The organism is Streptomyces sp. NPDC006551, assembly GCF_040611675.1.
GTDB lineage: Bacteria > Actinomycetota > Actinomycetes > Streptomycetales > Streptomycetaceae > Streptomyces.
Map to the genome: position 1 here is coordinate 1 of NZ_JBEXOT010000010.1, position 56981 is coordinate 56981.

Here is a 56981-nt window from a genome sequence, read left to right on the forward strand (position 1 = left end):
CGGGGCGTGTTCGCCGTCGGCGTCGGGGTTGGTGGAGACCGGGGGGGTTGGGGCCCCCGCCCGCCCGCAGTCGGGCGGGGGCCGCCACCAGACCGGAGGGACCTACCCATGGCACAGCCCGCAGTGGGGCCGGCATCCGCAGAAGGCCCCTGTCCCACCCCACCGGAGACGAGGACGCCACCCGTCCACCCGGTGGACGAGAAGCTTCCCGCCGCGCGGCTGGTTCCCGCCGCGCTCCAGCACATCGCCGCCATGTACGCGGGCGTCGTCACCCCTCCGCTGATCATCGGCCAGGCGGTCGGCCTGGACGCCGCCGGAATGACCCGGCTCATCGCCGCGAGCCTGCTGATCGCGGGCTGCGCCACCATCCTGCAGACCATCGGGGCCGGACGCTTCGCCGGCAACCGGCTCCCGTTCGTCAACGCGGCCTCCTCCGCCGGTATCGCGCCGATGCTGGCGATCGCCGAGACCAGCGCCCCCGGTCACCAACTGCCCGCCATCTACGGCGCGGTGATGGTCGCCGGAGTCTTCTGCCTCGCCGTCGGCCCGTTCTTCGGCCGGCTGCTCCGCTTCTTCCCCCCGCTCGTCACCGGCGTCGTGATCACCCTCATCGGAGTGACCCTGATGCCCGTGCCGGTGAGCTGGGCCCAGGGAGGGAACAAAGAGGCCGCCGACTTCGGCGCCACCAAGTACCTCGCTCTGGCCGCCTTCACGCTCGTCGTGATCCTGCTCTTCCAGCGCTTCGGCAAGGGATTCGTCAAGCAGATCGCCCTGCTGCTGGGCCTGTTCATCGGAACGCTCGCCGCGATCCCCTTCGGCATGGCCGACTTCAGCGCCCTCAGTGAAGCGCCCGTCGCCGCGCTGCCCGGCCCCTTCGCCTTCGGCGCCCCCGAGTTCCAGCCCGCCGCGATCCTCTCGCTGTGCATCGTGATGCTCGTCCTGATGACCGAGTCCAGCGCCGGCATGCTCGCCCTCGGCGAGATCTGCGAGCGCAGGAGCGACGGGAGGACCATCACCCGGGGCCTGCGGACGGACGGCATCGCCACCCTGCTCGGGCCCGTCTTCGGCGGCTTCCCCACTTCGGCCTTCGCCCAGAACGTCGGCGTCGTCTCGCTGACCCGGGTCCGCTCCCGCTACGTCGTGGCGGTCGCCGGTGGAGCCCTGCTCGTCCTCGGTGCCTTCCCCGTCCTCGGCGCGGTCGTCTCCATGGTCCCGATGCCCGTCCTCGGCGGCGCCGGCATCGTCCTCTTCGGCTCGATCGCCGTCTCCGGCATCCGCACGCTGTCCGAAGCGGGCCTCGACGACAGCTCCAACATCATCCTGGTGGCCGTCGCGCTCGGAGCGGGCATCATCCCGCTCGCCGCTCCCACCTTCTACGCCGAATTCCCGGCCTGGGCGCAGACCGTGCTCGGCTCCGGCATCAGCGCCGGCGCGCTCGTCGCCGTCACGCTCAATCTCTTCTTCCACCATCTCGGCACCCGGAGCGGTCACACGGCTCCGGCACTCAAATCCTCCTAGGGTCCTGCCGTGCCCACACCACCCCCGAGGAATGAAGGAAGCACCGCCATGGCAGCACCTTCGGCAGCCCAGCGCATCGTCATCGAGAACTGTGCGATCGCGACCGTGGACGCCAACGACACCGAGTACGCCTCCGGCCACCTCGTCGTCGCCGGCAACAAGATCGAGTCCATCGGCGCCGGCAAGGCGCCGGAGGGCCTGGAGAACGTGGTCCGCCGGATCGACGCCACCGGACACCTGGTGACGCCCGGTCTGATCAACACGCACCACCACTTCTACCAGTGGATCACCCGGGGCCTGGCCACCGACCACAACCTCTTCAACTGGCTGGTCGCGCTCTACCCGACCTGGTCGCGGATCGACGAGTCGATGGTGCGCGTCGCCGCCCAGGGCTCGCTGGCGATGATGGCCCGTGGCGGTGTCACCACCGCGATGGACCACCACTACGTCTTCCCGAAGAACTCCGGCGACCTGTCGGGCGCCATCATCGGTGCCGCCTCCGAGATGGGCGTGCGCTTCACCCTCGCCCGCGGCTCGATGGACATGAGCGAGAAGGACGGCTTCCTGCCGCCGGACTTCGCCGTCGAGACGACCGAGGGCGCGCTGGCCGCGACCGAGGAGACGGTGAAGAAGCACCACGACGCCTCCTTCGACTCGATGACCCAGGTCGCCGTCGCGCCCTGCTCGCCCTTCTCCGTCTCCACCGCGCTGCTCAAGCAGGGCGCCGAGCTGGCGCGCCGCCTCGGGGTGCGGATGCACACGCACGGCTCGGAGACGGTCGAGGAGGAGAAGTTCTGCCACGAGCTCTTCGGCATGGGCCCGACCGACTACTTCGAGTCGACCGGCTTCCTCGGCGAGGACGTGTGGATGGCGCACTGCGTCCACATGAACGACTCCGACATCGCCGCCTTCGCCCGTACGAAGACCGGTGTCGCGCACTGCCCCTCCTCCAACGCGCGTCTGGCCGCCGGCATCGCCCGCGTCCCCGACATGCTCAAGGCGGGCGTGCCGGTCGGCCTCGGCGTGGACGGAACCGCCTCCAACGAGTCGGGCGAACTCCACACCGAGCTGCGCAACGCGCTCCTCATCAACCGCCTCGGCGCCCACCGCGAGGCCGCGCTCAACGCCCGCCAGGCCCTGCGCCTGGGGACGTACGGCGGTGCGCAGGTCCTCGGCCGCGCCGACGCGATCGGTTCGCTGGAGGCCGGCAAGCTCGCCGACTTCGTCCTGTGGAAGATCGACGGCATCGGGCACTCCTCGATCGCCGACCCGGTCACCGCCATCGTCTTCGGCGCTGCCGCCCCGGTGACGGCCTCGTTCGTCAACGGCAGGCAGATCGTCGAGAACAACCGCCTGCTGTTCGCGGACGAAGAGGCGATCGCCCGCGACGCGCGCGCGGAGGCACAGCGCCTGGCCCGCATCGCGGCCCAGGGCTGACCTCCCCATGGAGTCCGACCGAGGGGGACGGCCCTCGGTCGGTCGCCACGGACCCGAGCGGGGCCCGTGGCCGGCTGGACGGGGGGTGTCCGTACGAAAAGAGGTACGGCGCCCCCCGGACGGTCGACGTCGTGTCCACCCTCCCGGGACACCTGAGCGTGGCGCCCCCAGGCCGACGCGAACGCACTTCCTCATGAGCCGCACACCGTGAGGCGCAGCAACCGCACCACTTTGCACCACCTCCCTGACACCCTCGTCACCGCCGACGTGTAACCGACCGGAGGAACCGCCGTGGCCGCCACGCCCAGGGTTCGCAACGATGCACAGGATGAAAGCGCCGCCGACCCCGAAGACCGGAAGCATCCGGTCGACGAGACTCTGCCGCCCCTGAAGATGTTCACCAGCGGTCTGCAGCACGTGGCCGCCATGTACGCGGGAGTGGTGGCCCCGCCGCTGATCGTCGGAGCGGCCGTCGGACTCTCCGGCACCGAGCTGACGTTCCTCACCGGAGCCAGTCTCTTCACCGCCGGACTCGCGACCTTCCTCCAGACGCTCGGCGTGTGGAAGATCGGCGCCCGACTGCCGTTCGTCAACGGCGTCACCTTCGCCGGTGTCGCCCCGATGCTCGCGATCGTCGACACCACCGACGACAAGGCCGACGTGCTGCCGATCATCTTCGGCGCGATCATCGTCGCCGGTGTGCTCGGCTTCATCGCCGCCCCGTACTTCTCCAAGCTGGTCCGCTTCTTCCCGCCGGTGGTCACGGGCACCGTGATCACCCTCATCGGTGTCTCGCTGCTGCCGGTCGCGTTCGGCTGGGCCCAAGGTCCCAACCCGGCGGCAGAGGACTACGGCTCGACCACGTTCCTCACCCTCGCCGGCCTCACCCTCGTGGTGGTCCTGGTGCTGCGGCGCTTCACCCGCGGCTTCCTGAAGCAGATCGCCGTCCTCGTCGGTCTGGTCATCGGCACCCTGATGGCGATTCCCTTCGGTGTCACGGACTTCAGCCCGGTGACGGAGGCGGACATCGTCGGCTTCCCGACACCGTTCCACTTCGGCGCACCGCAGTTCGCCCTCGCCGCGATCATCTCGATGTGCGTGGTCATGCTGGTGTCGATGACCGAGTCGACCGCCGACATGCTGGCGCTCGGAGAGATCGTCGACCGGCCGGCGGACGAGAAGACCATCGCCGCCGGACTGCGTGCCGACACCCTCGGCTCGGCGCTCAGCCCCCTCTTCAACGGCTTCATGTGCAGCGCCTTCGCCCAAAACATCGGTCTGGTCGCGATGACGAAGATCCGCAGCCGTTTCGTGGTCGCCTGCGGTGGCGGCGTCCTGGTCCTGATGGGCCTGTCGCCGGTCATGGCCTCCCTGATCTCGGTCGTTCCGCGGCCGGTGCTCGGCGGGGCGGGGGTCGTCCTCTTCGGCTCGGTCGCGGCGAGCGGTATCCAGACGCTGGTCAAGGCCGGTCTGGAGAAGGACAACAACGTGCTGATCGTGGCGGTCTCGCTGGCCGTCGGCATCATCCCGATCACGGAGCCGGAGTTCTACCACGCCTTCCCGGAGACCGCGAAGATCATCCTTGACTCGGGCATCTCGACCGGCTGTGTGGCGGCGGTCCTGCTGAACCTGGTCTTCAACCACCTGGGCAAGCGCCGGGACGACGACACCGTCACGGCGCCCATGGAGCCGGGTGAGGAGATCTCCGAGACCCGCACGGCCAAGGCGGCGCACGTCCACTGAGCGCGCCCCGTCCGTCCGTGGAGCCGGCTCCCGCGTCCGACGCGGGGGCCGGCCGCGCGCGTGCGGTCGTGCTCGTCAACCCCAACACCTCCCGGGCCACGACGGCGATGATGACCGCGATCGCCCGGCGCACGCTGGGGCCGTCGGTCCCGGTGCGCGGGGTGACCGTGGCGCGCGGCCCGCGCATGCTCACCGACCCGGCGGCGCTCCGGGCCGCCGCGCCCGAGGTCGTCGCCGCCGGCCGCCGCGCCCTGGCCGCCGGCGACTGCGCGGCCCTGCTGGTGGCCGCCTTCGGCGACCCGGGCCTGGACGAGCTCCGGGCCGTGGCCGACGTCCCGGTCATCGGCATCGGCGAGGCGTCCCTCCTGGAGGCGTCCGCCGGCCGGACCCCCTTCGGCATCGCGACGACGACGCCCCTCCTGGCGGACGCCATCGCCCGCCGGGTCGCCCGCCTCGGCCTCACCCCCCTCCTCACCGGCCTCCGCCTGACCGAGGGCGCCCCCGAACACCTGGCGTCCCACCCGGACTCACTCCGCGAGAGCCTGGCCCGCGCCGTGGAGCAGTGCGTGGTACGGGACGGCGCACGGTCCGTCGTCATCGGCGGCGGCCCCCTCGCCGCCGCGGCGGAGTCCCTGCGCCCTCGCTTCACGATTCCCCTGATCGCCCCCGTCCCGGCGGCCTGCCGCGCAGCGGCACGGCTGCGGGCAGGCACCTCCTGAGGACGATGTCGGGCGCCGCCCCGGTCCTTCCCCCGGCTCAGGCCGGGCGCCAGCCCGGGTCGCGGCCGCTGAGGCCGATCACGCGGTCGAGGCGAGGCGCGTCCTCGGGGACCGGGACGACCGGGCCGAAGAAGCCCTCGTCTCCGGAGGAGTCGTCCGAGGGCGTCAACAGCTCCTCGCAGGCCGCCAGTTCCTCGTCGCCCACTTCGTACTCCCGCCCTGTCGCACGGGCCAGGTCCCAGCCGTGGATCACCAGCTCGTCGAGGGCGATCCGGCCCATCACGGAAGCCGGCAGATCGACCCCGCCCGCCCGCGTGTCCCCCTCCCAGGCGCCGGGCTCCCGCCAGGCCGCCGCGAGTTCGTCCAGCGCCTTGGGCAGCGCCGTGCGCCAGTCGTCCTCCAGCACCGGCAGGGCGGAGCCGGGCGGGGTGTTCGTCGTCGGGCCGAAGTCCTTTCGGGCCGCGTCGCGGAAGGCCACGCTCAGCCCGGCAAGGTGGGCGAGCAACTCCCGTACCGCGTAGTCGGGGCACGGTGTCGGGTCCCCGAGCCGTTCGTCCCCGATGTCCGCCGCGAGCCGCGCGACGCGCTCCGCGGCAGCTCCCAGATCGATGTGTGCCGTCTTCTCCATGCAGGGCAGACTGCCCGGCCCGCCGGAACTCATCGCCGGGGCCCGACGGACGCGCGACCGGATTCACCGCTCCGCCTCGATCCGCCGTCGGCACTCCCGCGCCAGCACGGGATACGCCTTCGCGATCGCCTCGTACAGCCGCGTCCGCAGCAGACGTTCGGCCTCCGCCCGTCCCGTCGCGCCGTACAGGCCGTCCAGCAGCGTGTCGTACCGCGACAGCGCGTGCCGCAGATAGCTCACCTGCCACCGCACCAGCGCCCCCGCCACCACCCCGCCCGGGCCGCGGGCCCCGAGCAGATGCCGATGGCGCACCGCCCTGCGCTCCAGTTCCGCCGCCGGAAGGCGCGGCACCTCGATCGGCTCCGCCCGGATCGCCGCCAGCACCGCCCGGCGCCGGCGCTCCGCCCCCGCTCCGGCCGCCGACGACCTCGTCCCCGAGGCGGCCGCGCACTGCCCGAACTCGGGTGTCCGTTCCACCGCTTCCACCCGCGCCAGCAGATAGAGCCGCACCGGCGCGATCGACCACCGCCGTGGGTCGCGGCCCTGCACGTCGGGCTGGCCCAGCAGGTCCCGCACCATCGCGTCGGTCCAGCCGCGCTCACGCAGCCCGACGAGCGTCACATAGGTCGCACGATCCGTCATGATTCCCCCCTCGATTCGGTCACGGAGAGTGACGAATCAAGTGAAGCGCACCCCACTGACAACGACCCCGCACCGCCCTCTTGTCGTGCACCGCCCCCAGGTGCAATAAAGGTCTGGACCATGTCGACGGACGGAGCCACTCCCATGCAACGCCCGCTCGCCACAGCCCTGTTGTGCGTCGCCGTACTCTGCCTCGCCGCCTGTGGCGGCGGCCCGGCGAAGGACACCAGCGCCCCCACCACCCCCAGCGGAGTCACCGCCTCCGCGGGCAGCGCGCACACCGTCCACGTCATGTGGAGCCCGGCCACCGACGACCGCGCCGTCACCGCATACGAGGTCTACCAGCAGGGCCGCAAGGTCAAGGACCTCCCCGCCACCACTCTCATGACCGACGTCCTCGGCCTCACCCCCGCCACCCGGTACGCCTTCACCGTCCGCGCCCGCGACGCGGCCGGAAACCGCTCCCCGCACAGCGCCGCCGTCCCCGCCACCACCCTCGCGGCGACGGCCGAGGACCGCACCGCCCCCTCGCGCCCGACAGCCCTGCGCGCCACCGCCGACGGCAGCCACGCGGCCACCCTGACCTGGGCACCGGCCCGCGACGACACCCGCGTCACCGCCTACGACATCTACCAGGCGGACTCCCGCGTCCACACCGTCTCCGGCACGGCCACCACCGCCCGCCTCACCGGCCTGCGCCCCGGCACGATCTACTCCTTCACCGTCCGTGCCCGCGACGCCGCCGAGAACTCCTCACCGGACAGCACCCCCGCCGACCTGACCACCGCCCCGGCCCCCGGCGCCACACGCAGCACCGCACCCACGGACCTGAAGGCGACGGCCACCAGGGGCGAGATCACCCTGACCTGGACCCCGCCGAAGACCGGCGCCCCAGTCAGGGAGCACCAGCTCCACCTGAACGAGAAGTTCGCCACCACCATCATCTGGGGCGCCGCACCGCCCCCCGGCCGCGCCACCTACACCCTCACCGTCACCGACCCGCCGGGCACCCGCTTCAGCGTCAAACTCCGCGCCAGGCTCCCCGACGGCACCTGGGGTGACTTCTCCGCCCAGCGGACCGTTGTCGTCCCATGACGGCGCCGCCGCGCCGTCGGCGTCCGGCCCCCGCCGGAACTACCCTTGAAGGCGTGGCAGGCACCGTGCTCACCAACACCGGACTCGACGCGTTCCTCGACGGGACCCCGGAGCTCCGCGACCCCCCGTCCGTCCGCGCCGCCGACGCCGTGCTGAGTCTGTTGGCGCTGCGCGGGGCGGATCGCCGGAGCGGCATGCCGGAGCCGACCGTCGGGTTCGTGCGGCATCTGCTCGTGGAGGACGCGCCGGCGTTCGTCTACGCAACGCCCGAGGAGCTGAAGGCGTACCCGGCCGTGTTGGTCGCCCTCACCGAGCGGGTGCGGGAGGCCGGGCGGCTCAACGCGAAACGGCAGGCGCGGATCGTGGCCGCGATCGAGGAGACCGTGCCCGATTTCGAGCGGGCGATGAACGATCCCGGCAACCTCACCTGGCAGCGCTGGTACGCCTCGCTCCTGCGGGCCGACGGCGCCGACCCCGCCGATCCCGGTGCCGTACAGGCCTGGATCGCCGCCCACCAGGGCGTGACGCCGCCGGACGGGCTGCACCGGGCCGACCTGATGAACCGGAGCCTCCTCGCCGACATGGTGCTCGCAGAGCTGCTGAGCGCGGCGTACGTGCGGGACGCCGAGACGCCGTCGCCCGCCGGGCCGTTGCTGTCCGACGGGGACGTGTCGCACGGGGTGAGCCAGGTGGGCGGCCGGCTGGTCGACCGCTGGACCGCGGAAGGGCTCGCGGAAGCCCTCGCCGGCCCGTACGCGCACCTGGCGCCGGGGCCGGACGCCTTCCCGCACCTCACCCTCGCCGACACCCTCCTCGACGAGCACCTCAACTACTACGGCGACGCCTGGGCCCCGCTGCCGCCCCCGCCCGTGGAGGCTCACGACCCCCAACGCTCCGTCGAAGCCGGGGCGGACCGGCTGGCCACGGCCGTCGAGGAGATGAAGGGCGAGAGCGGCGGACTGTACGACGGCGAGGCGGCCCATCTGCTCTACGCGCTCTACCAGCGCGGATCCTGCGCCGAGTCCGTCGCGCGCAGGGCCGCCGAGTTCGAGGACTGGCCCGTGGACCCGCGCCAGGAGGACGCCCCGGTCCTGGTCCCCGCAGAGGCGCCCGACGGGTACGAGGTGCCGTCGGCGGAGGAGCTGTCGCGGCTCTGCGGAACGGCGGTCTCCGTCACCGAGGCCGACCGCGTCCGCCTCGAAGCCCCCGCGCGGGCCATGGCCGAGACCGTCGACCGGCTCGCGGCCACCGGCATGGTCTTCCGTACGGGCGACGCCTTCGGCCTCACCGTCCAGGGCATCGAGGTGGTCCGCTACCTCCTGCGGGTCGGCCATGTCGCCGCCCCCGACGCCGCCGAGGTCGCGGCCTGGGACGCCCCCACCGTGGTCGCGGCCGCCGAGGGCTGGTCCGCCTCCGCCGCCGGGCGCGTGCTGGCCGACTGGCTCCACGCGCGCGGGGACACCGTCGAGGCCTGGTCACAGCTCCTCGCGGCCTTCGGCACCGTGAACGCCGGCACCTGGGAGGCCGCCGACACCCGGGCCCTCTTCGGCTTCCTCGACACCGGCGCCGCGCCCTCCGAGGCCCTGCGGGACGCCCTCGGCGACCCTGTGATGGGCGCCTACGCGTTCGAGGTCCTGCACGCTCGTGGCGAGCCCGCGGACGAGGCCCGCGTCCCGCTGTCCGCCCAGGCCGTCCTGCTCCTGGACCGGCTGCGCCGCGCGGACGGGCGGACCCTCCTGGACGCCGCGGCCGCGGACTGGCCGGGCGGCGCCCCCGCCCTGGTCAAGGAGATGACGGCGGCCGACCCGCACCGGGCCGAGCGGGTCCTGCCCCCTCTGGGCATCGGCGTGCCGGCGCCGAAGAAGGGGCGGGCACGGCGAGGGGCACGCCGCCGCACCCGCTGAACCCACCGCGGGCAGGGGTCAGGACACGGTCGTCAGATACATCCCGGAGGCTCCCGTCCCCGCCGTGTTGCGGCAGCTGTGGTCGCCGCTGGGCCGGGCGTGGATCAACGCGAGACAGCGGCCGAGCGCCAACTGGCCGTAGTAGTTGGGATGCATGTTCTCCTGGAGGGGCCCCTGGGTCTCGTTCTGGTCGATCCAGCGCGCCCACTCACTGCTCGTGGCCGAGGCCGGTACGGTCGAGCTGACCTGCTTGCTCGCCTTCGCGCACACCTCGCGGCCCTGGAGCATGTCGCGCAGATCCATGAACTGGACGCCCTTCGCCGAGGCGACGCCCTTGAGACGGTTCGCGATCTGGGGCACGAGCGAGTCTCGCGCCCAGTCGGAGTCCCGGTTCCAGAACGGGCAGCCGCCCGTGTCGGTGCGGCTCCAGCCGCTCTCCGCGTACCGGTTCTCCGCGGCACGCGGGATGGGCGAGGGGTACGACTGGAGCACGATCCGGTAGTCGGAGGCGGCGTAGCCGGCCGTCGTCATCACCGCCCGGATCTCGTCGACGGACTTGCCGACCTTGGCCATCACCCCGTCGATCTTCGCGTCGACGACTTGCTGCTGATCGTCGTGGCAGTACGAGTACCAGACGATGTAGTCCGTCGCGCACTTCGTGACGATGTCGGCGAAGCCCAGGTCGTTGCCTCCGATCGACAGCACGATCATCTCGACGTCGTGCGAGGCGGCGATGGGGGCGAGCTGGTCGGCCTGCGGAGCCTCGCCCTTGTACGACAGCCCGCCGCTCGCGGCCCTGAAGACGTTCTGGGTCGTGGCGCCGGAGCAGGCCAGATTGATCAGCGCCGACGCGATCCCGGTCGCGCCGCGCACCTCCGCCGAGTCCGACCGGTGGCACCCGTTGGCGGCCGTGGTCCCGTAGACACGGCTGGGATCGTACGTACTTCCCGTCCATGCCCGGTCGGTTCCGTTGCGGCTGCCGCTCGTGGTGAGGCTGTTGCCCTGCCAGCGCCCGGCCTCGCCGGAGATGTAGCTGTCGCCCATGGACACGATGGCGGTGGGCCCGGAACCGGGGCTCGCCGCGGCGGGGGAGGCGGCCCCGGCGGCCGTCAGCGCGGCGGCGGCGAGGGACAGGGCGAGAAGCCCGCGAACGGCGCGGCGGGGGGAAGAGCGCATGGCTGTGTGCTCCTGCGTCGGTGCAGAGGAGTGGGGGACAGCCGCCGGCCGGTGGCATGCGGAATCTGGCACGCCGTGGCTTGTTACCGCTAGGTAGCGGTTGATCTCGGTTGCGTCACATGCCCTGTGAAACGCCCCGGAGCGAAAATCGGCTCCGCCCCCGGTGCTGTGCGTACACCGGGGGCGGAGCCTGTTCGCGGGGACTGTTCGGCCGCTGTGCGGTCAGCCGTCAGTCGTTCAGCTCGGTCGGGTGATCAGCCGGTCAGCCGGTCAACTGGTCGTACGCCGGGAGCGTCAGGAAGTCGGCGTAGTCGGCGTCGAGCGAGACGTGCAGAAGCAGGTCGTGGGCCTGCTGCCACTTGCCGGCCGCGAAGGCCTCCTCGCCGATCTCCTCGCGGATCGCGGCCAGTTCCTCCGCCGCGACCTTGCGGGCCAGCTCGGGAGTGGCCGTCACGGTTTCTCCGGCGTGCTCGAACTCGACCCCCGCGTTGATCCACTGCCAGATCTGCGAGCGCGAGATCTCGGCGGTGGCCGCGTCCTCCATCAGGTTGAAGATGGCGACGGCGCCGAGGCCGCGCAGCCACGCCTCGATGTAGCGGATGCCGACCTGGACGGCGTTGCGCAGACCGTCGTAGGTGGGCCTGGCGTCGAGCGAGTCGATGGCGATCAGGTCACCGGGCGCCACGGAGACGTCCTCGCGGAGGCGGTCCTTCTGGTTCGGCTTGTCGCCGAGGACCGCGTCGAAGGAGGCCATCGCGATCGGGACCAGGTCGGGGTGGGCGACCCAGGAGCCGTCGAAACCGTCGCCTGCCTCGCGGTCCTTGTCCGCCTTGACCTTCTCGAACGCGACCTTGTTGACCTCGGCGTCGCGCCGTGACGGGATGAAGGCCGCCATGCCGCCGATCGCGTGTGCGCCGCGCTTGTGGCAGGTGCGGACGAGGAGTTCGGTGTACGCGCGCATGAACGGGGCCGTCATCGTGACCGCGTTGCGGTCCGGCAGGACGAACTTGGCACCGCCGTCACGGAAGTTCTTCACGATGGAGAAGAGGTAGTCCCAGCGGCCGGCGTTGAGGCCCGCCGCGTGGTCGCGGAGCTCGTAGAGGATCTCCTCCATCTCGTACGCGGCCGTGATCGTCTCGATCAGGACGGTGGCGCGCACGGTGCCCTGCGGGATGCCGACGTAGTCCTGCGCGAAGACGAAGATGTCGTTCCAGAGGCGGGCCTCCAGGTGCGACTCCGTCTTCGGCAGGTAGAAGTACGGGCCCTTGCCGAGCTCGATGAGGCGCTTGGCGTTGTGGAAGAAGTACAGGCCGAAGTCGACCAGCGCGCCGGGGACCGGGCGGCCCTCGAACGTCAGGTGGCGCTCCTCCAGGTGCCAGCCGCGCGGCCGCATGACCACCGTGGCCAGCTCGTCGGCGGGCTTCAGGGCGTACGACTTGCCCGACTTCGGGTCCGTGAAGTCGATGTTCCGGGTGTACGCGTCGATCAGGTTGACCTGCCCCAGGACCACGTTCTCCCAGGTCGGGGCCGAGGCGTCCTCGAAGTCCGCGAGCCACACCTTGGCGCCCGAGTTCAGCGCGTTGATCGTCATCTTGCGGTCGGTCGGACCGGTGATCTCGACACGGCGGTCGTTCAGGGCCGCCGGCGCCGGCGCGACCCTCCAGGACTCGTCGGCGCGGATCGCCGCGGTCTCCGGGAGGAAGTCGAGCGTGGAGGTGCGGGCGATCTCGGCGCGGCGCTCCGCCCGGCGGGCGAGGAGCTCGTCCCGGCGCGGGGTGAACCGCCGGTGCAGCTCCGCCACGAAGGCGAGGGCCGCGTCGGTGAGCACCTCCTCCTGCCTCGGCAGGGGCGCGGCTTCGACGACGGCCAGGGGGGACGGCGCTGGTGCGGACATGAACTGTCACTTCCTTCAGCGGGCTTCACGGGCGGTGCCTTGCGGCCGCCGGGCGTCGCGTATCGGCACGGAGTGCCGCAGGCGCCGAGATACGGCCGCGAGCGCCGTCAGAGGTATCAGGCGCTTCTGAACAGTGGATATTAGTTTCCTCATAGTGGAAGTTCAAGGTGTGTCGATGTCGAGATTCTCCGGATCGACACAACATGGCTCTCAGTGCCACCTCCTTCACTCCAGGTGTGCCAGGTCGGCCTCCGTGTCGATGTCGTACGGTTCGGCCACATCCGAACAGTCGACGAGGGTGATCGCATCCCGGTGCGCCGCCAGATAGTCACGCGCCCCCCGGTCGCCGACCGCTCCCGCCGCGATCCCCGCCCACCGGTCCGCGCCGAAGAGCACGGGATGCCCGCGCCTCCCCCCGTACGACGCCGCCACCAGGGAGCCCCGCGAGCGGTACGCCGACCGGACCCGGGCCACCGCCTCGGCCCCGATCCCCGGCTGGTCCACCAGGGAGACCAGTGCGGCGTCCACCGGCGGCGCCGCGGCGGCCAGCGAGCCGAGGCCCACCCGTAGCGACGACCCCATGCCCTCCGCCCACTCCGGGTTGTCCACGAGGACGCACCCCGGCAGCTCGGCCCGCTTCCGTACGGCATCGGCCGAGGCGCCGAGGACCACATGGATCACCTCGCAACCCCCCTCACGCAGCACGCGCACCGCGTGCTCGACCAGGGGGCGGCCGCGGTGGGACAGCAGGGCCTTGGGGCGGCCCCCCAGGCGCCGCCCGCCGCCCGCGGCGAGCAGCAGACCGGCCACCACCGGTGCGGAGAGAGGGGAGGGCTGCGTCGTATGCGTCATGAGGACTGCATACCTCATGCCGACGAGGAAACACGGACGACCGAATTACGTCCACGGAGTGGCGCGCCGGGCGCGCGATGGCGTTAACTTGCCCGCGACCCCCGGCGCCTGACCACCGTTCGACGGGTCGGTTCGGAGTGTGGGGTTCGGCGCACAGTGCCGTGTGAGGGGGAGAACTTTGTTGCGGAGCATGAGGCAGAAGCGTGTGACGACCACCGGCGGCGGCGAGGACCCGAGGGTGGCTGAGCTGCGTGCCGCCGTCTCCCGGCTCCGTCGTGAACTCGCGGGACACCCGGCCGAGTTCGCCGACCGGGGCATCGCCGAGGACGAACTGGCGTCGCTGGACGCGATGGCCGCCGGCGGCGCCCCCGAGGTACGGCGGCTGCGCCGCTCCCTGCTGCTGATCGCCGGCTCGATCGGCTCCGTCAGTGCCCTCGCCAACGGCCTCACCGGCGTCCGCAAGGCCGTGGAACTCTTCGGTGAACCCCCGCGCGGCGAGGCCTGAGCGCGGAGCACCTCCGGGGCCCCGTGCGAACCCCTGAAGAAGGGGTTCCGCGAACCGCGGCGGGGCGTGGGGCGGCCTGATCGGGCGCCCGGCCGGCGCCCGGTCGTTCCCCCGGCAGGCGTCCGTCCCGCACGGTCAGCGCCGGATCAGGCGCCGCGCCCTCGCCGCCGTCACCGCTGCCGTGCGCGAGTCGACCCCAGCTTGGCGAAGACGTGGCGGACCTGGGTCTCGGCCGGCTCCATGAACGTGATCCGGGGCCGACGGCCGCCGCGGGAGTGCCTGGGCAACGTCCTGGCCTCGCCGGTCCGCTCGGGCAGGTCTCCTGGCGCAGCTCCTCCCAGTCGCAGCACCGGTCCAGATCGATGCCCTCGGACGCGAGGTTCTCGAGGACGTAGGCGAGCGCCGCGTTCCCGGGGAACTCGGCGCCGGCGGCATCACGCAGCTGCCGCTGCTCTGCGGCGTCGAAGGTCGGACCACGCCCGACCTCGACATTGACGCCCTGCTGAAGCTCACCATAGGTACGGTGACCGGCCCCGTGCCACGGCCGCTTTCTTGACGGAATCAGGGACAACGGCGGTGCGTGTCTGATGGAGTGACGTGGTGAAGGCACCGGTGTAGGTGCAGGCGCATGCCCCAGTTCAGACTGATCTCTCAGGGGGAAGGGCGAGGATGCTGTCGGAGGCGATGACTGCGCTGGCTGCAGCGGGAGGCACTGCGGTGGTGCAGGCCGCAGGCACAGATGCATGGTCAGGGGTACGCCAGCAGGTGGCCCGTTGGTTCGGCCGGGGAAATCCGCAGCGCGAGCACGCCGAGCTGGAGCGCCTCGATCAGACCGCGGGCGAGCTGGAGGCGGCGCGGCCGGCCGAGATGGAGCGGATGCGCATCCGTCAGGAGGCCGCGTGGCAGGGCCGGATCGAGGTCCTGTTGGAAAGCCTGGAGGACATCGAGCGGGCCCGGGTCGTGGATGAATTGCGCACCCTGCTGGCCCAACCGACCTCCCACCGCGGTGTGTCGGCCGGCCAGAGCGGTCTGGCCGTGGGCGGGAGCGTGCACGTCCAGGCCGACCACGGGTCTGCTGCCGCTGTGACCATGGGGAATGTGACACTGGGAAACCCTTCCCAGCCGGGTCCGCACCAGGACTGAGCGCACCCGGTACCGCCTCGGCCGCGCCGACTCACAACTTCGGCAGCGTCTTCGCCGACCACGGCAGTATCGCCGTCGGCTACGCCGGGCAAGTCCACCACCACGCTGCGCCCCGCACACCGGCCGCCTGGCCGCACCAGGTCGGCGTGATCCCGCCCCGCGCCCTGTCGTTCCAGCACCGGGCCGAGGTCGACCAGTTGCGGGCGGCGGTCGACAGCGGGGGTACTGCGGTGCTCAGCCAGGTACTGACCGGGACCGGCGGGGTGGGCAAGACGCAGCTGGCTGCCGATTACGCCCGCACCGCCTGGGACAGCGGCGGGGTCGACGTACTGGTGTGGATCAGCGCGAGCAGCCGCTCAGCGATCACGGCCGGCTACGCGCAGGCCGGTGTGGAGGTCCTTGCCGCCGACCCCAGCCAACCTGAGCAGTCCGCGCGGGCGTTCCTGGCCTGGCTGGAGCCGAAGGCCGGCCAGAAGCCGTGCCGGTGGCTGGTCGTACTGGACGACGTCGCGGATCCGGCCGATATACGTGGCTGGTGGCCGCCCGCCAGCCCCTACGGCCGTGTCCTGGTTACCACGCGCCGCCGCGAGGCCGCCCTGACCGGCGCCGGCCGACGCCTGGTGACGGTGGGCTTGTTCACCCCCCAGGATGCCGCCGCCTATTTCACCGCCGTGCTCGCCGCGCACGACCGCCACGAGCCCACCGACCACATCAACAGCCTCGCCGCCGACCTGGGACAGCTGCCCCTCGCCTTGGCCCAGGCCGCCGCCTACATCATCGACACCAACGTCACCTGCGACCGCTACCGCCGTCTGCTGGCCGACCGGCTCAGGAAACTGGCCGACCTGCTTCCCGAACCCAGCGCTCTGCCCGACGACCAAGCCGTCACCGTGGCGGCCACTTGGTCCCTCTCCATCGAACACGCCGACCGGCTCCGCCCCGCCGGCCTGGCCCGCCCCATGCTCCAACTCGCCGCGATGCTCGATCCCAACGGCATCCCCACCGATGTCCTGACCAGCCGACCCGCCCTCACCCACCTCACCCGCCACCGCACCCCCGACACCCGGCATCCGATCCCCGCGACAACCGAGGACGCTGAAGGCGCGCTGCACGCCCTGCACCGGCTCAGCCTGGTCACCTACGCGCCAGGCCAGCCTGTTCAGGTCCACGGGCTGGTGCAGCGTAGTGTGCGCGAGCAGGTTCCGCCGGAATTGCTGGCCCGGACCGTCCGGGCGGCGGCCGACGCCCTGCTCCAGGCGTGGCCGCAGACGGAACGTGACTTCGCCACAGGCCAGCGGTTCCGCGCCAACACCGAGACGCTGCGGTCCCATGACGAGCACCTGCTGTGGTCGGACCACGATGTGCACGAGGTCCTGCTCCGGACCGGCCAGAGCCTCGGCCGTGCGGGGCTCTTACAGGCATCGATGGACCACTACCGGCAGCTCGCGGCCACCTCCGCGCAAAAGTACGGCGCCGACCACCGCCGTACCCTCATCTGCCGCAGCAACTCCCTCCGCTTTTTGAGGCTTGTCGCACACCCCGCAGAGGCCGTGGCGGCGTACACGGAGCTGGCCGAGGACTGCACCCGCCTGGTCGGGCCGGACGACTTCGCCACCTTCGACGCACGCGGCGAACTTGCCAACGCCCGGATCAGCGGGGGCGACCTGGCCGGTGCGCTGGCCGACTACGAAGAACTGCTCGTCGACCACCGGCGCGCCCGGGGCCCGCACCACCGCAGCACCCTCTCGGTCCGCTCCCAGATCGCCTCCCTGCACAGCCATAGGGGAGACGCGCCGCGCGCCGCCGCCTTGTACAAGGAGCTGCTCGCCGACTGCCGTACGTACCTTGGGCCCCTCGACGACATGACCCTGGACGTGCGCATAGAGCTCGCTCACCTGCAGGGTCAGGCGGGCGATCCTGCCGGGGCCCGCGATCGGTTCGGAGAGCTGCTGGACGAGCACCTGGCCGCGTTCGGCGGCGACCACCACCGCACCCTGGTGGTGCGGCACGAGCTGGCCGACTGGCGTGCCGCCGCCGGAGATCCAGCCGGAGCCGCCGCCGAGCTGGCGGACATGATCGACGACGCCGTACGGATCCTGGGCGCCCACCACATCGAAGTCTCCCATGCCCGCTACTGCCTGGGACTGCTGCGCGACAAGGCGGGAGACACAACCGCGGCACAGTCCGGCATAGACGAGGCGGCCCACTTGCTGGAGCAGACATTCGGGCCTGACCACCCGCTTGTCGTCAGCAACCGCAGCTTCCTCCGGATGTGGCAGCACGGCCTTGCGGAGAGCGATCCGGTCGCCGCCGCCGAGGCCCTGAAGGAGATGATCGCCGCCCTGCGCCCATTCTGGGGCCCCGACCACCCCGAGGTGCTGTTCTGGCGCAGCATCCTCCTCGGTATCGAGGGCGTGATCGGCGACCCGGGACAGACAGCCGAGGAGTTCGCCGCGCTGCTCGCCGACTGCCGACGGGCCCTGGGCCCCGAGCACCCTCTCACCCTGGCCACCCGCGTAGAGCTGGCCGACTGGCGCGGCGAGGCAGGCGACCACTCCAAGGCGGTCGCCGACCTCCGCGAGCTCCAGGGAGACATGACCCGGGTACTGGGCCCGCACCATCCAGAGACCCTGCGCACCCGCAGGCTGCTCGCCGAGAAGCTGGACGCGACGGGCGACACAGCCGCAGCCCTCGCGGCGTACGAGGACCTGATCACCGTGCACGGCCACGTGCTGGGCCCGAACCACCCGGACACCCTCCGGCTGCGCAGCGCGCTTGCCGACTGCCGCTCCCACGACGCGGAGGCGGACACGATGATTCCGGTCTATCAAGAGCTGATCGCGGACTATACCCGCGCCCTGGGCGCCGACCATCCGCGTACGCTCGACATGCGCGGCCGCCTGCTCGACTGCCGGGCGGAGGCGGGCGACCCAGCCGGGGCGGCCGAGGAGTGCCGCGAGCTGATCCACGACTACCAGCGGCTCATGCCGCCCGACCACGTCGAGACCCTTCCCGTCCGCGCCACGTACGCCAAGCTGCTCGCGGACAGCGAAGACTTCGCCGGTTCTGCCATCGCATACGAAGACCTGCTGCTGGCGGCCCTGCGAATCTGGGGCCCCGACCACCTCGGCTCGCTGATGATCCGCGGCTCCCTGGCCGAGGTGCGGGCCCGGCACGACCGCGCCCCGGCCGACGGCCTCGTCGCCTTCGCCGCGCTCTTCGACGACTGCCTGCGCGTCCTGGGCCCCGACCACTACATCACCGAGGCCACCCGGGCCTTCCGGGACGCCCTGCGCCGGAGTGGCTCGGCACTCCCGTCCACCACGTACAACAAGCTGCTGGACCAGTACGCGGAAGCCGAGCGCTCCGGCCGCGCGATGCCCACCGCCGAGTGATCCCGTCTGCGGAGCCTGGCAACCAGTCTCGCTGCGGTTCGGCTCGAACGGGCCTCCGCCGTTCGCCGGGCTTCCGTGACCAGCGCACCGGCAGCAGATGCAGCTGAAGGAAGGAGAGCGGGAACGCCACCCACAGGCCCTCCGGCGTCAGCCACAACAGCGCCAGCCAGGACGCGCACAGCACACCGAGCCACACTGCGGCGGCCCGCCGCGAATCGCGTACGAACGGCAGAAGGGAACCGGCGGCGTAGGCCGCGCCGGTCAGCGCGGCCACGACCACACCCGGGCCGGTGCCCGCCCGGACCGCGGCCAGCGCGAGCAGCCCCGCCACCAACAGATCGCGAGCAGCCCTGCCATCAACAGACGCGGACAGAGGCGCAGCGCCCGCAGGGCCGGGGTGAGGGAACGTGGATCCATGATCTGTCCAGCGTGGCCGGAGCCGACAATCCGGACTCAACCGAAAGTTTGATGACGAGGCAATCCGTGGCGCGATGCCGCGCTCCCGCACCGCGTCGCACTCTGGATGCATGTTCGTGGCATGGAGAGACCTACGCTTCGCCAAGGGGCGATTCACCCTGATGGGCACCGTGATCGTGCTGATCACCCTGCTCGTCGGCCTGCTGTCCGGGCTGACCGCCGGGCTCGCCCGCGAGAACATCTCGGCGATCACCGGGCTGCCCGCGGACCGGCTCGCCTTCGCCGCCCCACCCGCCGGTCGTGAGGTCTCCTTCACGAACTCGACGGTGACGGAGCGGCAGTGGCGGGAGTGGTCCGAACGGCCCGGGGTGGAGAGCGCCCGGCCGCTCGGCATCCGTACCCTCAACGCCGCCGCCGGGGACCGTACGGCCGCCGTCTCCGCGTTCGGTACGGAGCCGGGGGCGGGCCTCGCCCCCGAGAGCGGACGGCTCGGGCCCGGCCGGGTCGTCCTGTCGGAGTCCGCCGCCGACGTCCTGGGCGTGGCCGCCGGAGGCGCGGTACGGCTCGGTCCGCTGCGGGCGACCGTCGTGGCGGTCGCCGGCGACGCCTCGTACAGCCACACCCCCGTCGTCTGGACCTCGCTCGACGACTGGCAGAAGCTGGGGCACGACGGCACGACCTCCGGGGAGCAGGCCACCGTCGTCGCCCTCACGACGACCGAGGGGGCCGACCTGGCGGCCGGCGACAAGGCGATCGGCTCCGAGGCGCGGACGATCGACGGGGCGCTCACCGCCATAGGGTCCTACCAGGCCGAGAACGGCTCGCTGCAGCTGATGCGGGGGTTCCTCTTCGTCATCTCCGCGCTCGTCATGGGTGCGTTCTTCACGGTCTGGACGATCCAGCGCAGCGGTGACGTCGCCGTCCTCAAGGCGCTGGGAGCCTCGACCCCGTATCTGCTGAAGGACGCGCTCGGGCAGGCGGTGCTGATGCTCACCGCGGGGACCCTCCTCGGCACCGGTCTCGCGGTCGCCGTCGGCGCGCTCGTGAGCGGCGGCGACGTGCCCTTCGTCCTCGAACCGCTCACCGTGCTCGGTCCGGCCGCCGTGACGATCGGCCTCGGTGTGCTCGGCGCGGCCCTCTCCATCCGACGGATCACCGCCGTCGACCCCCTGACCGCTCTCGGGAGCGTGCGATGACCCTGCTGCTCGACGACGTGACGCTGACCTACCCGGACGGAGAGGGGCGGCTCACCGCCCTCGACTCCGTCTCCCTGGAGGTGCCCGCCGGCCGCCTCACCGCGGTCGTCGGACCCTCCGGCTCCGGCAAGTCGAGCCTGCTCGCGGTCGCGGCGACGCTGGTGACGCCGGACCGGGGGCGGGTGGTCGTGGCCGGTACGGACACGGGTGCGCTGAGCCCGGCGGGCAGGGCGGCGCTGCGACGGGAGCGGATCGGGATCGTCTTCCAGCAACCGAATCTGCTCCCGTCACTGTCCGCGGCGGAGCAGCTTCAGGTGATGGCGCACCTCTCGGGCACCAGACCGAAGGCGGTACGCGACAGGGCCATGGCCCTCCTCGACGCGGTCGGTCTCGCGGACCTGGCCGCCCGCCGTCCGCACCAGCTCTCCGGCGGCCAGCGCCAGCGCGTCAACATCGCGCGGGCCCTGATGAACGAGCCTTCCGTGCTCCTCGTGGACGAGCCGACCAGCGCCCTGGACCACGAGCGGGGCGCCGCGATCGTCGACCTGCTGGCTTCGCTGACCCGGGAACGGGGCACGGCGACGGTTCTGGTCACCCATGACCGCACGCATCTGGCCCGCACGGACGCGACGGTGACCCTCCGGGACGGCCGCCTCTCCCAGGGGGCCACCGTGTGAGCGCGCCGCGCCCGTTGGCGCCCGGCGACGGTCGTCCCTAGCCGAGGGGCAGCGAACGCAGGTCCTTGCGGAGGATCTTGCCCGCGGCGGACTTCGGCACGGCGTCGGTGAACTCGACGATCCGCACCTTCTTGTGCGGGGCGACCCGCTCGGCGACGAACGCGATCACCTCGTCGGCGGTCAGCTCGGCTCCCGGCCGGCGGACCACGAACGCGCGGGGGATCTCGCCGGACTCGTCGTCCGGGTAGCCGACGACCACGGCGTCGACGATCGCCGGGTGGGTGAGGAGCAGTGCCTCCAGCTCCGCCGGCGGCACCTGGTAGCCCTTGTACTTGATGAGCTCTTTCAGTCGGTCGACGACGTAGACCTCGCCCCGGGGGCCGAGCCGCGCGATGTCGCCGGTGCGCAGGAACCGGTCGGCGAGGATCGTCTCCTCGGTCGCGCCCGCGTTGCCGAGATAGCCGGCCATCACGTTCGGGCCGCGCACCTGGAGTTCGCCCGTGGCGCTGTAGCCGTTCTCGACGGCCTCCACCTCCGCCCCCGTCTCGGGGTCCACCAGCCGGAACTCCACGTTCGGGACGGCGAACCCGATCGATCCCACCGACAGCGACCCGTCGGCGGGAGTGACGTGGGAGACCGGGCTCAGCTCGGTCATCCCGAAGCCCTGCATCATCCGGCAGCCGAGCTTGGCCGCCAGCGCCTCACCGAGCGCCTCGTCCAGCGGGGCCGCGCCGCTCACCACGGTCCGCACGGTGGACAGGTCGTACTGGTCGGCCATCGGGTGCTTGGTGAGGGCGACCGCGATCGGTGGCGCGACGTACAGGAAGGTGCAGCGCCGGTCCTGAACGGTGCGGAGGAAGTCCGCGAGGTCGAAGCGTGGCAGGGAGGCGATCGTGGCACGGGCCCTGAGAGACAGATTCAGGATCACGTTCATGCCGTAGATGTGGAAGAACGGCAGCACGGCCAGCACCGAGTCCTCGGCGGAGAGCGGCAGCACGGGCTCCATCTGGCAGACGTTCGCGACCAGGTTGGTGTGGGTGAGCATGACGCCCTTGGCCCGGCCGGTCGTCCCGGAGGAGTACGGCAGCACCGCGAGGTGCGTCGCGGGGTCGATCGTCACCTCGGGGGCCGGCCGGCCCTCGGCCAGCATCGCGGGCAGCGTGTCGTGCCCGGTGCCGGGGTCGAGGAGGTAGAGGTCCTCGGCGGGGATGCCGGCCTCGGCGGTCGCGGCCAGCGCGGTCGGCAGGAGCGGGGTGACCGTGACGTACCGAGCGGCCTTGGAGTCGCGCAGCTGCGTGGCGATCTCGGCGGGCGTGTAGAGGGCGTTGACCGTGGTGACGGTGCCGCCGGCGCGCAGGATTCCGTGGAACGCGACCACGAACTCCGGGCAGTTGGGAGCGTGCAGGGCCACCACGTCGCCCGGACGCAGCCCGCGCTCGGCGAGCGCGCCCGCGAACAGCAGGATCCGGTCGGCGAGTTCGCCGTAGGTCAGCGCACGGCCGGAGGGTCCGTCGACGATCGCGACCCGGTCCCGGTCGGCGGCGTCGAGCGTGCCGAACAGGAGCTCGTGCACGGTCACGTCCGGAACGACGACATCGGGAAGCGGACTGCGGAAGATCACGGTGGTCTCCTCGAAGGGGCGAGCCGCGCGGGACGAAAGGCGACGGTGCCGCGCATCCTGCCGCAGGCGGGAGCGCGGCGCGACAGGACGAAGAACACGTTGGTCCTCGCTCGCCGAGCTGGGATGATCCGACTGCTTCCCGCCGGGGGCTCGCGCAGGCGCCAGGTCGAGTCCGTGACGTCCGGGCGCGGCCCGCCCGTCCCGCGACGCCCGGCCTCCCCGGCGGCGCCTCGTCGATCTTGCCGGGTCCGCGGCGCCCGGCCGCGACGTCCGTCGGGCGAGGCCCGGGTCGGACGCCTGGCTCGCGACGTCCGTCGGGCGAGGTCCGGGTCGGACGCCTGGCTCGCGACGTCCGTCGGGCGAGGTCCGTTCCGCGACGCTCGGCTCGCGACGTCCGTCGGGCGAGGCCCGTTCCGCGACGCTCGGCTCGCCTAGCTCTGGCCGTTGCCCGCCGTGTTCGCCAGGGCCGTGGAGAGTTCCCGCGCGACCTCCTGGAGGACGGGGACGATCTTCTCCGTCGCCGCCTCCGTGACGCGGCCCGCCGGACCCGAGATCGAGATGGCCGCCGCGGTGGGGGAGTCGGGTACGGAGACCGCGAGGCAGCGGACTCCTATCTCCTGCTCGTTGTCGTCCACCGCGTACCCCGCCTCGCGCACCACCGCGAGCGCGTCCAGGAAGCCCTCGGGCGTGGTGATGGTCTTCTCGGTCGCGGCCGGCATGCCCGTACGGGCGAGCAGCGCGCGGACCTCGTCCGCCGGGGTGTAGGCGAGCAGCGCCTTGCCCACGCCCGTGGAGTGCGGCAGGACGCGCCGGCCGACCTCGGTGAACATCCGCATCGAGTGCTTGGACGGCACCTGCGCGACGTACACGATCTCGTCGCCGTCGAGCAGCGCCATGTTCGCGGTCTCGCCCGTCTCCTCGACGAGCCGCGCGAGGTACGGGCGGGCCCAGGTGCCGAGCAGCCGGGCCGCGGACTCGCCGAGCCGGATGAGCCGGGGGCCGAGCGCGTACCGGCGGTTGGGCTGCTGGCGTACGTACCCGCAGGCCACCAGGGTGCGCATCAGGCGGTGGATGGTGGGCAGCGGCAGCCCGCTGCTGGCGGAGAGCTCGCTGAGCCCGACCTCGCCTCCCGCGTCGGCCATCCGCTCGAGAAGGTCGAAGGCACGCTCAAGTGACTGCACGCCGCCGGTCGCGGCGGCGGGCTTGGCGGCGTCGGTGGTGCTGGCGCTGGACGTCGGCACGTCGAGGTCCTTTCGAGGCAGGCGGGCAAGGCAGCAGCCTACCGGGCCGTCCCGCCGGACACACGGTCCCGGTTCCGGCGTACGGGCCGGTCAGGGGGGTGTTTGTCCGGTGTCGGCGGCCGCCCGTCGGCGTCCTCGTCCGCCCCGCATGTGGAGAGCTACGTTCTACTGTACGAAATTTTCCTTCCACTTCATGGAAACGTCCAAGTGGCCGATCGCGGGGCGGTCCGGCGAGGGCATGCTGAAAGTGTGCCCTTGACGACATGTCGTCCTGAGTGAAGACTCCTTCAACAGTTCGTTGAATTTTTCTGCTGGGTGAAGAAGAAGGGGTACGGGTGGACGTCAATCTGGTACTGCGCTCGACAAGGGTCATCACCCCCGAGGGGACGCGGCCCGCGTCGATCGCCGTCTCCGGCGGGACCATCGCCGCGGTGCTGCCGTACGACGCCGAGGTCCCGGCCGGTGCCCGGCTGGAGGACATGGGCGACGACGTCGTCCTCCCCGGCCTCGTCGACACCCATGTGCATGTGAACGACCCCGGCCGCACCGAGTGGGAGGGCTTCTGGACGGCGACCCGCGCCGCCGCCGCCGGTGGCATCACCACGCTGCTCGACATGCCGCTGAACTCGCTGCCGCCGACCACGACCGTCGAGCACCTGCGGATCAAGCAGGACGTCGCCCGCCCCAAGGCGCACATCGACGTCGGCTTCTGGGGCGGCGCGCTGCCCGACAACGTCAAGGACCTGCGGCCGCTCCACGACGCCGGCGTCTTCGGCTTCAAGTGCTTCCTGTCGCCGTCCGGCGTCGACGAGTTCCCCGAGCTGAACCAGGAGCAGCTGGCCTCCTCGCTCGCCGAGATCGCCGGGTTCGACGGCCTGATGATCGTGCACGCCGAGGACCCGCACCACCTCGCCGCCGCCCCGCAGCGGAAGGGTGAGAAGTACGCCGACTTCCTCGCGTCCCGGCCGCGTGACGCCGAGAACACCGCGATCGAGAACCTGATCAACCAGGCCCGCCGCCTGAACGCCCGCGTGCACGTCCTGCACCTGTCCTCCTCGGACGCGCTGCCGATGATCGCCGCCGCCAAGGCCGAGGGCGTCAAGATCACGGTGGAGTCCTGCCCGCACTTCCTCACCCTCACCGCCGAGGAGGTCCCGGACGGCGCCACCGAGTTCAAGTGCTGCCCGCCGATCCGGGAGGCGTCCAACCAGGACGCCCTGTGGGAGGGGCTCGCCGACGGGACGATCGACTGCATCGTCTCCGACCACTCGCCCTCCACCGCCGACCTCAAGACCCCCGACTTCGCCTCCGCCTGGGGCGGCATCTCCTCCCTCCAGCTCGGCCTGCCGGCCATCTGGACCGAGGCCCGCCGCCGCGGCCGCAGCCTGGAAGACGTCGCCCGCTGGATGTCCGAGGGCCCCGCACGCCTCGCGGGCCTGGAGCGGAAGGGCGCGATCGAGGCCGGCCGCGACGCCGACTTCGCGGTCCTCGACCCCGACGCGACCTTCACCGTCGACCCGGCCGAGCTCCAGCACCGCAACCGGGTCACCGCGTACGCGGGCAAGACCCTGCACGGCGTCGTCACCTCCACCTGGCTGCGGGGCGAGCGCATCGCCGACCGCGGCACCCTGGCCGAGCCCTCCGGCCGCCTCCTCGAAAGGAACAACTGACCCGTGACCGGCATACCCTCCTTCACCGGTGACGCCAGCCCCTACGGCGGCGGCGACCCGTACGCGGACTACCGCACCGCGGACTTCCCCTTCACCCAGTACGCGGACCTCGCCGACCGCCGCCTCGGCGCGGGCGTGATCGCCGCCAACGACGAGTTCTTCGCCGAGCGCGAGAACATGCTCAAGCCTGAGGCCGCCGAGTTCGACCCCGAGCACTTCGGCCACAAGGGCAAGATCATGGACGGCTGGGAGACCCGCCGCCGCCGTGGCGTCTCCGCCGAGCAGCCGCACCCCACCGAGGACGACCACGACTGGGCGCTCGTCCGCCTCGGCGCCCCCGGCGTCGTACGCGGCATCGTCGTCGACACCGCGCACTTCCGCGGCAACTACCCCCAGGCCGTCTCGGTCGAAGCGACCTCCGTCGCCGGTTCGCCCTCTCCGGAGGACCTCCTCGCCGACGACGTGAAGTGGACGACGCTCGTCCCGCGCACCGCGATCGGCGGCCACGCCGCCAACGGCTTCGCCGTCGACGTCGAGCAGCGCTTCACCCACCTGCGCGTCAACCAGCATCCCGACGGCGGCATCGCCCGCCTGCGCGTGTACGGCGAGGTCGCCCCGGACCCGAAGTGGCTCGGCGTCCTCGGCACCTTCGACCTCGCCGCGCTGGAGAACGGCGGCCAGGTCGAGGACGCCTCGGACCGCTTCTACTCCCCGGCGACCAACACCATCCAGCCCGGCCGCTCCCACAAGATGGACGACGGCTGGGAGACGCGCCGCCGCCGCGACAAGGGCAACGACTGGATCCGCTACCAGCTGGTGGCCGAGTCCGAGATCCGCGCGGTCGAGATCGACACGGCGTACCTCAAGGGCAACAGCGCGGGCTGGGCGGCGCTCTCCGTCGCGGCCGAGGGCTCCGAGGACTGGACCGAGGTCCTGCCCCGCACCCGCCTCCAGCCGGACACCAACCACCGCTTCGTGCTCGACACCCCGGCGGTCGGCTCCCGCGTCCGGATCGACATCTACCCCGACGGCGGCATCTCCCGCCTCCGCCTCTTCGGCTCCCTCACCGAAGCGGGCTCGGCGCGCCTGACGGCCCGCCACCAGGAACTGGGCGGGTAACGACACCCCGCCCGGCCCGCGAGGGCGCACCGGCCCGACAGCACCGGTGCGCCCTCCTTTTTTGGGGCTCGGTTCGCCTCCGGGCGCTCTGTGCCGGGCTCGCGGCCCCGACCGTGCTCGGTCCGCTCGTTCCTCGCGGGCCTGCGCGCGCTCGGGACTGTTCCCCCGGCGCGCCCCGGCGCGCCCCGGCGCGGCGTTACGCCGCGTGGCCGCCGTCGACCGAGAACTCCGCGCCCGTCACGTATTCCGCGCCCGGGCCCGCGAGGAACGCCACCATCGAGGCCACCTCGTCCGGAGCGCCGAAGCGGCCCAGTGCCGTCATGTCCGCCTGGCCCGGCGCGTACGGGCCGTCCGCCGGGTTCATGTCGGTGTCGATCGGGCCAGGGTGGACGATGTTGGCCGTGATGCCCCGCCCGCCCAGCTCCCGCGCCAGCGCCTTGGTCAGCCCGATGAGCGCCGACTTGCTGGTCGCGTAGAGGGTGCCGCCGGGTCCGGGCACCCGGGCCGTCATACAGGTGCCGATCGTGATGATCCGCCCGCCGCTCTCCATCCGCGCGGCCGCCGCCTGCGAGGCGAGGAACGCCGCGCGCACGTTCACCGCGAGCACCCGGTCCACGTCCGCGAGGCTCAGGCTCTCCAGCGGGGCGAGCACCCCCACGCCGACGTTGTTGACGAGGACGTCGAGCCGGCCGAGCGCGTCCGCCGCCCACTCCACCGCGCCCGCCGCGTCCCCGGCGTTCGCCGCGTCGGCGCGCAGGGCCAGTGCCTTGCGCCCGGCCGCCTCGATCCCCGCCGCGACCTCGCGCGCCCGCTCCTCCTCCCGTACGTACGTGAAGGCGACGTCAGCGCCCTCCCGCGCCAGCCGCAGGGCCGTGGCGGCACCCATCCCGCGGCTTCCGCCCGTCACCAGGACCGCCTTGCCGTTCATCGTGGACATCCCGAAACCTCCGTACGCATGCCATGAGTGGTTGCGGGTTCAATGAAAGTCCGCCGGTCGGCGGGACGCTGGCGGCAATCGGACACCGATGAGTTTCGCCGGGCGGTGGAGTCGAACCTGGTGAGACACGATGGACCGGGGGACACCCGGTCGCACGAAAGCCGAACCGAAAGCGCACCGAAAGGCACCCGCCATGGGCAAGCTCAGCCTCACCCAGTTCCTGACCCTCGACGGCGTCTACCAGGCCCCCGGCGGCCCCGACGAGGACCGCAGCGGCGGCTTCGAGCACGGCGGATGGTCCGTGCCGTACGGGGACGAGGACTTCGGCCGCTTCATCGACGAGGTCTTCCAGCGACCCGCCGCCTTCCTCCTCGGCCGCCGCACCTACGAGATCTTCGCGAGCTTCTGGCCGAAGCAGACCGACCCCGCCGACCCCGTCGCCTCCAAGCTCAACGCCCTCCCCAAGTACGTCGCTTCGACGACCCTCACCCACGCCGACTGGGCCGGCACCACCGTCCTCCGCGGCGACGTGGTCAAGGAGGTCGCCGCACTGAAGGAACGCACCGACGGCGAGGTGCAGATGCACGGCAGCGGCGGCCTCGCGCAGACCCTGATGGCGCAGGACCTCATCGACACGCTCCATCTGCTCGTCTTCCCCGTCGTCCTCGGCACCGGCCGCCGCCTCTTCACCGACGGGGCCCGGCCCACCGCCTTCCGGCCCACCGAGGCGCGCACCACGAGCACGGGCGTCGCCATCCACACGTACGAGCTCGCGGGCCGCCCCACGTACGGCTCGTACGCCTGAGGGAAAGGTGTAGCCGCCACGCGCCCGTGCGGGTACGGTGATCGTCCCGCGTGCGAGCCGCCGAAGTCTCCACACCGTGCGACGAGTCGGAGCAGGCCCCGCATGTCCTCGATCACCGCGTCCCTACCCCTGCGCGCCCCGCGTCGCGCCTGGCTCACCGACCTTCCGGTCCTCCTCGTCGCCGTCGTCTGGGGCGCCAGCTATCTCGCGGCCAAGGGCATCACCACCACCCACACCGTCGTCGCGGTCCTCGTCCTCCGCTTCGCCGTCGTCCTGCCCGCCCTCGTCGTCGCCGGATGGCGGGGGCTGCGGGCGCTCGGCCCCGCCCAGTGGCGCGGCGCCGGGCTCCTCGGTCTGGTCCTCAGCGGGATCTTCCTCCTGGAGACCTATGGCGTCGTCCACACCTCCGCCACCAACGCGGGCCTGATCATCAGCCTCACGATGATCCTCACCCCGCTCGCCGAGGCCGCTGTCACCCGCGTCCGCCCGCCGCGCGCCTTTCTCGCGGCCGCCGCGCTCTCCGTCGCCGGAGTGGTGCTGCTGACCCAGGGCGGAGGGTTCACCACCCCGTCCCTCGGCGACCTGCTGATGCTGCTCGCCGCTCTCGCCCGTACCGTGCACGTCCTGGCCATGTCCCGGATCAAGGCCGTGCGGAGCGCCGACTCGCTCTCCCTGACCACCGTCCAACTGGGCGCCGCGGTCGTGGTCTTCGCCCTCCTGGCCACCCTCCCCGGCACCGGCGCCTCGCCCCTCTCCGTGGCCCTCGATTTCGGCCCCCGCGAATGGGCCGGACTGCTCTTCCTCTCCGTCTTCTGCACGCTCTTCGCCTTCTTCGTGCAGATGTGGGCCGTCCGCCGCACCTCCCCGTCCCGGGTCAGCCTTCTCCTCGGTACCGAACCGCTCTGGGCCGCGGCCGCCGGCATCGCGCTCGCCGGCGACCGCCCCGGCGCCCTCGGCCTCGCGGGCGCCGCCCTGGTCCTCGCGGGCACGACCTGGGGCCGCCGAGCCGCCGACGAGGGCCGGTAGGTTCTTGCGCCATGCGTTCACTGCCGTACGACATAGAATTCCGCGCCCGCGCACGGCGCACCCAGGGCTGGGGACTCGGGCTGCTCGCCGTCGCCGGCCTGATGTGGATCTGGCTCGCGGTGCTGCTCTTCGCGCCGTACGAAGTCGGCGAGTACGGCGACAACGACGCGTGCAAGTCCCGTTGGACCACGCAGAACCTGCACGACGACAGCAGCGACTGCGCCGACGAACGCGACTGGCCCGAACTCCTCGCCGTCCTCGGCGGATCGGTGCCCGTGGCCGTCGTCGGTGCCGTCCTCTACACCAGCGGCTCCGTCTCCCACCGCATGGCCGAGCACCTCGCCGAGGTCACCCGCCTCAACCAGGCGGCGCGGTCATGACTACGCCTTCCGCACCCGGTCCGCGACGATCGGCAGCACAAGACCCAGCACCGCGATCACGATGTTCGCGAACAGTTCCCGGCCGTGGAGGAACCACACGTTCTCCGTCAGGAACCGCGTGAAGCCCATCAACCTGAACCAGCCGTCCGTCAGCTCGCGGATCACTCCGCAGACACCCGCGACCAGCACCACCATGCCGGCGATCTCCAGAATCCTCTTCATGGAGAGAGCATGATCCGCCCTCGCCGCCGCCCGCGTCGGCCCCCGGACATGGCGGAGCTACCGAAGTCTTCCGTCGCGCGACTTTGGTAGCTTCCCCCCGTCCATGACCCGCCGCGCGCCCCTCACCTGCGTAATTCGGGGGTATGACTCGGACGGACCGCCACGCCTGGCTGCTTCCCTCGGCCCTGGCCGACACCCCGGCCGACAGCCCCCCGGGCCGTCGGCCGCGGCGCACCGTACGCGACTGGGGCGTCGACACCCTCCTGTTCCTCCTCGCGGCCTTCGTCGGCCTGCTCGCCGCCGAGTCCACCGACCAGCTCGACAGCGACGTCGTCGCCTTCGCCGACCAGATCGTCGGCGCGGCCGCCTGCTGCGCCCTCTGGCTGCGCCGCCGGTGGCCGGTCGGCCTCGCGGTCGTCCTCACCGTGATCAGCGGGTGCTGCGTGCCCTGCGGGCCGGCGCGGCGGGTTTCGTCCTCAAGGACACCGCGCCCGCCGAGATCGTCGCCTCCGTCCGCCGGGTCGCCTCCGGCGACCCCGTGCTCTCCCCGGCCGTCACCCGCCAGCTGATGACCCATGTCGCCGGGCAGCAGGGGCAGCCCCGGCGCGCGAGCGCCGCCGACCGCCTCGCCGGACTCGCCCAGCGCGAACGCGAGGTCGCCGTCGCCGTCGGCCACGGCCGGTCCAACGCCGAGATCGCCGCGACCCTCTACATGAGCGTGCCGACCGTCAAGACCCATGTCTCGCGCATCCTGGCCAAACTCGGCCTCAACAACCGTGTCCAGAGCGCCCTCCTCGTCCACGACGCCGGGCTGCTGGAGGACGGGGACGGGGCATAGTCTGGGCCGATGTCCGTCATCGATCTGGGGGAGTACGGCGCGGACTTCACCGCGAACCCTTATCCGTACTATGCGAAGATGCGCGAGGCCGGGCCCGTACACCGGGTCCGCACCACGGACGGCGCCGAGCTGTGGCTGGTCGTCGGCTACGAGGAGGCACGCGCCGCCCTGGCCGACCCGAGACTGTCCAAGTCCCCGTCCGTCGTCGGCCTGACCATGCTGGACGAGCGGGTCGTCGGGCCCAACCTCCTCGTGCTCGACCCGCCCGACCACACCCGGCTGCGCAAACTCGTCGCGGGGCAGTTCACCGGCCGCCGGGTGGAGAGCCTTCGGCCGCGCCTGGAGCGGCTCACCGGCGAACTCGCCGACGCGATGGCGCCGGCCGGACACGCCGATCTGGTCGACTCCTTCGCCTTCCCGCTGCCCATCACCGTCATCTGCGAACTCCTCGGCATCCCGGCCGCCGACCGCGACACCTTCCGGGTCTGGTCCAACGAGATCGTCGCCCCGACCGGCGCAGGGCCGGAGGCCGAGGCGATCGAGGGCCTCGCCGCCTATCTCGACTCGCTCATCGAGGACAAGCGCGCCGCGGGTCCCACCGACGACCTGCTCTCCGACCTGATCACCGCCCGCGCCGAGGACGGCGACCGGCTCTCCCTGGCCGAACTGCGCGCGCTGGCCTACCTCCTGCTCATCGCCGGCCACGAGACCACCGTCAACCTCATCTCCAACGCCGTACGGGCGCTGCTCACCAGTCCCGACCAACTCGCGGCGGTCCGTGCCGACTTCGGTCTGCTCGACGCCGTGGTGGAGGAGACGCTGCGGTGGGAGGGGCCGGTGGAGAACGCGACCTTCCGGTTCACCCGGGAGCCGGTGCGGTTCGGGGAGACGGTCATCCCCGCGTACGAACCGGTCCTCGTCTCGCTCGCCGCGGGCGGCCGCGACCCGGAGCGCTTCCCCGACCCTGACCGCTTCGACATCCGCAGGGACCCGCGCGGCCATCTCGCCTTCGGGCACGGCATCCACTACTGCCTGGGCGCCCCGCTGGCCCGCATGGAGGCCCGGATCGCGATCCGGACGCTCCTGGAACGCTTCCCCGGGCTGGAACTCGATCCCGAGGGCGGGGCGTTGGACTGGCTGCCAGGCATGCTCATCCGCGGCGTCCGCCGCCTTCCCGTCAGATGGTGATCCCATGACCGCCGCCCCGTCGCACGAACTCGACCTCGCCCTCGCGCGGAAGGTGCTCGACGCCCAGCCGTTCAGCCGGCTCCTCGGCGCACGCATCACCGCCTTCGGCGAGGGTGGGGCGACCCTGGAGCTGGACGTCCGCGAGGAACTGCGGCAGCAGAACGGCTTCGTCCACGGCGGTGTGCTCTCGTACGCCGCCGACAACGCGCTCACCTTCGCCGCCGGCACGGCGCTCGGCGGGGCCGTCCTGACCGCCGGCTTCTCCATCCAGTACGTCCGCCCGGCCGTCGGCGTCACGCTGATCGCCCGCGCGGAGGTGGTCCACGCGGGGCGGCGCCAGGCGGTGACGCGCTGCGATCTGCTGACCGTGAACGCCGAAGGCGCCGAGACGCTGTGCGCGGTCGCGCAGGGCACGGTGCTCGCGGCGAACGGCTGACGGCCCGCCGTCCGGTCGGCGCCGTCAGCCGCCGTCCGAGGCGATCTCGGCCAGGGCGACCGGCCGGCGTTCGCGGCGGGAGAGCTCGCACGCCTCGGCGATCCGCAGCGCCTGGAGGGCCTCACGACCGTCGCAGGGGTTGGGCGCCTCGCCCAGGACCAGCCGTACGAACGCGTCCAGCTCGGCCTCGTACGCGGGCGCGAACCGCTCCAGGAACCCGGGCCAGGGCTTCTCGGGAACCGGCGGGCCCAGCGGCTCGACGGAGGCGAGCGGAGTGCGGTCGTCCAGACCGACGGCGATCTGGTCCCGCTCGCCGGCCAGCTCCATCCGTACGTCGTACCCGGCGCCGTTGCAGCGGGTCGCCGTCGCCGTCGCCAGCGTGCCGTCGTCCAGGGTGACCACCGCGGCGGCCGTGTCGACGTCATCCGCCTCGCGGAACATCGCCGGACCGGCGTCCGAGCCGGCCGCGTACACCTCGACGACCTCCCGGCCGGTCACCCAGCGCAGGATGTCGAAGTCGTGCACCAGGCAGTCGCGGAACAGCCCGCCGGAGAGCGGCAGATACGCGGCGGGCGGCGGCGCCGGGTCGGAGGTGGCCGCCCGTACGGTGTGCAGCCGGCCGAGCCGGCCCGAGCGCACGGCCTCCCGGGCGGCCCGGTACCCGGCGTCGAACCGGCGCATGAAACCCAGCTGCAGCTCCGTACCGGCGCTCTCCACGGCCCGCAGCGCGGCGAGCGTGCCGGGTACGTCGAGGGCGATCGGCTTCTCGCAGAAGGCGGGGAGTCCGGCGTCGGCGGCGCGGGCGATCAGCTCGGCGTGGGCGGCGGTGGCGGAGGCGATGACGACGGCGTCGAGCGGATGGCCGAGGAGGGCGTCGACCGTCGGGGCCGCGGTGGCGCCGAGCGCCCCGGCGACCGCCGCCGCCCGGCCGGCGTCGGCGTCCGCCACGATCAGCGAGTCGATCTCCTGGTGACGGGCGAGGACGCCCGCGTGAAAGGCCCCGATACGGCCCGTTCCGATCAGTCCGATGCGCATGGCCCCAAGGTGGTGCGGTGGGGACCTCCTGTCAAGGATTTGTCAGGACAATCGGACGTCACCACTTCCTGTCATCTTTTCCTGCGACTACGCTCGCGTCCGTGGCCAAGCAGTCCCAGTCCCCGCCGAGGCCCGTCGCCTCCCTCCCCCTCCTGTCCGTGGACCGCACCAGCCCGGTCCCGCTCTACTTCCAGCTCGCCCAGCAGCTGGAGGCGGCCGTCGAGACCGGAGTCCTGACCCCCGGCACCCTCCTCGGCAACGAGATCGACCTCGCCACCCGCCTCGGCCTGTCCCGGCCCACCGTCCGCCAGGCCATCCAGACCCTCGTCGACAAGGGCCTCCTGGTCCGCCGCCGGGGCGTCGGCACCCAGGTCGTGCACAGCCAGGTCAGACGCCCGCTGGAGCTGAGCAGCCTGTACGACGACCTGGAGGCGGCCGGCCAGCGTCCCGCCACCGCGGTCCTGGTCAACCGGATCGAACCCGCCACCGCCCGGGTCGCCGCCGCCCTCGGCGTCCCGGAGGGAGGCGACGTCCGCTACCTGGAGCGGCTGCGCGCCGCGCACGGCGAGCCGATGGCGCGGCTGCGCAACCACCTGCCTGCCGGACTGCTCGACCTGGACACCGAGCGCCTGGAGGCGACCGGCCTCTACCGGATGATGCGCGGCGCCGGTATCACTCTGCACAGCGCCCGCCAGACGGTGGGCGCCCGCGCGGCCACCCCCGCCGAGGCGGAACTGCTCACCGAGGAGGAGGGAGCCCCGCTCCTGACGATGGAGCGCACCACCTTCGACGACACCGGCCGCGCCGTGGAGTTCGGCTCCCACGTCTACCGGGCCTCGCGGTACTCGTTCGAGTTCCAGCTGCTGGTCCGCGCGTGAGTCCACCGACCCGGTGATCGGCCGGTCGATCCCCATGACCGATACTGCAATGCACGCAGATGGACATAAAGGAGGGCACGGCCTCGTGACCAAGGTTCGGAATCGGACAAGGACCGTACCGAGATCGCGGCCAGGGGTACGCGCCACCGGCGCCCTCCTCGCGGCGGTACTGGCCGCCTCCGCGCTCGCCGGATGCAGCAGTACCGGCGGCAAGCGGGCCGAGGACGCCCGCAAGGCCGCCGCGGCCCAGGGGCGGGCGGCCGTGAACACCCCGAAGTGGACCTTCGCCATGGTGACCCACTCGGGCGACGGCGACACCTTCTGGGACATCGTCCAGAACGGCGCCAAGCAGGCCGCCGTCAAGGACAACATCAACTTCCTGTACGCCCACAGCGACGAGGCGCAGCAGCAGGCCCAGCTCATCGACTCGTACATCGCCAAGAACGTCGACGGGCTGATCGTCACCCTCGCCAAGCCCGACGCGATGAAGACGGCCGTGGAGAAGGCGGTCAAGGCCGGGATCCCGGTCATCACCGTCAACTCCGGCTCCGAGCAGTCCAAGGCCTTCGGCGCGCTCACCCACATCGGCCAGGACGAGGCCGTCGCGGGCGAGGCCGTCGGCGACGAGCTCGACAAGCGCGGGAAGAAGAAGGCCCTGTGCGTCCTGCACGAGCAGGGCAACGTCGGCCACGAGCAGCGCTGCGGCGGCGCGAAGAAGACCTTCGGCGGCGACCTGCAGAACCTCTACGTCGACGGCACCAACATGCCCGACGTGCAGGCTTCCATCGAGGCCAAGCTCCAGGCGGACCCCTCCATCGACGCGGTCGTCACGCTCGGCGCGCCCTTCGCCGACGCCGCCGTCCAGGCGAAGAAGACCGCCGGGAGCGAGGCCGAGATCGACACCTTCGACCTCAACGCCAAGGTCGCCACCGCCCTCGGTGCCGGCACGCTCGGCTTCGCCGTCGACCAGCAGCCCTACCTCCAGGGCTACGAGGCCGTCGACCTGCTCTGGCTGTACAAGTACAACGCCGACGTCCTCGGCGGCGGCAAGCCGGTCCTCACCGGTCCGCAGATCATCACCAAGGACGACGCCGCCGCGCTGAAGGGCTACACCGAGCGGGGCACCCGATGAGCGCGACCGCCCCGTCCGACGTCGATCACGTCGACGAACGGCTGCTGCGCACCTCGCCGCTGAAGAAGCTGCTCGCCCGCCCCGAGCTCGGCTCGATCGTGGGCGCGGCCGCCGTCTTCCTCTTCTTCGCGATCGTCGCCGACAGCTTCCTGCGCGCCTCCAGCCTCGGCACCGTCCTCTACGCGGCCTCCACGATCGGCATCATGGCCGTGCCCGTCGCCCTGCTGATGATCGGCGGGGAGTTCGACCTGTCGGCCGGCGTGATGGTGACCAGCGCGGCGCTGATCTCGTCGATGTTCAGCTACCAGATGACCGCCAACGTCTGGGTCGGCGTCGGTGTCTCGCTGCTCGTCACCCTCGCCGTCGGCTGCTTCAACGGCTTCATGCTGACCCGTACCAAGCTGCCGAGCTTCATCATCACGCTCGGCACCTTCCTGATGCTGACCGGTCTGAACCTCGGTCTCACCAAGCTGATCAGCGGCACGGTCTCCACCAAGTCGATCGCCGACATGGAGGGATTCCCCTCCGCCCGCAAGCTCTTCGCCTCCCAGCTCACCGTCGGCGGCGTCGAACTGAAGGTCACCATCCTCTGGTGGCTCGTCCTGGTCGCCCTGGCCACCTGGATCCTGCTGCGCACCCGCTTCGGCAACTGGATCTTCGCGGTCGGCGGCGGCGCGGACGCGGCCCGCGCGGTCGGCGTCCCGGTCTTCAAGACCAAGATCGGCCTCTACATGGGCGTGGCCTTCTGCGCCTGGGTCTCCGGCCAGCACCTGCTGTTCTCCTTCGACGTCGTCCAGTCGGGCGAGGGCGTCGGCAACGAGCTCATCTACATCATCGCCGCGGTGATCGGCGGCTGTCTGATCACCGGCGGGTACGGCTCCGCCATCGGCTCCGCGGTCGGCGCGTTCATCTTCGGCATGACCAGCAAGGGCATCGTGTACGCGGAGTGGAATCCCGACTGGTTCAAGTTCTTCCTGGGAGCGATGCTCCTCCTGGCGACCCTGCTGAACGCCTGGATCCGCAAGCGTGTGGAGGCCACCAAGTGACTGCTCCGCTGGTCGAGCTGGACGACGTCAGCAAGTACTACGGCAACATCCGCGCCCTCGAAGGCGTCTCCCTGGAGGTCCACCCGGGCGAGATCACCTGTGTGCTCGGTGACAACGGCGCCGGCAAGTCCACCCTCATCAAGATCATCGCGGGTCTTCACCGGCACGACGCCGGAACCTTCCGCATCGAGGGCGAGGACGTCTCCCTGGCCAACCCGCGCGAGGCCCTCGACCTGGGGATCGCCACCGTCTACCAGGACCTCGCCGTCGTCCCCCTGATGCCGGTCTGGCGCAACTTCTTCCTCGGCTCCGAGCCCACCAGGGGCGCCGGGCCCTTCAAGCGCCTCGACGTCGAGCTGATGCGCGAGACCACCCGCACCGAGCTGCTGCGCATGGGCATCGACCTGCGCGACGTCGACCAGCCCATCGGCACCCTCTCGGGCGGTGAGCGCCAGTGCGTGGCCATCGCCCGCGCCGTGTACTTCGGCGCCAAGGTCCTGGTCCTCGACGAGCCGACCGCCGCGCTCGGCGTGAAGCAGTCCGGTGTGGTCCTGAAGTATGTGGCCGCCGCCCGTGACCAGGGCCTCGGCGTGGTTCTCATCACCCACAACCCCCATCACGCCTACCTCGTCGGCGACCGTTTCATCCTGCTCAAGCGCGGTGTCATGTCGGGCAGCCACACCAAGACATCGGTCACCCTGGACGAGTTGACCCGGCAGATGGCCGGCGGCAGCGAGCTGGAGGATCTCCGCCATGAGCTGGAGCGCCCCTCCGCGCCGTGACCGCTCCCTGATCCCCCACCTGGCAGAATCGAGCCGATGAGTACCTACCGCGACCTCACCCAGCGCGGCGCCGCCCGGGGCACCGTGCTGCGGACCGTCGGCACCCGCGAACGGCGCTCCCTCCTCACGGCGCCCAGGGTGCCCACCGTCGGCATCGACATCGGCGGTACGAAGGTCATGGCCGGGGTCGTCGACGCGGACGGCATCATCCTGGAGAAGCTCCGCACCGAGACCCCCGACAAGTCCAAGAGCCCCAAGGTCGTCGAGGACACCATCGTCGAGCTGGTCCTGGACCTCTCCGACCGGCACGACGTCCACGCCGTCGGCATCGGCGCGGCCGGCTGGGTCGACGCCGAGCGGGCCACGGTGCTCTTCGCCCCCCACCTCGCGTGGCGCAACGAGCCGCTGCGCGACGCCCTCCAAGCCCGGCTCGCGGTCCCCGTCATGGTCGACAACGACGCCAACACCGCCGCCTGGGCCGAGTGGCGCTTCGGCGCCGGCCGCGGCGAGGACCACCTCGTCATGATCACGCTCGGCACCGGCATCGGTGGCGCGATCCTGGAGGACGGCCAGCTCAAGCGCGGGAAGTACGGCGTCGCCGGAGAGTTCGGCCATATGCAGGTCGTCCCCGGCGGCCACCGCTGCCCGTGCGGCAACCGCGGCTGCTGGGAGCAGTACAGCTCCGGCAACGCCCTGGTCCGCGAGGCCCGGGAACTGGCCGCCGCCGACTCGCCGGTCGCGTACAACATCATCGACCGCGTCAAGGGCAACGTCCCCGAGATCACCGGGCCGCTCATCACGGAGCTGGCCCGCGAGGGCGACGCCATGTGCGTCGAACTCTTCCAGGACATCGGTCAGTGGCTCGGTGTCGGCATCGCCAACCTGGCCGCCGCCCTCGACCCGTCCTGCTTCGTCATCGGCGGTGGGGTCAGCGCCGCCGACGACCTCCTCATCGGGCCCGCCAGGGACGCCTTCCGCCGCCAGCTCACCGGCCGCGGCTACCGCCCCGAGGCCCGCATCACCAAGGCCCAGCTGGGCCCCGAGGCCGGCATGGTCGGCGCCGCCGACCTCGCCCGGCTCGTCGCCCGCCGCTTCCGCCGCGCCAACCGCCGCCGTGTCGAGCGGCACGAACGCTACGAGCGCTACGCCCAGGCCCTGCGCAACGGCACCGCCGGACGCACCTCCCGCACCACCCAGGATCCGCAGTCATGACCGTCCCCTCCCCGTCCATCTCCCCCGAGCAGGGCGTGAAGCTGCCGGAGGACCGGCGCCACATGATCCGCCGCCGCTGGCTGACGGCGATCATCATCGTCCTCCTCGTCGGTATCCCGGCCGGCTATCTGGCGATCTCCGCCGGCCAGAGCCGCGACAGCGGCCGCGACAAGGAACGCGAGTCCTCGGTCGTCGGACTCCAGGACAACTGGCCCTCCCAGATGAAGCGACGGGTCTTCGAGGTTCCCATCCCCTCCGGCAGCACCGACGTCGCCTACTACGAGACCAGCAACTGGCGCACCAGCCGGCTGTACGTGCGGTTCACGACGAGCGCCGGCAAGCTCGACTCCTTCCTCCACAAGATCGGCTCCAGCCGCTCCGCGCTGACGCCCGCCCAGGTCACGGTCACCGAACGCGACGCCTCCATCGTCGGCTGGGACTTCGCCCCGGACCGGGACTGGTCGGGCACCACCCTCACCCGTGACAAGCCGCGGCCCGCCCAGGACCTCACCGTCGACCTCACCGACCCGGCGGCCCCGACCGTCTACGTCGTCTCCGCCGCGACCCCCTGACCCGGGGCCGCCCGTCGGCCCGCCCGCCCGGGCTCAGCCGCCGCTCGGGGTGAGCACCACGAAGTCCGCCTTCGACGGGTCGAGGCAGACGGCCAGGCGGCCGACGCCTTCCGCGTCCTCCGGCCCCATCTGCACGCTGCCGCCGTTCTCGGTGACCTTGGCGACCGCGGCGTCGCAGTCGGCGACGGCGAAGACCGGGTGCCAGTACGGCCTTCCGTTCGTCAGCGTGAGGTCGTTCTTGGGGAGCTCCATGAGGCCGCCGTGCATGCGCTCCTCGGGGAGCCCTGCGGGAGTGATGAGGGAGTAGGTGCCCCCGCCGCCGGGCAGCTCCATGTCACTGAACCGCCAGCCGAAGACGGTGCCGTAGAACTCCTTCGCCGCCGAGGCGTCGCTCGTGTACAGCTCGGTCCAGGACAGCGAGCCGGGCTGGTCCGCGACGTCGAAGCCCGTGTTCTTCCCGGGCTGCCAGACGGCGAACTGGCCCCCCAGCGGGTCGCTGTACTGTGCCATCCGGCCCCAGTCGTCGAGGTCCCTCGGTGCCACCCGCACCGTGCCGCCCGCGTTCTCCACGGCCCGGGTCGTGGCGTCCGCGTCGGTGACGGTGTAGTAGATCATCCAGGCCGAGCGCGCGCCCGCCTCGGTGAGCTTGCCGAGCCCGGCGACGGTCTTGCCGTCCTTGCGGAACATGCCGCCTTCCATGTCCTCACCGTCGCCCATCGATTCGTACTCCCACCCGAGCACGGCGGAGTAGAAGGCCGCGGCGGCGCGGACGTCGGGAGCGCCGAGGTCCAGCCAACAGGGGGAACCCGGGGCGAGCTCCGTGGTGATCATGCTGATGATTCCCTTCCGTGGATCCTATGTGCACCCAGCGTGACAGCAGGCACTGACAATCGCCCCTCGGCCGCTCTGCACGGGCGACGTCCCCGGCGCGGACCCCCGCCGTCGGCTCAGGTGGTCCCGGGGAAGTGGCAGGCCACCTGGCGTGCCTCGCCCGGGGCGGCGATCCGCAGCAGCGGCGGCTCGGACCGGCAGATGTCCTGGGCCCGGGGGCAGCGCGGATGGAAGGTGCAGCCGGGCGGGGGAGCGGCCGGGCTCGGTGGATCGCCGAGCAGGGTGATCCGTTCCCGGGCCCGCTCCGCGGCCGGATCGGGCAGCGGTACGGCGGACAGCAGCGCCCGCGTGTAGGGGTGCGCCGGGGCGGAGTACACCCGCTCCTTGTCGCCGATCTCGACGATCCGGCCGAGGTACATCACGGCGACGCGGTCGCAGACACGCTTGACCACGGACAGGTCGTGGGCGATGAAGAGGTAGGCGAGGCCCAGCTCGCGCTGGAGGCGTTCCATCAGGTTGACGATCTGGGCCTGTACGGAGACGTCGAGGGCGGAGACCGGTTCGTCGGCGACCACGAGGCGGGGGCGGGTGGCCAGCGCGCGGGCGATGCCGATGCGCTGGGCCTGACCGCCGGAGAACTCGTGCGGGTAGCGGTCGATGTGCTCGGGGATGAGCCCGACCAGCTCCATCAGCTCGGCCGCCCGCTTGCGGGCCTCGGCGGCCGGAGTGCCCTGCACCATCAGGGGATCGGAGATGATGCGGGCCACGGTCTGGCGGGGGTTGAGTGAGGAGTGCGGGTCCTGGAAGACCATCTGCAGCTCCTTGCGCAGCGGCTTCAGCTCGCGCGGTGACAGATGGCTGACGTCACGTCCGTCGTAGGTGACGGACCCGGAGGTGGGTTCCAGCAGGCGGACGATCACGCGGCCGGTGGTGGACTTCCCGCAGCCGGACTCGCCGACCAGGCCCAGTGTTTCGCCCGCCGCGACATCGAAGCTGACGCCGTCGACGGCGCGCACCGGGCTCGTACGGCGCCGTCCGGGGAAGGACACCGTCAAGTCCCGTACGGAGAGGAGCGGTTCAGCGGTCATGGAGTGATGCCTTCGTAGCTGGGGAAGTGGCAGGCGGCCGGGTGCCCGGCCGGTCCGTGGAGCACGGGACGCTCGGTCTCGCAGCGGGACCGCTCCTCGGCGGAGCCGGTCGCCGGTCGCGGGCAGCGCGGCGCGAACGGACAGCCGGGAGCGGGGGTGAGCAGCGACGGCGGGCTGCCGGGGATGGCCCGCAGCGGCGCGTCGTCGCTGTCGTCGAGACGGGGCAACGAGTCGAGCAGGCCCCGGGTGTAGGGATGGGCCGGGGAGGCGAACAGGGCGTCGACCGGGGCCTGTTCCGCAGCCCGGCCGCCGTACATCACCAGCACGTCGTGGGCGATCCGGGCGACGACCCCCAGATCGTGCGTGATCATGATGACGGCGAGGCCCCGCTCCTGCTGGAGCCGGGCGATCAGCTCCAGGATCTGGGCCTGCACGGTGACGTCCAGGGCCGTGGTCGGCTCGTCCGCGATCAGCAGGTCGGGCTCGCAGACCAGCGCCATCGCGATCATCACACGCTGGCGCATGCCGCCGGAGAACTGGTGCGGATACTCGCCGGCACGGCGGCGCGGCTCGGGGATCCCGACCTCGGCGAGCGCCTCGACCGCCCGCGCCCGGGCGGCCCGGCGGCCGGAGCCGAAGTGCACACGGTGGTGTTCGGCGATCTGCTCGCCCACCGTGTAGAAGGGATGGAGGCTGGAGAGCGGATCCTGGAAGATCATCGCCATCTTCCGGCCGCGGAGCCGGTTCAGCTCGCGCTCGGCCAGGCCGACCAGTTCCCGGCCGCCGAGGGTGAGGGAGCCGGTGACCTCGGCGCCGGTGTGCAGGCCCATCACGGCCAGGGAGGTGACCGACTTGCCGGATCCCGACTCCCCGACGATGCCGAGGGTCCGCCCTCGCCGTACCTCGAAGGTGAGGGAGTCGACGGCGCGTACCGGGCCGTGCTGGGTGCGGAAGGTGACGGTCAGGTCGCGTACGGACAGCAGGGGTTCGGGGGGAGCCATCAGTACCTCACCCTCGGGTCGACGACGGCGTACAGCAGGTCGACGGCCAGGTTGGCCACGACGATGAAGGTGGCGGCGAGCAGAGTGACGCCGAGGATGACCGGCTGGTCGCCGGTGGAGAGGGCGCCGTAGAAGAGCCGTCCGACGCCCGGCAGTCCGAAGATGGACTCGGTGATCACCGCGCCCGCGAGCAGACCGCCCAGGTCCATGCCGAAGATGGTGAGGATCGGGGTCATGCCGGCCCGCAGCCCGTGCTTGACCACGACCGTGCGGCGCGGCAGCCCCTTGGCGCGCGCGGTGCGGATGTACGGCTCCGCCATCGTCTCGATCATCGAACTGCGGCTCTGACGGGCGTACATGGCGGCGTACAGGATGGCGAGCGCCAGCCAGGGCAGCAGCAGGTTCGAGGCCCAGCCGAGGGGGTCGGACCCGAAGGGCACGTACGCGGGATAGGGCAGCAGTCCGGCCACCCGGATCAGCCCGTAGATCAGCATCACCGAGGTGAAGTAGACGGGCAGCGAGGCGGCGGCGACCGCGCCGACCATCAGAACGCGGTCGGTGAGCGTGTCCTTGCGCAGGGCGGCGGCGACTCCCGCGGAGAGCCCGAGGAGCAGCCAGATCACCGCGGCGCCCAGCGCGAGCGAGGCGGAGACGGGAAGCCGGTCGAGAAGCAGGTCCCACACGCCCTGGCTGCTCTCGTACGAGTAGCCCAGGCACGGGAAGTCGCAGTGCAGGGCGTACGGGCCGCTGCCCATGGTGCGCCCGGTGAAGATGCCGGTCACGAAGTCCGCGAACTGCCGCCACAGCGGGTCGTCCAGGCCCATGTGGGCGCGGATCGCCTCCAGGCGTTCCGCGCTGCACGCCTTGCCGCAGGCAGCGGCGGCCGGATCGGAGGGAAGGACGTAGAAGATGGTGAAGGTGACGGCGGCGACGGCGATCAGGACGCCGACGACGCCGAGCAGCCTGCGGCCGAGATAGAGGGTCACGTGCGGCTTCCTCTCGGGTCGAGGATGTCCCGCAGCGCGTCACCGAGCAGGGTGAACGCGAGCACGGTGAGGAAGAGGCAGAGGCTCGGGATGACGAAGTACATGGGGTCCGTGTCGTAGAAGGCGACGCTCTCGGCGATCATCTGGCCCCAGGAGGGGGTGGGTGGCCGGACGCCGACGCCCAGGTAGCTCAGCGCCGCCTCGGTGGCGATCATGCCGGGGATGATCAGGGTGGTGTACGCGATGACGGGTCCGGCGACGCCCGGGAGGATGTCGCGGGTCAGGATGCGCCACGGCCCCGATCCGCCCACCCGCGCTGCGTCGACGTACTCGCGGTGCTTGAGCGAGAGGGTCTGGCCGCGGACGACGCGGGCGATGCCGGGCCAGCCGAACAGGCCGATGACGGTGGTCATCAGCACGATCCGGTTGACGTCCCTGGCCACCGACATCATCGCGATCATGAAGATGAGGGAGGGGAAGGACATGGTGAGGTCCATCAGCCGGGAGAGCACGGCGTCGGTGCGGCCGCCGAAGTAGCCGGCCGCGATCCCGGCCCCCGTCCCGGCGACGACGACGATCGCCGTGGCGGCGAAGGCGATGAGCAGGGAGACCTGGGCGCCGTGCACGACCCGGGCGAACAGGTCGCGGCCCGTGACGGGTTCGACGCCGAGCCAGTGCTCGGCCGAGACGCCGCCGAGCGGGCCGAGGGGCTGGCCGCCCAGGTAGGGGTCGATGGCGGTCTTGTCGAACTCCTCGGGCCCCCAGCCGCCCAGCGCGCTGAGCAGCGGGGCGGCCACGGCCATGACCGCGAACAGCGCGACCACGGCGAGAGAGATCTTCACGGAGGTGCGACGGCGCAGTTCCGCGCGGGCGAGCTGCCAGGGACCGCTGCCGGCGGGAACGGAGGGGGAGGTGGATGCCATGAGGTGTCGGTTCCTCAGCTTCCGCTCCGGGCGGGGTCCTTGAGACCGACCGTCGCGTAGTCGATCTGGCCGCCGAAGGAGGTGTGGCCGAAGGCGCCGGCGATGTTGGTGCCGAGCAGCAGCGGCATGCGTTCGATGACGACGGGTGCCGTCGGCGCCTTGGCGAGGATCTGGCCGTCGAGTTCCTGCCATGCCTTGCCGGCCTGCTGGGCCTCGGTCATGGCGGCGATCTCGTCCATCCGCTTCATCGTCGCCTCGTCGCGGAAGAGCGAGTGGTTGCCGGAGTTGCCCTTCTCCTTGATGTAGCGGCCGTCGAAGACGAAGGGCAGGAAGGTGGAGCCGGAGGGGTAGTCCGGGCACCAGCCCGTGTAGACGAGGTCGGTGCGGTTCTTGGTGTCGCCGATGGTGTCGTAGAAGGCGGACGGGTCGACGGTCTCGATGGTGACCTTGATCCCGGCCCGGCCCAGGGACTGCTGGACGGCCTCGCCGACTCCCTTGTCGCCGTTGGAGACGGTGATGCTGGTGGTGAGACCGTTCGGCTTGCCGGCCTCCTTCAGCAGTCGCTTCGCCTTCTCGACGTCGCCCGTCACGGGGATCTTCAGAGTGTCGGGCTGCCTGTCGCCGAAGAGGGAGCCGGGCATCAGCGCGGTGGCCACGTCGTTGAGGGCCGGGCCGCCGGAGGCGGTGACGATGGCCTCGCGGTCGAGGGCGTACTGCACGGCCTGCCGGACCTTGATGTCGTCGAACGGCGCACGGCCCGTGTGCATCTGCACCATCTCGGTGCAGTTGGTGGACTCGGCGAGGAGCCGCGCCCGGACGTCGGCCTTGGTGAGCACCTTGGGGGTGCTCTCGGGGCGCAGCTTGCCCCACGGGACGGCGGAGGCGTCGGCGCCCGAGGAGTTGATGAGCCGGTCGTCGATCTGGTTGGCCTTCAGGCCCATCGTCACGACCACCCTGTCCGGGTACGCCTTGCGCACCTGGTCCGTGCTCGGGTCCCAGTGGGTGTTGCGGACCAGCACCAGCCGCTTGTCGCGATCGTACGTCTCGATCTTGTACGGCCCCGAGGAGAAGGGGCGGTTGTCGTACTGCGGACCCTTGTCCCGGGCCTTCGGCACCGGGGCGAAGGTGGGCAGAACCGTCGCGTAGGGGAACTCGGCGAAGGGCTTGCGCAGTTCGAAGACGATCGTGTGGTCGTCCGGGGTCTTGACGGAGTCGAGGTGCTTGCCCGTGGCCGGGCCCTGGTAGCCCTCGGCGCCGGCGAGGTAGCGGGCGGCGTAGTCGGGGCCGCCGGGCAGGTCGGGGGAGAAGGACCGCTCGACGTTGTACTTGATGTCCTGGGCGGTGACGGCTGACCCGTCCTCGTACTTCAGGCCCTTCTTGAGCTTGAAGGTCCAGGTCTTCGCCCCGTTGGAGGGGGTGCCGAGGTCTTCGGCGAGGTCGGGAGCCAACTCCCCGCCCTTGGCGCCGGGTTCGGACTTGTAGGTCACGAGCGTGCGGTAGAGCAGCCGGGTGCCGAAGTCCATGTCACCCATGACCCAGTTGCGGGCCGGGTCGAGGTGGGTGAAGTCCTGGTTGGACAGGACGGTCAGGGTGCCGCCCTTCTGCGGAGTCCCGCCGACCACCGCGCCGTTGTTGGCGGTCGCGGGGTTCCTGCCTCCCCGGTCGTCGGCCGCCTTTCCGCCGGAACAACCGGCCGCGCCGAGGGTGAGGGTTGCCACCAGCGCGGTGGCGAGGGCGGTGGAGGTGCGCTTGTCCATCAGTGGTCACTCCGTGAGGCAGCGATCGGACAGCCGGAAGCGGCTGGAATGTGACCTGTAACATAGTAATGTGAAATTTTACTGACAAGCCATCGGGGGCTCCGTTATCGACCTGTGTCCGAGCGGCTTCGCCGGTTCCGCGGAGACCCTTGGCAGCCGCTATGCAATGTGAAATATTACTGACGTGCCCACGAGAAACTCCTCGGACGTCATCGTCGTCGGCGCCGGCGTGGTCGGCGCGGCCTGCGCCTACTATGCCTCGCAAGCCGGTCTCACCGTCACCGTCATCGACCGCGGCCCCGTCGCGGGCGGCACCACCGGCGCGGGAGAAGGGAATCTCCTGGTCTCCGACAAGGAGCCGGGGCCCGAACTCGAACTCGCCCTCCTCTCCACCCGGTTGTGGCGGGAGCTGGCCGACCGTCTGCCGCCGCGGATCGAGTACGAGCCCAAGGGCGGCCTCGTCGTCGCCTCCGACGAAGCCGGGATGCGCGCGCTGCGCGACTTCGCGGCCGGACAGGAGAAGGCCGGCGTCGACGCCCGGGAGGTCCCGCCCGAGCTGCTGCCCGACCTGGAGCCCCACCTCGCTCCCGGCCTGGCCGGCGGCTTCCACTATCCGCAGGACGCCCAGGTCATGCCCGCCCTCGCCGCCGCGCATCTGCTGCGCGCCGGCGGCGACGGGGTGCGCCGGAGACTCGGGGAGGAGGTCACCGCTCTGCTCACCGGGGCCGCCGGGGAAGTACGCGGGGTGCGGACGACGGCCGGTGAGGTCCACGCCCCGTACGTGGTGAACGCCGCCGGCACCTGGGGTGGTGAACTCGCGCGCCTCGCGGGGGTGGAGCTTCCCGTACTGCCTCGCCGGGGCTTCGTCCTCGTCACCGAACCGCTGCCGCGTCTGGTGCGCCACAAGGTGTACGCGGCCGACTATGTGGCGGACGTGGCCAGTGGGTCCGCCGCGCTGCAGACCTCGGCGGTGGTCGAGGGAACCCCGGCGGGCCCGGTCCTGATCGGGGCCAGCCGGGAGCGGGTCGGCTTCGACCGGACGATGTCGGCGGAGGTGCTGCGCCGCCTCGCGGCCGGGGCCACCGCGCTGTTCCCGGTGCTCGCCGCCGTACGGGCGATACGGACGTACGCGGGCTTCCGCCCGTACCTGCCGGACCACCTGCCCGCCATCGGCCCCGACCCGCGTGTCCCCGGACTGCTGCACGCCTGCGGTCACGAGGGGGCGGGGATCGGGCTGGCGCCGGCGACGGGCCTGATCGTCGCCGGGTGCCTGACCGGTGGCGAACCGCACCTGGACATCAGTCCGTTCAGGCCCGAACGGTTCGCGTCCGCCACCTTCTGAATCCACCGGCGGGGCCGCCGGGGGAGCCGCGCGCCGCGTCCGAGTGCCCCTGCCGACCGAACGTCCTGCCCGCGCCGTCACGAGAGGAGGGCCCTGTGGCCCGCACCCCCGCCGACCTCGTCGGGGCACAACCCGACCCGCCGTTCGAGATCACCTTCGACGGCCGCCGCCTCACCGCCCGGCCCGGGCAGTCCGTCGCCGCCGCACTGTGGGCGGCCGGGATCCTCGCCTGGCGCACCACACGCTCCGGCGGCCGGCCGCGCGGCGCGTTCTGCGGCATCGGCCAGTGCTACGACTGCCTCGCCACCATCAACGAACGGCCCAACCGCCGGGCCTGCCTGGTTCCGGCCCGCCCGGGCGACACGATCACCACCCAGGAAGGACACGGCCATGACCACCGCGGCATCGGCACCGTGTGAACCGTACGACCTCGCGGTCATCGGCGCCGGCTCCGCCGGAATGGCCGGTGCCGTCGCCGCCTCCGGACTCGGTCTGACCGTCGCCCTGCTGGACGCCTCCCCGCAGACCGGCGGGCAGTTCTACCGGCATCCCGCACCCGCTCTGGGGGCGGTGCGGCCCGAGGCCCTGCACCACGACTGGTCCGCCTTCACCGACCTGCGCCGGCGCCTGGCGGCGAGCCAGGTCGTCCACCTGGCCGGACACCACGTGTGGAACGTGATGAAGGAGGCCGACGGCTCATGGGTGGTGCACGCCGTCACCGGGCCCGACGGCACCGATGAGCGTCCCGCCCGGGTACACGCCCGAGCGGTGCTGCTCGCGACCGGAGCCTACGAGCGCCAACTCCCCTTTCCCGGCTGGACCCTGCCCGGCGTCGTGGGCGCCGGAGGAGCGCAGGCCATGCTCAAGTCCGGCCTGGTGCTCCCCGGCAGACGGATCGTCGTGGCGGGCAGCGGACCGCTGCTGCTCGCGGTCGCCGCGTCCCTGGCCGCGGCCGGCGCACGCGTACCGGCCGTGGTGGAGGCCTCCGGGTACCTGCGCTACGCCCGGGACCCCCGGGCCCTCATGACCAACCCGGGCAAGGCGGCCGAAGCCCTGGTCCACGGCACCGCGCTGCTGCGGCACCGCGTCCGGCTCCGGCCGCGCAGCGCGGTGACCGAGGTGCACGGCACCGACCGGGTGGAGGCCGTCACCGTCACCCGGCTGGACCGCGACTGGCGGCCCGTACCGGGGACGGGCCGGCTGATCACATGCGACGCGCTGGCCGTCGGGCACGGACTCGTTCCCCAGATCGAACTGGCCACGGCGCTAGGCTGCGCCACCCGCCCCCGCCCCGACGGCACGGTGGCCCTCGCCCTGGACGGCCTCCAGGAGACCTCGGTGCCCGGTCTGTGGTCGGCGGGCGAGACCGGAGGAGTGGGCGGAGCCGAACTCGCGCGAGTGGAGGGCGAGTTGGCGGGAATCGCGGCCGCCACGCGGATACGGGGGCGCGGTGCCCGCGGCGGCCGGGTCCGTGAACTCCAGCGCCGCCGGGACCGCATGCGCGCCTTCGCCGACGTGATGGCCGCCGCCCACGCGCCCGGCCCGGGATGGCCGCACTGGCTGACCGACGACACGGACGTGTGCCGCTGCGAAGAGGTCACCGCCGGAAGCGTCCGCGAGGCGGTCACCGACCTCGGGGCGCGCGACGCCAGGACCGTCAAGCTGCTCACCCGGGCCGGTATGGGCTGGTGCCAGGGGCGGATGTGCGGGACGGCCGTGGCCTGCCTCGCCGCGCGTGACGGCGCGGCCGAACTCCCCGGCGAGCGGCGCCCGTTCGCGACGCCGGTGCCGCTCTCGGCGCTCGCCGCCCTCGACGAATCGGCAGAGGCCGAGCACTGAACGGCGATCCGCCACCGCGTTGGGGGCACCCACCTCACCGCGACGGGCCTCACAGCCCCCACCGAAGGCAAATCTCACAGACTATGGAAAGGCTCGCCGACATGACCACCACCACCTGGAACAGCGCCCGCCCCTGGCGCGGCATCATGGTCGCCACCACCCTGCCCCTGCGCGACGACCTGTCCGTCGACCACGACGCGTACGCCGAGCACGTCCGCCGGCTCATCGACAACGGCTGCGACGGCGTCGTACCCAACGGCTCGCTCGGCGAGTACCAGACCCTCACCGACGAGGAGCGCGCCCGGGTGGTCCGTACCGCCGTGGAGGCGGCGGGCGACGGTGCGCGCGTCATGCCGGGCGTCTCCGCCTACGGCAGTGCCGAGGCCCGCCGCTGGGCGGAGCAGGCGGCCGAGGCCGGCTGCGGATCGGTGCTGCTCCTGCCGCCGAACGCCTACCGCGCCGACGAGCCGGCCGTGCGCGCCCACTACGCCGAGGTGGCCAGGGCCGGCGTGCCGGTCGTCGCCTACAACAACCCCATCGACACCAAGGTCGACCTCACCCCCGGCCTGCTGGCCCGACTGCACCAGGACGGCGACATCGTCGCCGTGAAGGAGTTCACCGGCGATGTACGCAGAGCGTACGAGATCGCCGAACTCGCCCCGGGGCTCGACCTCCTGATCGGCGCGGACGACGTGCTGCTCGAACTGGCCGTCGCGGGCGCGGTCGGCTGGATCGCCGGGTACCCCAACGCCTTCCCCGCCAGCTGCGCCGAGCTGTACCACGCCGCCGTCGCGGGCGACCTCGCCACCGCCCTGCCGCTCTACAGGTCCCTCCACCCGCTGCTGCGCTGGGACTCCAAGACCGAGTTCGTCCAGGCGATCAAGCTCTCCATGGACCTGGTCGGCCGCCGCGGCGGTCCCACCCGGCCGCCGCGCCTCCCGCTGACGGGCGCGATCGAGGCCGGGGTGCGGACCGCCACCGAGAAGGCCGTCGCCGACGGTCACCGCTGACCACCAGGCCCGTTCACGACCGACATCCGTCCACCACAAAGGAGGCCCCGTGCGGACGCGTCACGTCTTCCACGCCGTCGACTCGCACACCGAGGGCATGCCGACACGCGTGATCACCGGTGGCGTCGGGGTGATCCCCGGCGCGACCATGGCCGAGCGCAGGCTGCACTTCATCGAGCACCTGGACCATCTCCGGACGCTTCTGATGTACGAGCCGCGGGGGCACGCCGCGATGAGCGGCGCCATCCTCCAGCCGCCCACCCGGCCCGACGCCGACTACGGCGTGCTCTTCATCGAGGTCTCCGGGCTGCTCCCCATGTGCGGCCACGGCACGATCGGTGTCGCCACCGTCCTGGTCGAGACGGGCATGGTGCCGGTGAGCGAGCCGGTCACCACCGTGCGGCTCGACACCCCGGCGGGTCTGGTCACCGTCGACGTCCGGGTGGAGGACGGCGCGGCGACGTCGGTCACGCTCACCAACGTGCCCGCGTTCTGCGTGGGCCTCGACCGCAAGGTGGACGTTCCCGGATTCGGGACCGTCACCTACGACCTCGCCTTCGGCGGCAACTTCTACGCCTTCGTCCCGCTCGAGGAGCTGGGGCTGCCGTTCGACCGAGCCCGCAAGGACGATCTGCTCGCGGCGGGACTCGCCCTCATGGAGGCGATCAACGCGTCGCCGGACCGGCCCGTCCACCCCGAGCTGCCGGAGATCGCCGGAGTCAAGCACGTCTACCTCGCGGCCCCCGGCTCCGACGCCCGCCACTCCCGGCACGCGATGGCCATCCACCCCGGCTGGTTCGACCGCTCGCCGTGCGGCACCGGCACCTCGGCGCGGATGGCGCAGCTGCACGGCCGGGGCGAGCTGCCGCTCGGTCGTGACTTCGTCAACGAGTCCTTCATCGGGACCCGCTTCACCGGCCGGCTCCTCGCCGAGACGGAGGTCGGCGGGGCGCCCGCCGTCGTCCCGACCATCACCGGTCGCGCCTGGATCACCGGCACCGCCCAGTACTTCCTCGACCCGGACGACCCCTTCCCCGGAGGCTTCCTCCTGTGACTGCCACCGTCGCGTCCCCAACGTCCCGGAACCCGGCCGACTTCCCCGGAGGCTTCCTGCTGTGACCGCCACCGTCGCGTCCCTCACGTCCCGGAACCCGGCCGACCCGGCCGACGTACTCCTGCGGATGCCCGTCCCCGGCGCCTTCGCGGCGGTCGACGCCGTCGAACGGGCCCGTGCCGCCCAGCCCGGCTGGCTGCTCGCCGGGGCCGCCGCCCGCTCCGCCGCCCTCGACAGGGTCGCCGCCGCCGTCGACGCCTCGGCGGAGGAACTGGCCGCGCTCGCCGTACGCGAGGTCGGCAAGCCGCTCACCGAGGCCAGGGCCGAGGTCGCGCGGACCGCCGCGATCTGGCGCTATCACGCCCAGGCGCCCTACGAGCCCACCGGCGCCGTCCACGAGACCGCCGCGGGCCCCGGCCTGCTCCTGACCCGTCGCCGTCCGCACGGGGTGGCGGGGCTGATCACCCCCTGGAACTTCCCCTTCGCCATCCCGAGCTGGAAGGCCGCCCCGGCGCTCGCGGCCGGCAACACGGTGGTCCTGAAGCCCGCCCCCGAAGCGACCGCGTGCGCCCGGCGCCTGGCCGAGATCGTCCGGGAGAAGCTGCCGACGGAGGTGTTCACCGTTCTGCCCGGCGGTGCGACCGAGGGCAACGCGATCGTCGACGCCGCCGATGTCGTCTCCTTCACCGGCTCCACCACCGTCGGCCGGGTCGTCGTCCGGGGTGCGACAGCCCGCGGCATTCCGGTCCAGGCCGAGATGGGCGGCCTGAACGCGGCGATCGTCCTGCCGGACGCCGACATCGAGCAGGCCGCGGCCCACATCGCCGCGTCCATCGCCGGGTACGCGGGGCAGAAGTGCACCGCCACCAGCCGGGTGATCGCGGTCGGCGCCGCCCTCGACCCCCTGCGCGAGGCGCTCTCCGAAGCGCTGCGAGCCCTCCCGGTCGGTGACCCCGCCGACGCGACGACCGTCTGCGGGCCCCTCGTCGACGAGCACGCCCGCGACCGGGTGCGCGACGCCTGGCAGGGCCTGCCCACCCTCGCGGGCGGTACGGTGCCGTCCGGTCCCGGCTGGTACGCGGCCCCCACCCTGGTCGAGAAGGTCCCCCCGGGGCACCCGCTGCTGCGCGAGGAGGTGTTCGGCCCCCTCGCCGCGCTGCTGCCCGCCGACGACCTCGCCCACGCGGTTCGGATCACCAACGACGTGCCGTACGGCCTGGTCACCTCGGTCCACACGGCCGATCTGAACGCGGCCCTGCACGGCCTCGACCGGCTCGACACCGGCATGATCCGGATCAACGCCCCGTCCACCGGCGTCGACTTCCATCTGCCGTTCGGCGGAGCCAAGGCCTCCGGCCACGGCCCGCGCGAACAGGGCCGGACCGCCGTGGAGTTCTACACATCCAGCCGCACCTACACCCTGGCACCCGCGGGGGCAACGTGACATTGTACGGTGGTGGTCCGTACCGGACCGAAGGGACCACCACCGTCATGGGGCACCTGACCCGCCGCGATCTGAACGCCTCCCGGGAGCGGCTGCGCGACCAGGTCGCCCATGCCCTGCGAGCCGCCCTGATCTCGGGTGAGCTGCGGCCGGGTGCGGTGTACTCGGCGCCCACCCTGGCCGAGGACTTCGGCATCTCCGCCACCCCCGTCCGTGAGGCGATGCTCGACCTGGCCCGTGAGGGCCTCGTCGAACCCGTCCGCAACAAGGGCTTCCGGGTCACCGAGGTCGACGAGCGCGACCTCGACCAGTACGCCGAGATCCGCGCGCTCATCGAGATCCCCACGGTGGGGCGGGTCACTCGCACCGCCGACCGCGCGGATCTCGAGGCGCTGCGGCCGGTCGCGGAGGAGATCGTGCGCGCCGCCCGTGAACACGACCTCATCGGCTACCTGGAGGCCGACCGCCGATTCCACCTCTCGCTGCTCGGCCTCGCCGGCAACGAACGCCTCGTGGAGACCGTCGGTGACCTGCGCAAGCGGTCCCGGCTGTACGGACTCAACGCCCTGGACGAGCGCGGCGCGCTGATTCCCTCGGCCGAGGAGCACCTGGAGCTCCTCGACCTGATGCTCGCGGGTGACGCGAAGGGTGCGGAGAAGTGCATGGCCAGGCACCTGGGCCACGTCCGCTCGCTGTGGGCCACCAGCGACGCCGCGCGCTCGGCTCGATAACCCAGACCACGCACGAGTGAGAACTCCCGAGAGGGAGCGGCTCGACCGTCTATGCAATGTCACATCTCACACGGTGTCCTCCCGACTGTGAAGGAGATTCATGAACCCGGCGTACGCGACCGTCGACCATGTCTTCAGCGTCCCTCTGGACCACCGGACTCCCGACGGCCCGGCCATCGAGGTCTTCGCCCGCGAGGTCGCCGACCCCGCCCGCGTCGGCGAGCAACTGCCCTGGCTGCTCTACCTCCAGGGTGGCCCGGGTGGTAAGTCGCCACGCCCGTCGGCCGCTTCGCCCGGCTGGCTGTCCCAGGCGCTCAAGACCCATCGGGTGCTCCTGCTCGACCAGCGCGGTACCGGCCGCTCCACCCCGGTCACCGCCCGCACGGCCTCCCGGTTCACCTCCCCGGACCGACTCGCCGCCCATCTCGCCCACTTCCGTGCCGACGCGATCGTGGCCGACGCGGAACTGATCCGCCGCAGGCTCTGCGGCGACACCCCCTGGGAGACGCTCGGCCAGAGCTACGGCGGTTTCATCACCCTCACCTACCTCTCGCAGGCACCCGAGGGCTTGCGCGCCTGCTACGTCACCGGTGGCCTGCCCGGCCTCACCGCCACCGCCGACGACGTGTACGCCCGCACCTACCCGCGCGTCCGCGACCGGGTCCTCGACTTCTACGCCCGCTACCCGGAAGACGGCCCCCGTCTCCGCAAGATCGCCGACCTCCTCGACGCCGGCGACGTCCGCCTGCCGAACGGGGACCGGCTCACCTCCCGCCGCCTGCGCACCCTCGGCCTCGCGCTGGGCATGGGCGACGGATTCGAGCGGATCCACTGGCTGCTCGACGAAGCCCTGGACGGTGACGGAGAGTTGAGCGACACGTTCCTCCACCAGACGATGGCGCTCACCGGCTTCACCGACAACCCGCTCTTCGCCGTCATGCAGGAGTCGCTGTACGGCCAGGGCGCCGGACCGACCGACTGGGCGGCTTCCCGGGCCCTCGCCGACTTCTCCGAGTTCGCCGAGGACGCCGACCCCCTCCTCCTCACCGGAGAAATGATCTACCCCTGGATGTTCCGGGACATCACGGGCCTGCGCCCCTTCGCGGAGGCCGCCGACCTCCTCGCCCGGCGCACCGACTGGCCCCCTCTCTACGACCCCCACCGTCTCGCCGCCAACCAGGTTCCCCTGGCCGCGGTCGTCTACCACGACGACATGTACGTCGACGCCGGCCTGTCCCTGCGCACGGCCCGCGAGGTCGGCTCCACCCGGGTCTGGGTCACCAACGAATGGGAGCACGACGGCGTCACCGCCTCGGGCGGCCGCGTCCTGGCCCGCCTGATGGACCTCGCCGCAGGCCGCGCGTAACCATCCCCCTGCCCCTTGCCTCCGACGCGCGCAACCATCCCCCTGCCTCCGACGGGAGACACATGCCCACCACGCACCACCGCCTGCGCCCCTTCGCCGCGGCGGTCGCTCTCCTCTCCTGTGTCGCCGCCACTCCCGCGGCGACCGCGGCCGAGAGGCCCGGTCCCCCCGCCCCCGCCGCCGATTGCGCGCTTCCCGGAAGAACCGGCTGGACCGACGAGGGCCACGACACCGACCGGGACCAGTTCCAGCCGTCCACCGGAACCCGCCGCGTCCTGACGCTGTTCGTGGACTTCCCCGACGCGCCGGCCACCGACTCCACGGACACGTACGCCGCCCAACTCGCGCCCGCCGCCGACTGGATGCGCACGGCCAGCCACGGCCGCTCCCGCCTCGCGATCAGCCCGCTGCACCGCTGGATCCGCATGCCGGCGGATTCCACCTCGTACGGCTTCGCTCGCGGCCTCACCTTCGAGACCCACGAGAAGTACGTCCGCGACGCGATCACGGCCGCCGACCCGTACGCGGACCTGTCCCGCTACGACATGGTCTACGTCGTTCCCCCCAGGGCGGCAGCCGCGATCCCCTTCTCCCCGACCTACCTCTACGACCCCGCCACGCCCGGCGTGAGCGCCGACGGCAGCCGCCTCAAATGGGCCGTGACCTTCGGCCAGGACCTGTGGCACTGGGGCCCCGAGGTCGCCGTCCACGAGACCGGACACACCTTCGGCCTGCCGGACCTGTACGCCTTCACCGGCGCCACCCACCGATACGCCGGTGGCTGGGACGTCATGGGGAACATCGCCGGTGCCGCCCCGCAGTTCCTCGGCTGGCACTCCTGGAAGCTGGGCTGGATCCGCGACCACCAGGTCGCCTGCCTGCCCGCCGCCGGACACCGCACCGTACGGCTGACACCCGTGGAACGCCCCGGCGGCACCAAGATCGCCGTGCTGCGCACCGGCGAGACCACGGCGTACGTCGCCGAGTCCCGCCGCGCCGAGGGCCACGACAGCGCGGCCTGCTCCACCGGCGTCCTCATCTACAAGGTCGACTCCGCGACCCCGACCGGCGAGGGCCCGGTCCGGATCATGAGCGGCGCCCCGGCCGCGACTCCGCCGACCGGTTGCGGCCCGCTCGACCTGGCCGCGCACGCACCCGGTCAGACCTTCACCGACCCGGACACCGGAGTCCGGATCGAGGTCCTCGCGGGCGGCCGAGCGGGGGACGTGGTGCGGCTCGGCAGGTCATGAGGTCCGGAACGTCGCGGCGGCGGGGCGCGGCGCGGGTCCCTCGTTCTCACCCGCCGGCGGGGTCGGCGGGGCGCTCAGGATCGCTGTGAGGAACAGTGCCACCAGGGCGATGACGGTCAGCACGATCGCCACCACGGCGCGGGGGTCGCGACGGGTGGCTCGGGTGGCCCCGGGTTGTTCCGGTTTCTGGGGGAACTGCTGGTTCAGCGTGCTCATCAGGGAGGCGAGAGCGGGGTCGTCATGGCTGAGACGCCGCTCGATCTCGGCAAGGATGCGCTGGTCATCCGTGGAATGACTCATGGCGACCGCCTCGGGACCGCTGGGGACGGATGGATGGCCACGCGCATGTCGCAGCCCTCCTCCTCAGGAGTGTGCCCGCCCAGGCGCGCTTCAACGCGCTCCGTCGTCACCGTGCCCGCGGCAGGCCAGAAGCTCGTCTGGTGAGACTTCCGGCAGCCCGATAGGGTGGGAAGAACGCGTCAAGGTGACGCTGGTGTGCCGGGAAGTCTGGTCGGCGTCCGAGGGGCCGTTTGCCCATCCGCCGTGATGTCCCGGAGGCCGCCCCGTGACGCAGTCACGCCCGCGCAAGCCGCTTTTCGGTCTGCTTCCCTGGACGGAGCGGCAGACGGTCGCCGAAGCCCTGCGTACGGAGACGGTCGGCGGCATGGTCCTGCTGGTGGCGGCCGCCCTCGCCCTGGTGTGGGCGAACAGTCCGTGGAGCGAAGCGTACGAGCACGTACGCGACTTCCACCTGGGGATACCCGCCCTGGGCCTGGACCTCTCGGTCGGTCACTGGGCCGCCGACGGCCTGCTCGCGATCTTCTTCCTGGTGGCGGGCATCGAGCTCAAGCGCGAGCTGGTCGTGGGAGAGCTGCGCACCCCGGCGACCGCCGCTCTCCCCGTCGTGGCCGCGGTCTGCGGCATGGCCGTACCGGCCGCTATCTACCTGCTCACCGTCACCGCCGGCGGCGGAAGCCTGGACGGCTGGCCGGTGCCGATGGCCACGGACATCGCCTTCGCGCTCGCGGTCCTCGCCGTCATCAGCACCCATCTGCCGTCCGCGCTGAGAGCGTTCCTGCTCACGCTGGCCGTCGCGGACGACCTGGGGGCCATCCTCGTCATCGCGGTCTTCTTCACCTCCGACCTCGACTTCTGGGCGCTGGGCGGAGCGTTCGCCGGCCTCGTCGTCTTCTACGTCCTCCAGCGCCTCCGCGTGCGCGGCTGGTGGTGGTACGCACCGCTGTCCCTCGTGACCTGGGCGCTGATGTACAACTCCGG

51 protein-coding genes and 3 pseudogenes (1 of these 54 running past the window's edge) are annotated in these 56981 nt (G+C 72.1%); 36 read left to right on the top strand and 18 right to left on the bottom strand.

The window, feature by feature from the left end; translation table 11 throughout:
* Positions 1-108: 108 nt before the first annotated feature.
* The 4 genes from ABZY12_RS12850 to ABZY12_RS12865 all read left to right on the top strand — a co-directional run bounded on the left by ABZY12_RS12850 (position 109) and on the right by ABZY12_RS12865 (position 5417).
* Positions 109-1518 carry a nucleobase:cation symporter-2 family protein gene (locus ABZY12_RS12850; RefSeq protein ID WP_356889347.1) on the top strand — a complete coding sequence of 470 codons (1410 nt, stop codon included), beginning with the start codon at positions 109-111 and terminating at the stop codon, positions 1516-1518.
* Between the two features lie 48 nt (positions 1519-1566).
* Complete coding sequence (locus ABZY12_RS12855; RefSeq protein WP_356889349.1) at positions 1567-2955, top strand: 8-oxoguanine deaminase; 1389 nt, start codon at positions 1567-1569, stop codon at positions 2953-2955.
* A gap of 393 nt (positions 2956-3348) precedes the next feature.
* Positions 3349-4698 carry a nucleobase:cation symporter-2 family protein gene (locus ABZY12_RS12860; RefSeq protein ID WP_356889621.1) on the top strand — a complete coding sequence of 450 codons (1350 nt, stop codon included), beginning with the start codon at positions 3349-3351 and terminating at the stop codon, positions 4696-4698.
* Positions 4699-4715: 17 nt separating this feature from the next.
* Positions 4716-5417: an aspartate/glutamate racemase family protein gene (locus tag ABZY12_RS12865; RefSeq protein ID WP_356889351.1), complete on the top strand. Its 702-nt coding sequence runs from the start codon at positions 4716-4718 to the stop codon at positions 5415-5417.
* 37 nt (positions 5418-5454) lie between these two features.
* On the opposite strand, the gene ABZY12_RS12870 is transcribed toward ABZY12_RS12865, so the two are convergent.
* Entirely contained in the window at positions 5455-6045 is a 591-nt protein-coding gene (locus tag ABZY12_RS12870; RefSeq protein WP_356889353.1) for a TIGR03086 family metal-binding protein, read from the bottom strand.
* A 63-nt stretch (positions 6046-6108) separates the two neighbouring features.
* Positions 6109-6687, bottom strand: a complete 579-nt coding sequence (locus tag ABZY12_RS12875; RefSeq protein WP_356889355.1) for a hypothetical protein — start codon at positions 6685-6687, stop codon at positions 6109-6111.
* A 144-nt stretch (positions 6688-6831) separates the two neighbouring features.
* On the opposite strand from ABZY12_RS12875, the gene ABZY12_RS12880 reads away from it, so the two are divergent.
* On the top strand, positions 6832-7782 hold the full coding sequence (locus ABZY12_RS12880; protein ID WP_356889357.1) for a fibronectin type III domain-containing protein: 951 nt from the start codon (positions 6832-6834) through the stop codon (positions 7780-7782).
* A gap of 53 nt (positions 7783-7835) precedes the next feature.
* Positions 7836-9686, top strand: coding sequence for a hypothetical protein (locus tag ABZY12_RS12885; RefSeq protein WP_356889359.1), 1851 nt, complete (start codon positions 7836-7838; stop codon positions 9684-9686).
* A gap of 18 nt (positions 9687-9704) precedes the next feature.
* Here ABZY12_RS12885 and ABZY12_RS12890 read toward each other — a convergent pair whose 3' ends face one another.
* From ABZY12_RS12890 to ABZY12_RS12900, 3 genes are all read right to left on the bottom strand, one after another.
* Positions 9705-10862 (bottom strand): GDSL-type esterase/lipase family protein, encoded by a 1158-nt coding sequence (locus tag ABZY12_RS12890; protein WP_356889361.1) that lies wholly within the window; start codon positions 10860-10862, stop codon positions 9705-9707.
* A 262-nt stretch (positions 10863-11124) separates the two neighbouring features.
* Positions 11125-12756: a malate synthase A gene (gene aceB / locus ABZY12_RS12895; RefSeq protein WP_356889363.1), complete on the bottom strand. Its 1632-nt coding sequence runs from the start codon at positions 12754-12756 to the stop codon at positions 11125-11127.
* A gap of 225 nt (positions 12757-12981) precedes the next feature.
* A complete protein-coding gene (locus tag ABZY12_RS12900; RefSeq protein ID WP_356889365.1) occupies positions 12982-13608 on the bottom strand; it encodes a nucleotidyltransferase family protein in 627 nt (208 codons plus the stop codon).
* Positions 13609-13786: 178 nt separating this feature from the next.
* Between ABZY12_RS12900 and ABZY12_RS12905 the strand changes: the two genes are divergently transcribed.
* The 3 genes from ABZY12_RS12905 (at position 13787) to fxsT (ending at position 18651) form a co-directional block, all read left to right on the top strand.
* Positions 13787-14113, top strand: coding sequence for a DUF5955 family protein (locus ABZY12_RS12905; RefSeq protein ID WP_356889367.1), 327 nt, complete (start codon positions 13787-13789; stop codon positions 14111-14113).
* A gap of 669 nt (positions 14114-14782) precedes the next feature.
* A complete protein-coding gene (locus ABZY12_RS12910) occupies positions 14783-15256 on the top strand; it encodes a hypothetical protein (protein ID WP_356889369.1) in 474 nt (157 codons plus the stop codon).
* Positions 15257-15402: 146 nt separating this feature from the next.
* A complete protein-coding gene (gene fxsT, locus ABZY12_RS12915; protein ID WP_356889371.1) occupies positions 15403-18651 on the top strand; it encodes an FxSxx-COOH system tetratricopeptide repeat protein in 3249 nt (1082 codons plus the stop codon).
* A gap of 79 nt (positions 18652-18730) precedes the next feature.
* Here the strand turns inward: fxsT and ABZY12_RS12920 are convergent.
* Positions 18731-19068 (bottom strand): annotated as a pseudogene (locus ABZY12_RS12920) (sensor histidine kinase); the annotation flags it as partial.
* A 110-nt stretch (positions 19069-19178) separates the two neighbouring features.
* On the opposite strand from ABZY12_RS12920, the gene ABZY12_RS12925 reads away from it, so the two are divergent.
* Both ABZY12_RS12925 and ABZY12_RS12930 read left to right on the top strand, forming a co-directional pair.
* A complete protein-coding gene (locus ABZY12_RS12925) occupies positions 19179-20264 on the top strand; it encodes an ABC transporter permease (protein WP_356889373.1) in 1086 nt (361 codons plus the stop codon).
* A complete protein-coding gene (locus ABZY12_RS12930) occupies positions 20261-20941 on the top strand; it encodes an ABC transporter ATP-binding protein (RefSeq protein WP_356889375.1) in 681 nt (226 codons plus the stop codon). The genes ABZY12_RS12925 and ABZY12_RS12930 overlap by 4 nt, the downstream gene beginning before the upstream one ends.
* 37 nt (positions 20942-20978) lie before the next feature.
* On the opposite strand, the gene ABZY12_RS12935 is transcribed toward ABZY12_RS12930, so the two are convergent.
* Together ABZY12_RS12935 and ABZY12_RS12940 are read right to left on the bottom strand one after the other, a co-directional pair.
* Positions 20979-22562 (bottom strand): AMP-binding protein, encoded by a 1584-nt coding sequence (locus ABZY12_RS12935; protein WP_356889377.1) that lies wholly within the window; start codon positions 22560-22562, stop codon positions 20979-20981.
* Between the two features lie 431 nt (positions 22563-22993).
* Entirely contained in the window at positions 22994-23803 is an 810-nt protein-coding gene (locus ABZY12_RS12940) for an IclR family transcriptional regulator (RefSeq protein ID WP_356889379.1), read from the bottom strand.
* Positions 23804-24138: 335 nt separating this feature from the next.
* On the opposite strand from ABZY12_RS12940, the gene allB reads away from it, so the two are divergent.
* Positions 24139-25473: an allantoinase AllB gene (gene allB, locus ABZY12_RS12945; RefSeq protein WP_356889381.1), complete on the top strand. Its 1335-nt coding sequence runs from the start codon at positions 24139-24141 to the stop codon at positions 25471-25473.
* Between the two features lie 3 nt (positions 25474-25476).
* A complete protein-coding gene (gene alc / locus ABZY12_RS12950) occupies positions 25477-26592 on the top strand; it encodes an allantoicase (protein ID WP_356889383.1) in 1116 nt (371 codons plus the stop codon).
* A 196-nt stretch (positions 26593-26788) separates the two neighbouring features.
* Here alc and ABZY12_RS12955 read toward each other — a convergent pair whose 3' ends face one another.
* Entirely contained in the window at positions 26789-27529 is a 741-nt protein-coding gene (locus ABZY12_RS12955) for an SDR family oxidoreductase (protein WP_356889385.1), read from the bottom strand.
* Positions 27530-27722: 193 nt separating this feature from the next.
* Here ABZY12_RS12955 and ABZY12_RS12960 point away from each other — a divergent pair, with 193 nt between their 5' ends.
* The 3 genes from ABZY12_RS12960 to ABZY12_RS12970 all read left to right on the top strand — a co-directional run bounded on the left by ABZY12_RS12960 (position 27723) and on the right by ABZY12_RS12970 (position 29740).
* Positions 27723-28334 (top strand): dihydrofolate reductase family protein, encoded by a 612-nt coding sequence (locus tag ABZY12_RS12960; protein WP_356889387.1) that lies wholly within the window; start codon positions 27723-27725, stop codon positions 28332-28334.
* A gap of 102 nt (positions 28335-28436) precedes the next feature.
* A complete protein-coding gene (locus ABZY12_RS12965; protein ID WP_356889389.1) occupies positions 28437-29360 on the top strand; it encodes a DMT family transporter in 924 nt (307 codons plus the stop codon).
* A gap of 11 nt (positions 29361-29371) precedes the next feature.
* Positions 29372-29740: a hypothetical protein gene (locus ABZY12_RS12970; protein ID WP_356889391.1), complete on the top strand. Its 369-nt coding sequence runs from the start codon at positions 29372-29374 to the stop codon at positions 29738-29740.
* On the opposite strand, the gene ABZY12_RS12975 is transcribed toward ABZY12_RS12970, so the two are convergent.
* Entirely contained in the window at positions 29741-29962 is a 222-nt protein-coding gene (locus ABZY12_RS12975; protein ID WP_356889393.1) for a hypothetical protein, read from the bottom strand.
* A 143-nt stretch (positions 29963-30105) separates the two neighbouring features.
* Here ABZY12_RS12975 and ABZY12_RS12980 point away from each other — a divergent pair.
* The 4 genes and pseudogenes from ABZY12_RS12980 to ABZY12_RS12995 all read left to right on the top strand — a co-directional run.
* Positions 30106-30393, top strand: a pseudogene (locus tag ABZY12_RS12980) (sensor histidine kinase); the annotation flags it as partial.
* Positions 30390-30800 (top strand): annotated as a pseudogene (locus ABZY12_RS12985) (response regulator transcription factor); the annotation flags it as partial. The pseudogenes ABZY12_RS12980 and ABZY12_RS12985, both read left to right, overlap by 4 nt.
* 9 nt (positions 30801-30809) lie before the next feature.
* Positions 30810-31988, top strand: coding sequence for a cytochrome P450 (locus tag ABZY12_RS12990; protein WP_356889395.1), 1179 nt, complete (start codon positions 30810-30812; stop codon positions 31986-31988).
* Positions 31989-31992: 4 nt separating this feature from the next.
* A complete protein-coding gene (locus ABZY12_RS12995) occupies positions 31993-32424 on the top strand; it encodes a PaaI family thioesterase (RefSeq protein ID WP_356889397.1) in 432 nt (143 codons plus the stop codon).
* A 24-nt stretch (positions 32425-32448) separates the two neighbouring features.
* Here the strand turns inward: ABZY12_RS12995 and ABZY12_RS13000 are convergent, their stop codons facing one another.
* Positions 32449-33459 (bottom strand): Gfo/Idh/MocA family oxidoreductase, encoded by a 1011-nt coding sequence (locus ABZY12_RS13000; RefSeq protein WP_356889399.1) that lies wholly within the window; start codon positions 33457-33459, stop codon positions 32449-32451.
* A 158-nt stretch (positions 33460-33617) separates the two neighbouring features.
* Between ABZY12_RS13000 and ABZY12_RS13005 the strand changes: the two genes are divergently transcribed.
* The 6 genes from ABZY12_RS13005 (at position 33618) to ABZY12_RS13030 (ending at position 39081) form a co-directional block, all read left to right on the top strand.
* Complete coding sequence (locus ABZY12_RS13005) at positions 33618-34337, top strand: GntR family transcriptional regulator (RefSeq protein WP_356889623.1); 720 nt, start codon at positions 33618-33620, stop codon at positions 34335-34337.
* A gap of 169 nt (positions 34338-34506) precedes the next feature.
* Positions 34507-35469, top strand: coding sequence for a sugar ABC transporter substrate-binding protein (locus ABZY12_RS13010; protein ID WP_356889625.1), 963 nt, complete (start codon positions 34507-34509; stop codon positions 35467-35469).
* Positions 35466-36515, top strand: a complete 1050-nt coding sequence (locus ABZY12_RS13015) for an ABC transporter permease (RefSeq protein WP_356889401.1) — start codon at positions 35466-35468, stop codon at positions 36513-36515. Before ABZY12_RS13010 ends, ABZY12_RS13015 begins: the two co-directional genes overlap by 4 nt.
* Complete coding sequence (locus ABZY12_RS13020) at positions 36512-37297, top strand: ATP-binding cassette domain-containing protein (RefSeq protein WP_356889403.1); 786 nt, start codon at positions 36512-36514, stop codon at positions 37295-37297. Before ABZY12_RS13015 ends, ABZY12_RS13020 begins: the two co-directional genes overlap by 4 nt.
* A gap of 36 nt (positions 37298-37333) precedes the next feature.
* A complete protein-coding gene (locus ABZY12_RS13025; RefSeq protein ID WP_356889405.1) occupies positions 37334-38509 on the top strand; it encodes an ROK family glucokinase in 1176 nt (391 codons plus the stop codon).
* Complete coding sequence (locus tag ABZY12_RS13030; RefSeq protein ID WP_356889407.1) at positions 38506-39081, top strand: hypothetical protein; 576 nt, start codon at positions 38506-38508, stop codon at positions 39079-39081. Before ABZY12_RS13025 ends, ABZY12_RS13030 begins: the two co-directional genes overlap by 4 nt.
* A 33-nt stretch (positions 39082-39114) precedes the next feature.
* Here the strand turns inward: ABZY12_RS13030 and ABZY12_RS13035 are convergent, their stop codons facing one another.
* The 6 genes from ABZY12_RS13035 to ABZY12_RS13060 all read right to left on the bottom strand — a co-directional run bounded on the left by ABZY12_RS13035 (position 39115) and on the right by ABZY12_RS13060 (position 45667).
* Positions 39115-39912 carry a VOC family protein gene (locus ABZY12_RS13035; RefSeq protein WP_356889409.1) on the bottom strand — a complete coding sequence of 266 codons (798 nt, stop codon included), beginning with the start codon at positions 39910-39912 and terminating at the stop codon, positions 39115-39117.
* A gap of 116 nt (positions 39913-40028) precedes the next feature.
* Positions 40029-41000, bottom strand: a complete 972-nt coding sequence (locus tag ABZY12_RS13040; protein ID WP_356889411.1) for an ABC transporter ATP-binding protein — start codon at positions 40998-41000, stop codon at positions 40029-40031.
* A complete protein-coding gene (locus tag ABZY12_RS13045; RefSeq protein ID WP_356889413.1) occupies positions 40997-42001 on the bottom strand; it encodes an ABC transporter ATP-binding protein in 1005 nt (334 codons plus the stop codon). Before ABZY12_RS13045 ends, ABZY12_RS13040 begins: the two co-directional genes overlap by 4 nt.
* Complete coding sequence (locus ABZY12_RS13050; protein ID WP_356889415.1) at positions 42001-42987, bottom strand: ABC transporter permease; 987 nt, start codon at positions 42985-42987, stop codon at positions 42001-42003. The genes ABZY12_RS13045 and ABZY12_RS13050 overlap by 1 nt, the downstream gene beginning before the upstream one ends.
* Positions 42984-43910, bottom strand: coding sequence for an ABC transporter permease (locus ABZY12_RS13055; protein ID WP_356889417.1), 927 nt, complete (start codon positions 43908-43910; stop codon positions 42984-42986). Before ABZY12_RS13055 ends, ABZY12_RS13050 begins: the two co-directional genes overlap by 4 nt.
* Before the next feature lie 14 nt (positions 43911-43924).
* On the bottom strand, positions 43925-45667 hold the full coding sequence (locus ABZY12_RS13060) for an ABC transporter substrate-binding protein (protein WP_356889419.1): 1743 nt from the start codon (positions 45665-45667) through the stop codon (positions 43925-43927).
* A 184-nt stretch (positions 45668-45851) separates the two neighbouring features.
* Here ABZY12_RS13060 and ABZY12_RS13065 point away from each other — a divergent pair, with 184 nt between their 5' ends.
* The 9 genes from ABZY12_RS13065 to ABZY12_RS13105 all read left to right on the top strand — a co-directional run bounded on the left by ABZY12_RS13065 (position 45852) and on the right by ABZY12_RS13105 (position 55703).
* A complete protein-coding gene (locus tag ABZY12_RS13065) occupies positions 45852-47009 on the top strand; it encodes an FAD-binding oxidoreductase (protein WP_356889421.1) in 1158 nt (385 codons plus the stop codon).
* A 95-nt stretch (positions 47010-47104) separates the two neighbouring features.
* A complete protein-coding gene (locus ABZY12_RS13070; RefSeq protein ID WP_356889423.1) occupies positions 47105-47428 on the top strand; it encodes a (2Fe-2S)-binding protein in 324 nt (107 codons plus the stop codon).
* Positions 47400-48848: an NAD(P)/FAD-dependent oxidoreductase gene (locus ABZY12_RS13075; protein WP_356889425.1), complete on the top strand. Its 1449-nt coding sequence runs from the start codon at positions 47400-47402 to the stop codon at positions 48846-48848. Before ABZY12_RS13070 ends, ABZY12_RS13075 begins: the two co-directional genes overlap by 29 nt.
* Before the next feature lie 101 nt (positions 48849-48949).
* On the top strand, positions 48950-49858 hold the full coding sequence (locus ABZY12_RS13080; protein WP_356889427.1) for a dihydrodipicolinate synthase family protein: 909 nt from the start codon (positions 48950-48952) through the stop codon (positions 49856-49858).
* A 49-nt stretch (positions 49859-49907) separates the two neighbouring features.
* Positions 49908-50912, top strand: a complete 1005-nt coding sequence (locus tag ABZY12_RS13085) for a proline racemase family protein (protein WP_356889429.1) — start codon at positions 49908-49910, stop codon at positions 50910-50912.
* A 61-nt stretch (positions 50913-50973) separates the two neighbouring features.
* Positions 50974-52356, top strand: a complete 1383-nt coding sequence (locus tag ABZY12_RS13090; RefSeq protein ID WP_356889431.1) for an aldehyde dehydrogenase family protein — start codon at positions 50974-50976, stop codon at positions 52354-52356.
* A gap of 47 nt (positions 52357-52403) precedes the next feature.
* Positions 52404-53087, top strand: coding sequence for a GntR family transcriptional regulator (locus ABZY12_RS13095; RefSeq protein WP_356889433.1), 684 nt, complete (start codon positions 52404-52406; stop codon positions 53085-53087).
* Positions 53088-53187: 100 nt separating this feature from the next.
* Positions 53188-54453: an alpha/beta fold hydrolase gene (locus ABZY12_RS13100; RefSeq protein ID WP_356889435.1), complete on the top strand. Its 1266-nt coding sequence runs from the start codon at positions 53188-53190 to the stop codon at positions 54451-54453.
* Positions 54454-54515: 62 nt separating this feature from the next.
* Positions 54516-55703, top strand: a complete 1188-nt coding sequence (locus tag ABZY12_RS13105; RefSeq protein ID WP_356889437.1) for a M6 family metalloprotease domain-containing protein — start codon at positions 54516-54518, stop codon at positions 55701-55703.
* Here the strand turns inward: ABZY12_RS13105 and ABZY12_RS13110 are convergent.
* Entirely contained in the window at positions 55698-56003 is a 306-nt protein-coding gene (locus ABZY12_RS13110) for a DUF3040 domain-containing protein (RefSeq protein WP_356889439.1), read from the bottom strand. The two genes, ABZY12_RS13105 and ABZY12_RS13110, sit on opposite strands and share 6 nt — an antisense overlap.
* Before the next feature lie 265 nt (positions 56004-56268).
* On the opposite strand from ABZY12_RS13110, the gene nhaA reads away from it, so the two are divergent.
* Positions 56269-56981, top strand: partial view of a Na+/H+ antiporter NhaA gene (gene nhaA / locus ABZY12_RS13115; protein ID WP_356889441.1) — the 5' portion only. The gene runs 652 nt beyond the window's last position; only the first 713 of its 1365 coding nucleotides appear in the window; its start codon is at positions 56269-56271; the stop codon falls past the right edge of the window.

Bases quoted from the DNA above. Each gene is read 5' to 3' on its own strand.
- ABZY12_RS12850 (WP_356889347.1), top strand. From the start codon at position 109: ATGGCACAGCCCGCAGTGGGGCCGGCATCCGCAGAAGGCCCCTGTCCC.
- ABZY12_RS12855 (WP_356889349.1), top strand. From the start codon at position 1,567: ATGGCAGCACCTTCGGCAGCCCAGCGCATCGTCATCGAGAACTGTGCG.
- ABZY12_RS12860 (WP_356889621.1), top strand. From the start codon at position 3,349: ATGTTCACCAGCGGTCTGCAGCACGTGGCCGCCATGTACGCGGGAGTG.
- ABZY12_RS12870 (WP_356889353.1), bottom strand. From the start codon at position 6,045: ATGGAGAAGACGGCACACATCGATCTGGGAGCTGCCGCGGAGCGCGTC.
- ABZY12_RS12875 (WP_356889355.1), bottom strand. From the start codon at position 6,687: ATGACGGATCGTGCGACCTATGTGACGCTCGTCGGGCTGCGTGAGCGC.
- ABZY12_RS12880 (WP_356889357.1), top strand. From the start codon at position 6,832: ATGCAACGCCCGCTCGCCACAGCCCTGTTGTGCGTCGCCGTACTCTGC.
- ABZY12_RS12890 (WP_356889361.1), bottom strand. From the start codon at position 10,862: ATGCGCTCTTCCCCCCGCCGCGCCGTTCGCGGGCTTCTCGCCCTGTCC.
- aceB (WP_356889363.1), bottom strand. From the start codon at position 12,756: ATGTCCGCACCAGCGCCGTCCCCCCTGGCCGTCGTCGAAGCCGCGCCC.
- ABZY12_RS12900 (WP_356889365.1), bottom strand. From the start codon at position 13,608: ATGACGCATACGACGCAGCCCTCCCCTCTCTCCGCACCGGTGGTGGCC.
- ABZY12_RS12910 (WP_356889369.1), top strand. From the start codon at position 14,783: ATGCTGTCGGAGGCGATGACTGCGCTGGCTGCAGCGGGAGGCACTGCG.
- ABZY12_RS12925 (WP_356889373.1), top strand. From the start codon at position 19,179: ATGTTCGTGGCATGGAGAGACCTACGCTTCGCCAAGGGGCGATTCACC.
- ABZY12_RS12930 (WP_356889375.1), top strand. From the start codon at position 20,261: ATGACCCTGCTGCTCGACGACGTGACGCTGACCTACCCGGACGGAGAG.
- ABZY12_RS12955 (WP_356889385.1), bottom strand. From the start codon at position 27,529: ATGTCCACGATGAACGGCAAGGCGGTCCTGGTGACGGGCGGAAGCCGC.
- ABZY12_RS12960 (WP_356889387.1), top strand. From the start codon at position 27,723: ATGGGCAAGCTCAGCCTCACCCAGTTCCTGACCCTCGACGGCGTCTAC.
- ABZY12_RS12965 (WP_356889389.1), top strand. From the start codon at position 28,437: ATGTCCTCGATCACCGCGTCCCTACCCCTGCGCGCCCCGCGTCGCGCC.
- ABZY12_RS12970 (WP_356889391.1), top strand. From the start codon at position 29,372: ATGCGTTCACTGCCGTACGACATAGAATTCCGCGCCCGCGCACGGCGC.
- ABZY12_RS12975 (WP_356889393.1), bottom strand. From the start codon at position 29,962: ATGAAGAGGATTCTGGAGATCGCCGGCATGGTGGTGCTGGTCGCGGGT.
- ABZY12_RS12990 (WP_356889395.1), top strand. From the start codon at position 30,810: ATGTCCGTCATCGATCTGGGGGAGTACGGCGCGGACTTCACCGCGAAC.
- ABZY12_RS12995 (WP_356889397.1), top strand. From the start codon at position 31,993: ATGACCGCCGCCCCGTCGCACGAACTCGACCTCGCCCTCGCGCGGAAG.
- ABZY12_RS13000 (WP_356889399.1), bottom strand. From the start codon at position 33,459: ATGCGCATCGGACTGATCGGAACGGGCCGTATCGGGGCCTTTCACGCG.
- ABZY12_RS13015 (WP_356889401.1), top strand. From the start codon at position 35,466: ATGAGCGCGACCGCCCCGTCCGACGTCGATCACGTCGACGAACGGCTG.
- ABZY12_RS13025 (WP_356889405.1), top strand. From the start codon at position 37,334: ATGAGTACCTACCGCGACCTCACCCAGCGCGGCGCCGCCCGGGGCACC.
- ABZY12_RS13030 (WP_356889407.1), top strand. From the start codon at position 38,506: ATGACCGTCCCCTCCCCGTCCATCTCCCCCGAGCAGGGCGTGAAGCTG.
- ABZY12_RS13035 (WP_356889409.1), bottom strand. From the start codon at position 39,912: ATGATCACCACGGAGCTCGCCCCGGGTTCCCCCTGTTGGCTGGACCTC.
- ABZY12_RS13040 (WP_356889411.1), bottom strand. From the start codon at position 41,000: ATGACCGCTGAACCGCTCCTCTCCGTACGGGACTTGACGGTGTCCTTC.
- ABZY12_RS13045 (WP_356889413.1), bottom strand. From the start codon at position 42,001: ATGGCTCCCCCCGAACCCCTGCTGTCCGTACGCGACCTGACCGTCACC.
- ABZY12_RS13055 (WP_356889417.1), bottom strand. From the start codon at position 43,910: ATGGCATCCACCTCCCCCTCCGTTCCCGCCGGCAGCGGTCCCTGGCAG.
- ABZY12_RS13060 (WP_356889419.1), bottom strand. From the start codon at position 45,667: ATGGACAAGCGCACCTCCACCGCCCTCGCCACCGCGCTGGTGGCAACC.
- ABZY12_RS13075 (WP_356889425.1), top strand. From the start codon at position 47,400: ATGACCACCGCGGCATCGGCACCGTGTGAACCGTACGACCTCGCGGTC.
- ABZY12_RS13080 (WP_356889427.1), top strand. From the start codon at position 48,950: ATGACCACCACCACCTGGAACAGCGCCCGCCCCTGGCGCGGCATCATG.
- ABZY12_RS13095 (WP_356889433.1), top strand. From the start codon at position 52,404: ATGGGGCACCTGACCCGCCGCGATCTGAACGCCTCCCGGGAGCGGCTG.
- ABZY12_RS13100 (WP_356889435.1), top strand. From the start codon at position 53,188: ATGAACCCGGCGTACGCGACCGTCGACCATGTCTTCAGCGTCCCTCTG.
- ABZY12_RS13105 (WP_356889437.1), top strand. From the start codon at position 54,516: ATGCCCACCACGCACCACCGCCTGCGCCCCTTCGCCGCGGCGGTCGCT.
- ABZY12_RS13110 (WP_356889439.1), bottom strand. From the start codon at position 56,003: ATGAGTCATTCCACGGATGACCAGCGCATCCTTGCCGAGATCGAGCGG.